This window comes from Streptomyces anatolicus (assembly GCF_019400875.1).
Taxonomy (GTDB): domain Bacteria; phylum Actinomycetota; class Actinomycetes; order Streptomycetales; family Streptomycetaceae; genus Streptomyces; species Streptomyces anatolicus.
In genome coordinates this window covers 1-57,321 of the sequence record NZ_WMBF01000002.1, presented here as the reverse complement: position 1 = coordinate 57,321, position 57,321 = coordinate 1, and the positions used below count along the sequence as shown (strand labels likewise).

General features: G+C 70.9%; 50 protein-coding genes and 2 pseudogenes (1 of these 52 only partly in view). 37 read left to right on the top strand and 15 right to left on the bottom strand.

What is annotated here, in order from left to right; translation table 11 throughout:
* Positions 1-79: pseudogene (locus GKQ77_RS00660) on the top strand (NF041680 family putative transposase) (its annotated part extends 339 nt beyond the left edge of the window); the annotation flags it as partial.
* A gap of 59 nt (positions 80-138) precedes the next feature.
* Here GKQ77_RS00660 and GKQ77_RS00655 read toward each other — a convergent pair.
* Together GKQ77_RS00655 and GKQ77_RS34035 are read right to left on the bottom strand one after the other, a co-directional pair.
* The gene (locus GKQ77_RS00655; protein ID WP_219686601.1) at positions 139-588 is read right to left on the bottom strand and encodes a DUF4383 domain-containing protein; all 450 of its coding nucleotides are present in this window, start codon (positions 586-588) and stop codon (positions 139-141) included.
* Between the two features lie 640 nt (positions 589-1,228).
* The gene (locus tag GKQ77_RS34035) at positions 1,229-1,399 is read right to left on the bottom strand and encodes a hypothetical protein (protein WP_219686600.1); all 171 of its coding nucleotides are present in this window, start codon (positions 1,397-1,399) and stop codon (positions 1,229-1,231) included.
* 14 nt (positions 1,400-1,413) lie between these two features.
* Between GKQ77_RS34035 and GKQ77_RS00645 the strand changes: the two genes are divergently transcribed.
* The gene (locus GKQ77_RS00645; RefSeq protein WP_219686599.1) at positions 1,414-1,572 is read left to right on the top strand and encodes a hypothetical protein; all 159 of its coding nucleotides are present in this window, start codon (positions 1,414-1,416) and stop codon (positions 1,570-1,572) included.
* A gap of 93 nt (positions 1,573-1,665) precedes the next feature.
* On the opposite strand, the gene GKQ77_RS00640 is transcribed toward GKQ77_RS00645, so the two are convergent.
* Both GKQ77_RS00640 and GKQ77_RS00635 read right to left on the bottom strand, forming a co-directional pair.
* A complete protein-coding gene (locus tag GKQ77_RS00640) occupies positions 1,666-2,052 on the bottom strand; it encodes a peptidase inhibitor family I36 protein (RefSeq protein ID WP_219686598.1) in 387 nt (128 codons plus the stop codon).
* 873 nt (positions 2,053-2,925) lie between these two features.
* Positions 2,926-3,423, bottom strand: coding sequence for a peptidylprolyl isomerase (locus tag GKQ77_RS00635; RefSeq protein WP_219686597.1), 498 nt, complete (start codon positions 3,421-3,423; stop codon positions 2,926-2,928).
* A gap of 236 nt (positions 3,424-3,659) precedes the next feature.
* Here GKQ77_RS00635 and GKQ77_RS00630 point away from each other — a divergent pair, with 236 nt between their 5' ends.
* A complete protein-coding gene (locus GKQ77_RS00630; protein ID WP_219686596.1) occupies positions 3,660-3,818 on the top strand; it encodes a hypothetical protein in 159 nt (52 codons plus the stop codon).
* On the opposite strand, the gene GKQ77_RS00625 is transcribed toward GKQ77_RS00630, so the two are convergent.
* Positions 3,815-4,765 carry a LysR family transcriptional regulator gene (locus GKQ77_RS00625; RefSeq protein WP_219686595.1) on the bottom strand — a complete coding sequence of 317 codons (951 nt, stop codon included), beginning with the start codon at positions 4,763-4,765 and terminating at the stop codon, positions 3,815-3,817. The genes GKQ77_RS00630 and GKQ77_RS00625 overlap by 4 nt on opposite strands.
* 200 nt (positions 4,766-4,965) lie before the next feature.
* On the opposite strand from GKQ77_RS00625, the gene GKQ77_RS00620 reads away from it, so the two are divergent.
* From GKQ77_RS00620 to GKQ77_RS00605, 5 genes and pseudogenes are all read left to right on the top strand, one after another.
* Complete coding sequence (locus tag GKQ77_RS00620; RefSeq protein WP_219686594.1) at positions 4,966-5,778, top strand: S1 family peptidase; 813 nt, start codon at positions 4,966-4,968, stop codon at positions 5,776-5,778.
* 101 nt (positions 5,779-5,879) lie between these two features.
* Positions 5,880-6,464: a snapalysin family zinc-dependent metalloprotease gene (locus GKQ77_RS00615; protein ID WP_219686593.1), complete on the top strand. Its 585-nt coding sequence runs from the start codon at positions 5,880-5,882 to the stop codon at positions 6,462-6,464.
* Positions 6,465-6,589: 125 nt separating this feature from the next.
* Positions 6,590-6,721: pseudogene (locus GKQ77_RS34255) on the top strand (barstar family protein); the annotation flags it as partial.
* A 337-nt stretch (positions 6,722-7,058) separates the two neighbouring features.
* Positions 7,059-8,174, top strand: a complete 1,116-nt coding sequence (locus GKQ77_RS00610) for a S1 family peptidase (RefSeq protein ID WP_308117498.1) — start codon at positions 7,059-7,061, stop codon at positions 8,172-8,174.
* A 318-nt stretch (positions 8,175-8,492) separates the two neighbouring features.
* Positions 8,493-9,611, top strand: coding sequence for a serine hydrolase domain-containing protein (locus GKQ77_RS00605; RefSeq protein WP_308117497.1), 1,119 nt, complete (start codon positions 8,493-8,495; stop codon positions 9,609-9,611).
* 238 nt (positions 9,612-9,849) lie between these two features.
* Here the strand turns inward: GKQ77_RS00605 and GKQ77_RS00600 are convergent, their stop codons facing one another.
* Together GKQ77_RS00600 and GKQ77_RS00590 are read right to left on the bottom strand one after the other, a co-directional pair.
* On the bottom strand, positions 9,850-10,398 hold the full coding sequence (locus tag GKQ77_RS00600; protein ID WP_219686592.1) for a YciI family protein: 549 nt from the start codon (positions 10,396-10,398) through the stop codon (positions 9,850-9,852).
* Positions 10,399-10,806: 408 nt separating this feature from the next.
* On the bottom strand, positions 10,807-12,210 hold the full coding sequence (locus GKQ77_RS00590) for a M20/M25/M40 family metallo-hydrolase (RefSeq protein WP_219686591.1): 1,404 nt from the start codon (positions 12,208-12,210) through the stop codon (positions 10,807-10,809).
* 372 nt (positions 12,211-12,582) lie between these two features.
* Between GKQ77_RS00590 and GKQ77_RS00585 the strand changes: the two genes are divergently transcribed.
* The 4 genes from GKQ77_RS00585 (at position 12,583) to GKQ77_RS00570 (ending at position 17,021) form a co-directional block, all read left to right on the top strand.
* Positions 12,583-13,692 carry an ROK family protein gene (locus tag GKQ77_RS00585; protein WP_219686590.1) on the top strand — a complete coding sequence of 370 codons (1,110 nt, stop codon included), beginning with the start codon at positions 12,583-12,585 and terminating at the stop codon, positions 13,690-13,692.
* A 397-nt stretch (positions 13,693-14,089) separates the two neighbouring features.
* Positions 14,090-14,293: a lasso RiPP family leader peptide-containing protein gene (locus tag GKQ77_RS00580; protein WP_219686589.1), complete on the top strand. Its 204-nt coding sequence runs from the start codon at positions 14,090-14,092 to the stop codon at positions 14,291-14,293.
* Between the two features lie 17 nt (positions 14,294-14,310).
* Complete coding sequence (locus GKQ77_RS00575) at positions 14,311-16,206, top strand: albusnodin/ikarugamycin family macrolactam cyclase (RefSeq protein WP_219686588.1); 1,896 nt, start codon at positions 14,311-14,313, stop codon at positions 16,204-16,206.
* Positions 16,203-17,021 (top strand): lasso peptide biosynthesis B2 protein, encoded by an 819-nt coding sequence (locus GKQ77_RS00570; protein WP_219686587.1) that lies wholly within the window; start codon positions 16,203-16,205, stop codon positions 17,019-17,021. The genes GKQ77_RS00575 and GKQ77_RS00570 overlap by 4 nt, the downstream gene beginning before the upstream one ends.
* A 237-nt stretch (positions 17,022-17,258) precedes the next feature.
* On the opposite strand, the gene GKQ77_RS00565 is transcribed toward GKQ77_RS00570, so the two are convergent.
* Positions 17,259-17,417 carry a hypothetical protein gene (locus GKQ77_RS00565; RefSeq protein WP_219686586.1) on the bottom strand — a complete coding sequence of 53 codons (159 nt, stop codon included), beginning with the start codon at positions 17,415-17,417 and terminating at the stop codon, positions 17,259-17,261.
* Positions 17,418-17,951: 534 nt separating this feature from the next.
* Here GKQ77_RS00565 and GKQ77_RS00560 point away from each other — a divergent pair.
* The 7 genes from GKQ77_RS00560 (at position 17,952) to GKQ77_RS00530 (ending at position 24,562) form a co-directional block, all read left to right on the top strand.
* Positions 17,952-18,437: a MarR family winged helix-turn-helix transcriptional regulator gene (locus tag GKQ77_RS00560; RefSeq protein ID WP_308117496.1), complete on the top strand. Its 486-nt coding sequence runs from the start codon at positions 17,952-17,954 to the stop codon at positions 18,435-18,437.
* Between the two features lie 93 nt (positions 18,438-18,530).
* Positions 18,531-20,624: an MMPL family transporter gene (locus tag GKQ77_RS00555; RefSeq protein ID WP_219686585.1), complete on the top strand. Its 2,094-nt coding sequence runs from the start codon at positions 18,531-18,533 to the stop codon at positions 20,622-20,624.
* A gap of 57 nt (positions 20,625-20,681) precedes the next feature.
* Positions 20,682-21,143, top strand: coding sequence for a hypothetical protein (locus tag GKQ77_RS00550; RefSeq protein ID WP_219686584.1), 462 nt, complete (start codon positions 20,682-20,684; stop codon positions 21,141-21,143).
* 161 nt (positions 21,144-21,304) lie between these two features.
* Positions 21,305-22,390 (top strand): helix-turn-helix domain-containing protein, encoded by a 1,086-nt coding sequence (locus tag GKQ77_RS00545; protein WP_219686583.1) that lies wholly within the window; start codon positions 21,305-21,307, stop codon positions 22,388-22,390.
* A gap of 33 nt (positions 22,391-22,423) precedes the next feature.
* Positions 22,424-22,846: a peptidase inhibitor family I36 protein gene (locus GKQ77_RS00540; RefSeq protein WP_219686582.1), complete on the top strand. Its 423-nt coding sequence runs from the start codon at positions 22,424-22,426 to the stop codon at positions 22,844-22,846.
* A 179-nt stretch (positions 22,847-23,025) separates the two neighbouring features.
* Positions 23,026-23,490, top strand: a complete 465-nt coding sequence (locus GKQ77_RS00535; protein WP_219686581.1) for a hypothetical protein — start codon at positions 23,026-23,028, stop codon at positions 23,488-23,490.
* Positions 23,491-23,542: 52 nt separating this feature from the next.
* On the top strand, positions 23,543-24,562 hold the full coding sequence (locus GKQ77_RS00530; protein WP_308117495.1) for a serine/threonine-protein kinase: 1,020 nt from the start codon (positions 23,543-23,545) through the stop codon (positions 24,560-24,562).
* A 162-nt stretch (positions 24,563-24,724) separates the two neighbouring features.
* Here the strand turns inward: GKQ77_RS00530 and GKQ77_RS00525 are convergent, their stop codons facing one another.
* Entirely contained in the window at positions 24,725-25,408 is a 684-nt protein-coding gene (locus GKQ77_RS00525) for a TetR/AcrR family transcriptional regulator (protein WP_219686580.1), read from the bottom strand.
* Positions 25,409-25,561: 153 nt separating this feature from the next.
* Between GKQ77_RS00525 and GKQ77_RS00520 the strand changes: the two genes are divergently transcribed.
* Complete coding sequence (locus GKQ77_RS00520) at positions 25,562-27,238, top strand: MFS transporter (protein ID WP_219686579.1); 1,677 nt, start codon at positions 25,562-25,564, stop codon at positions 27,236-27,238.
* Positions 27,239-27,334: 96 nt separating this feature from the next.
* Here GKQ77_RS00520 and GKQ77_RS00515 read toward each other — a convergent pair whose 3' ends face one another.
* Genes GKQ77_RS00515 through GKQ77_RS00505 form a run of 3 tightly spaced genes read right to left on the bottom strand, consistent with a single transcriptional unit; the run spans position 27,335 to position 29,984 of the window.
* Complete coding sequence (locus GKQ77_RS00515) at positions 27,335-27,565, bottom strand: acyl carrier protein (protein ID WP_219686578.1); 231 nt, start codon at positions 27,563-27,565, stop codon at positions 27,335-27,337.
* Between the two features lie 53 nt (positions 27,566-27,618).
* On the bottom strand, positions 27,619-28,653 hold the full coding sequence (locus GKQ77_RS00510) for a beta-ketoacyl-ACP synthase III (protein WP_219686577.1): 1,035 nt from the start codon (positions 28,651-28,653) through the stop codon (positions 27,619-27,621).
* A gap of 11 nt (positions 28,654-28,664) precedes the next feature.
* Complete coding sequence (locus GKQ77_RS00505; RefSeq protein WP_219686576.1) at positions 28,665-29,984, bottom strand: beta-ketoacyl synthase N-terminal-like domain-containing protein; 1,320 nt, start codon at positions 29,982-29,984, stop codon at positions 28,665-28,667.
* 211 nt (positions 29,985-30,195) lie between these two features.
* Here GKQ77_RS00505 and GKQ77_RS00500 point away from each other — a divergent pair, with 211 nt between their 5' ends.
* The 14 genes from GKQ77_RS00500 to GKQ77_RS00435 all read left to right on the top strand — a co-directional run bounded on the left by GKQ77_RS00500 (position 30,196) and on the right by GKQ77_RS00435 (position 47,222).
* Positions 30,196-31,530: a beta-ketoacyl-[acyl-carrier-protein] synthase family protein gene (locus GKQ77_RS00500; RefSeq protein WP_219686575.1), complete on the top strand. Its 1,335-nt coding sequence runs from the start codon at positions 30,196-30,198 to the stop codon at positions 31,528-31,530.
* Positions 31,531-31,571: 41 nt separating this feature from the next.
* Positions 31,572-33,389: a CoA-transferase gene (locus GKQ77_RS00495; protein ID WP_258020650.1), complete on the top strand. Its 1,818-nt coding sequence runs from the start codon at positions 31,572-31,574 to the stop codon at positions 33,387-33,389.
* A gap of 37 nt (positions 33,390-33,426) precedes the next feature.
* Positions 33,427-34,386, top strand: coding sequence for a ketoacyl-ACP synthase III (locus GKQ77_RS00490; protein WP_219686573.1), 960 nt, complete (start codon positions 33,427-33,429; stop codon positions 34,384-34,386).
* Positions 34,387-34,467: 81 nt separating this feature from the next.
* A complete protein-coding gene (locus tag GKQ77_RS00485) occupies positions 34,468-35,502 on the top strand; it encodes a 3-oxoacyl-ACP synthase III family protein (protein ID WP_219686572.1) in 1,035 nt (344 codons plus the stop codon).
* A gap of 74 nt (positions 35,503-35,576) precedes the next feature.
* Positions 35,577-36,371 (top strand): SDR family NAD(P)-dependent oxidoreductase, encoded by a 795-nt coding sequence (locus tag GKQ77_RS00480; RefSeq protein ID WP_219686571.1) that lies wholly within the window; start codon positions 35,577-35,579, stop codon positions 36,369-36,371.
* 121 nt (positions 36,372-36,492) lie between these two features.
* Positions 36,493-37,467 carry a ketoacyl-ACP synthase III gene (locus tag GKQ77_RS00475; protein ID WP_219686570.1) on the top strand — a complete coding sequence of 325 codons (975 nt, stop codon included), beginning with the start codon at positions 36,493-36,495 and terminating at the stop codon, positions 37,465-37,467.
* A 16-nt stretch (positions 37,468-37,483) separates the two neighbouring features.
* Positions 37,484-38,779, top strand: a complete 1,296-nt coding sequence (locus GKQ77_RS00470; protein ID WP_219686569.1) for a beta-ketoacyl synthase N-terminal-like domain-containing protein — start codon at positions 37,484-37,486, stop codon at positions 38,777-38,779.
* Positions 38,772-40,316 carry an SDR family NAD(P)-dependent oxidoreductase gene (locus tag GKQ77_RS00465; RefSeq protein WP_219686568.1) on the top strand — a complete coding sequence of 515 codons (1,545 nt, stop codon included), beginning with the start codon at positions 38,772-38,774 and terminating at the stop codon, positions 40,314-40,316. The genes GKQ77_RS00470 and GKQ77_RS00465 overlap by 8 nt, the downstream gene beginning before the upstream one ends.
* 49 nt (positions 40,317-40,365) lie before the next feature.
* The gene (locus tag GKQ77_RS00460) at positions 40,366-41,193 is read left to right on the top strand and encodes an SDR family oxidoreductase (RefSeq protein ID WP_219686567.1); all 828 of its coding nucleotides are present in this window, start codon (positions 40,366-40,368) and stop codon (positions 41,191-41,193) included.
* Entirely contained in the window at positions 41,190-42,905 is a 1,716-nt protein-coding gene (locus tag GKQ77_RS00455) for an AMP-binding protein (RefSeq protein ID WP_258020649.1), read from the top strand. Before GKQ77_RS00460 ends, GKQ77_RS00455 begins: the two co-directional genes overlap by 4 nt.
* Positions 42,889-43,872, top strand: a complete 984-nt coding sequence (locus GKQ77_RS00450) for an amidohydrolase family protein (RefSeq protein ID WP_219686566.1) — start codon at positions 42,889-42,891, stop codon at positions 43,870-43,872. Before GKQ77_RS00455 ends, GKQ77_RS00450 begins: the two co-directional genes overlap by 17 nt.
* Positions 43,873-43,981: 109 nt before the next feature.
* Positions 43,982-45,328 carry an aminotransferase family protein gene (locus GKQ77_RS00445; protein WP_219686565.1) on the top strand — a complete coding sequence of 449 codons (1,347 nt, stop codon included), beginning with the start codon at positions 43,982-43,984 and terminating at the stop codon, positions 45,326-45,328.
* Between the two features lie 60 nt (positions 45,329-45,388).
* Positions 45,389-46,198 carry a class I SAM-dependent DNA methyltransferase gene (locus GKQ77_RS00440; RefSeq protein WP_219686564.1) on the top strand — a complete coding sequence of 270 codons (810 nt, stop codon included), beginning with the start codon at positions 45,389-45,391 and terminating at the stop codon, positions 46,196-46,198.
* 217 nt (positions 46,199-46,415) lie between these two features.
* Entirely contained in the window at positions 46,416-47,222 is an 807-nt protein-coding gene (locus GKQ77_RS00435) for a crotonase/enoyl-CoA hydratase family protein (RefSeq protein ID WP_219686563.1), read from the top strand.
* Between the two features lie 24 nt (positions 47,223-47,246).
* Here the strand turns inward: GKQ77_RS00435 and GKQ77_RS00430 are convergent, their stop codons facing one another.
* Positions 47,247-47,894, bottom strand: a complete 648-nt coding sequence (locus GKQ77_RS00430; RefSeq protein WP_219686562.1) for a response regulator transcription factor — start codon at positions 47,892-47,894, stop codon at positions 47,247-47,249.
* Between the two features lie 623 nt (positions 47,895-48,517).
* Between GKQ77_RS00430 and GKQ77_RS33795 the strand changes: the two genes are divergently transcribed.
* On the top strand, positions 48,518-49,372 hold the full coding sequence (locus tag GKQ77_RS33795; protein ID WP_219686561.1) for a calcium-binding protein: 855 nt from the start codon (positions 48,518-48,520) through the stop codon (positions 49,370-49,372).
* A 57-nt stretch (positions 49,373-49,429) separates the two neighbouring features.
* Complete coding sequence (locus GKQ77_RS00420; protein ID WP_219686560.1) at positions 49,430-49,879, top strand: nuclear transport factor 2 family protein; 450 nt, start codon at positions 49,430-49,432, stop codon at positions 49,877-49,879.
* A gap of 28 nt (positions 49,880-49,907) precedes the next feature.
* Here GKQ77_RS00420 and GKQ77_RS00415 read toward each other — a convergent pair whose 3' ends face one another.
* Positions 49,908-53,699, bottom strand: a complete 3,792-nt coding sequence (locus GKQ77_RS00415) for an nSTAND1 domain-containing NTPase (protein WP_308117494.1) — start codon at positions 53,697-53,699, stop codon at positions 49,908-49,910.
* A 336-nt stretch (positions 53,700-54,035) separates the two neighbouring features.
* Between GKQ77_RS00415 and GKQ77_RS00410 the strand changes: the two genes are divergently transcribed.
* A complete protein-coding gene (locus GKQ77_RS00410) occupies positions 54,036-55,391 on the top strand; it encodes an NB-ARC domain-containing protein (RefSeq protein WP_219686558.1) in 1,356 nt (451 codons plus the stop codon).
* A 19-nt stretch (positions 55,392-55,410) separates the two neighbouring features.
* Here GKQ77_RS00410 and GKQ77_RS00405 read toward each other — a convergent pair whose 3' ends face one another.
* On the bottom strand, positions 55,411-57,282 hold the full coding sequence (locus GKQ77_RS00405; RefSeq protein ID WP_219686557.1) for an ABC transporter ATP-binding protein: 1,872 nt from the start codon (positions 57,280-57,282) through the stop codon (positions 55,411-55,413).
* Positions 57,283-57,321: the final 39 nt, after the last annotated feature.

The following is a 57,321-nucleotide window of genomic DNA, read 5'->3' as shown; positions in this document are numbered from 1 at the left end:
AACCCGCCGCCTCCGACCGGCTCAGCCCGGCCTCCGCCGGGGGTTCAGGAGCATCCTCGCTTACCTCGTCCGCCCGGCATACCGGCGCCACCTGTGCAAGGTCCCCCGACAGCTCTCGGGGTGGATGTCGCCCGGTTCTTACCGGGCCGCGGTGGTGCGGCGGGTGAGCAGCGCGCCTAGGGCGATCATTCCGATGCCGAGGACGAAGTGCAGCCAGTCGTCGGCGTTGTTGAGCGGCACGAAGTTGGCGCTGCTGTGGTGGTCGATGATCAGGCCGTAGAGCCACAGCACCAGATAGATGGCGCCTCCGACCAGCAGGAACGTCCGGGCCGTGGCGGCGGTTCGGGCCATGGCCAGACCAGCGACGCCGAAGGCCAGGTGCACCAGGTTGTGAAGGATGGACACCTGGAAAATACCCAGCAGTTCCGCGTGGGAGTCGTGGGACGCGAACTTCATGGTGTCGTAGTCCGTGGTGATCCCCGGAATGAAACCCAGCACTCCCACCAGCAGAAACACCGCTCCGACGAGCAGGGCCGCCTGCTGGACCGGAGTACGAGCACCCCGGGTGGCGTGTGTGCGTGCAGTCATCACGATGGCCTTCCTTCTCGGCGGTGCCTCGGCGAGTGCCGTGACATCGGGTCCCTACGCCACTCCTCTGCCTGTACTGCACTCTTGGACTTCTCTGGTCTGTACTGCCTAATGTCCAGGACGGTCGGGGGAATGACCGGCTGCCTTTCATCGCCGTTTGCGTCGTGCTGCCACGATGCCCGCGACGGCAAAGAGCGGCGCGCCGGTCAGCGTGATGGCCTTCGTCCTGTTAGCGGCCGCGGAAGTGCTCAGACCGAACGCGTCATGCATGCGGCCGTAACCGCTCAACGGCACGCCGAGCAGCGTGTTGCCGGTACAGATCTCTTACAGCATCACACCACCGATCTGGCCGAACGGCGACCGGAGCACGGTGTGGGACGCGAGCGTTTGCGGCACGGCTCCCAGTCCGCTGCGGAAGATCCACAAAAGCTCACTCGGTCAATCAGCAATTTGCCACGCATTCGGTCGGCGCGCCGCGTGAAGTGCGCGCGTACTGTTCGGATGCTTGACGGCGCAAAGGGGTGAAATTCAGGATCAAGTGGAGAGAAGTGACTGCTCGAGCGGATTCGGTCACGCTGGTACCGACGGAAGGGCGTCGCAACAGGGTCCGGGTGGTCGTCTCCTGGATCACCACGACCGATCACAAGAAGGTCGGCCATCTGTACCTGATCACGTCGTTCGCGTTCTTCCTGATCGGCAGGGCGGGATCCGCTCCGAATCCCCGGCCTTCGACTTGCACCACCCCGACGTCGCGCAGCTCGACCAGAAAGAGAACACGGGCAAGCGCGACGTCATCGACGCCGACGGCCACGAATGCGACCGGTCATGACCCGGCACCTGAACCGCCGTGCTCCCGTCGACCAAGCCGCGGTGATCGCGGCCGAAGCCGAGGGCTTCCTCATCGCCGCTACCGCCATCGCGAAGAAGCGCGCCGCGGAGCGCAGCAGCTGTGTCCCGGCCTTGAGCGCACGGCCGGGTCCGTGAAGGAGAGCTCGCTGCAGCCGCGATGACCGGCTGCCGGGAACCGGACCCGTTCGGCCCCTACGTCCCGACGACGGCGGGCGAAGGTGCGCATGGTCAGTCGGTGCAGACCCACGTCTCGCCTGAGAAGGATGAACTGTCAGAACTGCTGCCGCCGTTACGAACGTTCCAGACATTGCTTCCCGCGTCGTTGTAGAAGCGGGCGTAGACGGACATGTTGTTGCGGTAGGAGAAGACTGCGTTTTCCAGTCCGTAATCCCCGAGGTCCCAACATTGGCCGCGTCGTTCAGTGACGAACTGCATGTTGATGAACCCGGTGTTGCGGTAGAGGCACAGACCACCAGCACGGCACGGCTCAGCGGCGGATGCTGTGGGGGAGAGCGCGACGCCGGTGGCTGTCAACGCGACTGTGGCGACAGCGGTCGCTGCCCTTCGGAACATAGTGATCACTTCTTCCGTTTGGAGCCTGAAGTAACCTGCCACTCAAGGGACTTGACGTCCACATTAGGGCTTGCCGCCCTCCGCTCAAGCGGTCTATCCAGCCACACAGGGCTCTTTCACCGGGAGCGTCGGAGCCGTCGTCCAGTCAGCCCGCCGGCTTGTGCGCGGAGCCGCGCACATCGGGCCCGTTCGGTGAACCAGGCCGTCTTCCACCTTATCGATGAGGGCATACGCCGGGGAGTAGAGGTCTGGGTCGGTCTGACTGTCAGCGTTCATGGCCTTACGCAGTGTCCGCACGCTGGCAGGGCGAGCAGCCGGCCGCCTGCCGTGCTCGACCGGCAGGATCGGTATGGTGCGCGCTGACAGATCCACGACGGCTCATAGGCGGCGCCCCGGCCGCTGTGGGCCCGGCGGGTGCCCGTCCGGGGCTGAAGGGGCCTGCCGCGCCGCTCTTGGCTCAGGCTCGCCGCGAAGCGCTCGCGGGCACGAGGCGCACAACCGCCTCTCATCGACCGGGCCTCCCGGGGCCGCGCACGATGGCGCGACCGGTCCAGTCTGGGGCTGGCCTTTCCCCGGCCGGCGCGGTCGCTTCTCCTGCGTCCACCGGTACGGCAGTGGGGGCGCCATCACGAAGACGTGCCGCCGCCGGTCTCCACAGCCCAGGCTGCGAACGTGCCCTGCAGCAGCTCTCCTGCCCGGAGGGTGCAGGGACGTGCTGGCGAGCGCCCTGGGTGGCTCCGGGGCATTCGATGGTCTTGGGTGGTGGCGCGCCGGGCCCGAAGTGCCGCGAACTCCCCTATATCGGGTTACGACAGGGGCACCTGGGGGTTTGGGCATTCGGCAGTCCGTTGCGCCTGGTGGAAGGACCGCCCACGCGAAACGCTCGGCTGGGAAACCCCAGCCGAGCGTTTTGCTCTAGAGGGTGCCGGAGGCGGAGATGGCGATCTCGGCCTTGGTAGCGCCCGACTGAGAGCCGAAGCTCTCAATCTTGCGGACGAGTGCCATGCTGTCCTCGTCCGCGACCTCACCGAAGACGACGTGCTTGCCGTCGAGCCAGCTCGTGACGACCGTGGTGATGAAGAACTGCGAGCCGTTCGAGTGGGGGCCGGAGTTGGCCATCGAGAGCAGGCCCGGCTTGGTGTGCTTGAGCTGGAAGTTCTCGTCGGGGAACTTCGCGCCGTAGATGCTCTTGCCGCCGGTGCCGTTGCCGGCGGTGAAATCGCCGCCCTGGAGCATGAAGTCCGGGATCACGCGGTGGAACTTCGAACCGGCGTAGCCGAAGCCCTTCTCGCCGGTGGCGAGCGCCCGGAAGTTTTCCACGGTCTTCGGCACGACGTCGTCGAAGAGGTTGAACGTGATGCGGCCTTCGGGCCGACCGTCGATGGTGATGTCAAAATAAGCCTGGATTGTCATGGCCCTCATCCTGCCATTGTCTGACCTCCTCCCGCTCCAGGTGGTAGCCGTCGGGCCCGGCACGCTCAGACGTTGCCCTCAAGCATTCGCCTGGCCCCTGCCGAAACACCGGTAGCGGGCCAGGTCGATCGAGCGCCGGTGCTCGCGCACGGCATGCGCGTCGCAGAGGCTCCGGTTGATCACGCCCGCATCGCCAGTGTGGTCGGGCCTGGCAGCGCTGTGGAAACAGCCTGTCTATGCGGCATCACCGACTGTCTTCGCCCGGGGCCGAGCTCGCCGGATGGTCGACGGGTCTGGTGCGCGGTGCGGAGGTGCGCGGTGCGGAGGTGCGCGGTGCCGAGGTGCGCGGCGCGGAGGTGCGCGGTGCGGATGTGCGCGGCGCGGAGGTGCGCTAAGGCGTGGCGGAAGGCGCGGGTCCGAAGGCCAGGGGGCCCATCGCCTGGTAGAGCGGTGCCTGTTCTGCTGCTTCCTGGTACGCGGCACGCAAGTCGTCGTGCACGCAGACCAGTTGAGCGTCGCTTCGTGCTGCCAGCAGCCAGCGGTACCCGATCGGATCGCCTTCCAGGCGGCGTGGTACCACGCCGTCGGCGCCCGGGGAGGTGGCCTGGCACAGGGTGACGGCTTGCCCGGCGGTGACCAACAGTCTGTTGGTGGAGTAGTCACCGTGCAGGACCCGCGGTGTCAGACCGGCCGCCAGGAGTGTCCGGTACAGGATCTCCCATTCACCGTCGGCTGCCTTGTCCATCATCCATTGCTCGTCCGCCAGCTCCTGAAGCGGTACGGTCTGCTGGCACGCGGCGGGGTGACGCTCGGAAATGGACAGGAACGCGGGCTCGCGTTCCAGGAAGACCAGCAGCCGCAGACCTTCCGGTACGCGCAGATGCGTTCCCTCCATCTCGTGTACGAATGCGACGTCGAGCTGGCCGGCGGCCACCATCCGTAGCAGCGTGTTGGAGGACACGTCTGCCTGGGCAGTCAGCTGGGCCTCGGGATACCGGTCACCCAGACGCTGCGTCCACAGGGGCAGCACGGAGGTGGGTGTGGAGCCGATGCGCAGCTGGGGTGTCCGTGCGGAGCTGGCCGCTGCTCGCATCTCGGCGGTCAAGTGTGTGATGTCGGCCAGGACCGACCGGGCGCGGGCGAGGAGCTGGTGGCCGAGCAGCGTGGGGCGGCAGCCGTCGGGCAGCCGGAGGAACAGCGCTCCGCCCAGGCTCTCTTCGATCCGGCGCAGCTGCGCGGTCAAGGTCGGCTGGGCCACCCCCAGCACGCGTGCCGCCTTGTGCAGGCTGCCGGCATCGGCAATGGCGGTCACTGCGCGCAGATGCCGAATCTCCAGATCCATGGGGCGAGAGTAGGGCGACATTCAACGTTCGCCAATAGCTTGGCGGTTGCGCACGTCTCTCAGGAACAGCAGCGTCTTTCCGTCCGATAGATCTGAACTATCGGGCGTTAGCAGCCTCCCCGGCTGTCTGATACGGAGTACACACTCATCGCGCACCGCACTCGGCTCCCCCGAGGCAAAGTAGCGAGGAGACCCCCCACATGCAGGTTCGCAAACTGTCCGTGCGCGCAGCCGCCTGCGCCGCCGGGCTTGCCACGACGCTCGCCCTCGGCGCCGTCGGCCAGGCCACCGCAGCCCCCGCCCCCGCTTCCGCTCCCGCCGACACCCCGGCGTATACCGCCGCCGCACACTCCACCGCCGGCGCCGTCGGTACGACGGCCGCGTCACCGAAGAAGACCGGCGCACAGCCCATCATCGGCGGCAGGGAAACGCAGGCGCAGCCCTACCACGCCCGCGTCCTGCAGAACGGCCAGGGGATTTGCACCGCGACCCTGGTGTCGGCCCGTCACATCCTGACCGCCAAGCACTGCGTGGACAGGTCCGCGCAGTACACCTTCCGTATCGGCAGCACGTACGCGTCAAGCGGCGGCACGATGGCCGCCGCCGCACGCGTCACCCTGCATCCGTCGGCCGACCTCGCCATGGTGAGGCTGGACCGGGACGTCACCCTCACGCCCGCCAAGATCGCCAGCACCTACCCCCAGACGGGTACGAACGTCTCCGTCTACGGATGGGGCGCCACCTGCCGGGACAACGAGAGCACCTGCCAGTCGCCCGTCCTGAAGACCGCCGCCATGCGGATGACCGGTCTGACCACGGACCACTACGGCGGCACCGCGATCGCTCTGCAAGGCGTCGACGGTGTCGCGGCCGGCGGAGACTCCGGCGGGCCCGCGATGGTCGGCGGCACCGTGGTCGGAGTGGCCTCGACAAGCGACCGGCAGTCCAGGTCGAACTACACGGCCACCGCCGCGTACACCAACTGGATACAGTCCGCGGCCTCCAACGGTTGACCTCGACCCCGCAAGGCGCTACTTGTCATGTACGCACCATTCCTCTGAACCCCCCTCTCGGTCCTCTCGGGGTCCGACTCCTCCCGTATGAAAGGACAGTGATGGTGCACTACCTACGTTTGGGTATAGCCGGTGCCGCGACAGCAGTGCTCCTGACCGCGATACCGGCGGCGCACGCCGCGTCCGCCCCCGAGCCCACCACGCCGAAGCGCGTGGCGGCCGCGCAGGTCACGCTCCGCTACGACGCCAGCAGAGCGGCAGGCTGGGAGCAGGCGATCTCTGCCGGGGTCGCCTCGTGGAACGGCAACGTCGGCAACGTCAAGCTGGTCAAAGCCGCCCCTGGCAGCCGAGCGGAGATCCAGATCGTGGCCACCACCGGCTGGCCGCAGGCCACGCTCGGACCGGTCCGGCCGGGTGGCCGGGCCCGGGTCGAACTCGGCAGCCAAGCGGTCTCCCAGGGCTACGACAAGACCCGCATCGTCGCCCACGAACTCGGCCACAACCTGGGCCTGCCGGACACCAAGCCCGGCCCCTGCTCACAGCTGATGTCGGGCTCCAGCGCCGGTACGAGCTGCCGTAACGCGGTGCCCGACGCGGCAGAGCGCTCGCGGGTCGAGAACGCGTACGCGGGCGGAGTCGCGGCACACACCCGGACCGACGGCCGCGTGCTGGTGGACGCGCCCTAGCCGGCAAGGGCCACCCCCGACGTGACGATGCCTGACCCCAGCCACGCCACGGTCAGGCATCGTCACCTTTGCGTGTGCGGCGGTGAGCGACGGCAACGGCAACTGGCGCGTGGCCGACGCGGCCTGTGCACGAGACTCCCTGTTCGCTGCGGGCCTTCGGCGAAGCCGTCAACGGACCTGGCGGCTACGGAACCCCGGAGGACGGCGACTTCACCATCGAGTGGCGCGACCACGACGTCTCGCGCCGCGCCCTCGGCCCCCGCCTTCTTCGACGAGCGGGCCCCGGGAGCGCTCCGGCTGCGCTGACCCCCAGGCCGGACGAATAGTCGGCGGCGTGGCAGGCGGTGCCCCGCGAGGGCTCTCCGCCAAGGACCCGGCCGATATCCAGCACGGCTCTTCAACGCTGGCGATACCTGCCGCGCTGCCCGATAGGACCGGGCTATTGAACGATCGCAGCCTCCTCTGCCTCACCCTCCCAAGTACAGCCTCCTCGCGTACCACTTCAGCTTCCCCCTTCCCCCACCCACGGCAGAGGACTGTCATGAACCCCTCACGTACTACCTGGCAGCGGCCGCAGTCGGCACGCTCCTGTCGGTGTCAGCGGCCACCAGTGCCCAGGCCGAAGGACCGGCGGCGGCCGAGACCCGTTACCAGCCCCAGATGGTCAGCGCGCTGGCCGACTCGCTGGGCATCTCCGAGTGGGCGGCTGTGCGGCGTCTGGATCGGCAGGCCGAGCAGCAGCGCATCCTGTCCGGCCTCGGCGAGGACGCGGCCCGGGACGGCGCGTTCTTCGACGCGGCCGGCACGCTCACCCTCAACGTCGCCGACCGCGAGACCGCCCAGGAGGTGGAGGAAGCGGGCCTGCGCGCCCGGATACCGCAGCACGGCCAGACGGCGCTCGACCGCATCAAGGCCCAACTCGACACCAAGGCAGCCCGGCAGACGCCCACCGGCGTCTACGCCTGGTCGGTGGACCTGGCCTCCGACACCGTCACCATCAAGGTCCACAGCGACACCGGCGCCACGGCGCGCGCCTTCCTCAAGGCCGCGCGGTCCCACGGTGACGCGGTGCGGATCGTCAAGGGCAAGCAGCCACTGGAGCCGCAGGCCGTCGTCGCCCCGGGCAGCAAGATGACGATCGGCAGCGGATACTGCTCGGTCGGGTTCGGGGCCAGGAACTCCTCCGGCAAGCAGTACCTGGTATCCGCCAGCCACTGCGTCGAAGGCCTTCCGGACCTCTACTACAACAACGCGCACTTCGCCAAGGGCGCCCACACCCGCTTCACGACCGGCCAGTCGAGCGTGGACATGGGGGTCGCGGCCGTGGACTCCGACGACTCGATCGCCACCGCGGTCACCACCTACGGCCAGGCCGGCACCATCGCCGTCAAGGGCAGCACCCGCGCGGCGGCGGGCGCGGCCATGTGCAAGTCCGGTGCGACCACCGGCTGGACCTGCGGCAAGGTCAAGTCCTACAACAACACCGTCAACTACGGCGGCACGATGGTCTCGGGCCTGGGCAGCTCCAGCGTCTGCAGCGAGCGCGGTGACAGCGGCGGCGCCTACATCTCCGGCAACCAGGCCCAGGGCATGACCTCCGGTGGCCCGGTCGGACAGCAGTGCTCTGGCGTCAACGGCACCGGATCCTCGTACTTCCAGCCCCTCGACGATGCCCTGAACCACTATGGCCTGGCCCTCAACACCAACTGAGCCAGCCCACCTGCCCCCCCCAAGTCCAGGTGCCGCTCACCGAATCCGGTGAGCGGCACCTGTTACTACGTCACCGCCGAGGAAGATGACGCGGTCTGATTGGCCCCGCCCGGCCAGGACCTCGCCATGCACAGACTTGGCGAGGGGCAGGACGGCGTGGGGTGGGGACAGCCCCCGTATCGACTCGGGAGTCAGCAGGATGGGCGGCCGGTGTGGCGGCCGGGCACGCTGGGGCAGGAACAGCGCAGGGAGCAGAAACAGGAGCGATCGGTGAAGGCACGTGCGGGGGCAGCGGCACTGCTGGCGGGGATTTGCGCGGTGGCGGTATCAGGGATCTTCCCGGCGGTCGGGGAGCAGCGGGCGTCGGCCCCGCCGCCCGTCGGCCTCGAGGAGGCCATCGAGCAGGCGGTCGCGGACGGGTTCCCGGGGGCCGTGGCGTATGCCAGGCGCGGAGAGCGGGAGTCACGGTTGGCGGCCGGACTCGCGGACACGGCGAGCGGCGAGCGGGCCCGGCCGCACCAGCGGTTCCGGATCGCCAGCAATACCAAGTCATTTGTGTCGACGGTGCTTCTGCAGCTGGAGGGCGAAGGACGGCTCTCGCTCGACGACAGCGTGGAGAAATGGCTGCCCGGCGTGGTCCAGGGAAACGGCAACGCCGGCAGGGCCATCACCATCCGGCAGCTGCTCAACCACACCTCGGGCATCTACGACCCCACCACCGGGCCGGAGTTCTTCGCCCCCTACCTGGAGCGCCACGAATGGGACCACGTCTACACCCCTCGGCAGGTGATCGCCCGCGCCGTCCGGCACAAGCCGCTGTTCGCGCCCGGCGGCGGCTGGTCGTACTCCAACACCAACTACCTACTCGCCGGTCTGGTGATCGAGGCGGTCACACGGCACAGCGCGCCCTCCGAGATCCATCGGCGGATTCTCGTCCCGCTCGGCCTGAAGGACACCTCCTTCCCGGTGACCGACCCGGCCATTCACGGCCCTCATCTGCACGGCTATGACCTCGCGGGACGCGATGTGACCCGGTTCAGCCCGTCGTACGACTGGACCGCCGGCGCCATGATCTCCACGGTCGATGACCTGGCCCGTTTCCACCGGGCCCTGTTCACCGGCAAGCTGCTGCGCCCCGCCCAGCAGCGCGCACTCCTGACCACGGTGCGGTTCCCCGACGCGCCGGCGTACGGACTCGGCGTGCAGCGCATGGACGTGCCATGCGGATCGGAGCCGGACAACAGGCCGATCAGTGTCTGGGAGACCGATGGCGGCGGGCCCGGCTTCACCAGCGTGTCCCTCACCACCGCCGACGGTGAGCGACAGCTGGTCCTCGCCGTCAATGTCTACGACCTGGGCGCGGACCTGAAGGGTGAGTCGCCCGTCCCGCGAAGCAAGGGACTGATGAAGGCGCAGATGGCAGCCCTGTGTGACTGAGGCGGCGCCGCCATGAAATCGCGGGTGACGTCGCACCGTGCGCGGTGCGGGACCCGCCAGGAGGCGGGACGCGATGACCGTGCACTCAGTCACTTGAAGAACGGTCGTGCCCGCGGGCCACAACTCGACACCCTTCATGCCTGCCCTGGGGCCCACCAGCAATTCCAGCATCCCGGTTGGGCGTGGGTGGGGGGCGTCAATGTGCACCTGCGATGACATCACCCCGCGCCTTCTTGGCTCATCGGCGTCCGCCGAACTCCCAGTTGTGGACCTCGATGTCCGCGTACCGGTCCGTGGTCAGGACGGCTCGTGCCGTGTCCGGATCCGGGGCCCTGAGCAGGACGGCCGTACCCAGCCAGGTGTCGCCGTCGTCGGACAGCAGCGGCCCGTATGCGACCAGGTCGTCCCGGTCGAGCGGCAGGGAAAGGTCAGCGGCCGGGCCCTCGCCGAGGCCGAGCACCAGGTACCGGTTGCCGTCGGTCCGGCCACCGGGGAAATCCCACATGGTGCGCCCCAGCACGTTGCGCCACCGGCGCAGGAGCACGTCCCGGTACGCACCGGCCTGGTAGTTGGGCTCGTCGAAGGCGAACGCGCGGGCGGCGGCGGGGTCGGGCAGATCGACGATGTGCACGCTGCCGGTGGGGGTTTCACCATCATCGGCCAAGGTCGGGCCGCGAGCGATCAGCTCCTTCGCGTACCGGTCCATGTAGGACCAGTGCTTCTCCCCCAACTCCTCGCGCAACGCGAGGGAGCCGGGCCGGTCACGGTGGTAGCAGAAGAACTCCATGACCACAGACCCTTGCCCATCACAGGCACCATCTCAACTGGCTTCGGCGTTGACGAGGAGGTCCAGGCCGCCCGGTCACGTAGACGGTGGTCCCGGCCCGGCCGTTCGACGGCGATCACCCTCGCTCCACCCCGGCTCGCCCCGGTGTCCAGCCCGGCCTGCGCGGACCAGGGGATGCATCACCCCTTGTTGTCGGCGGCGCTGATGCAGAAGGGCTGGCCGGAGGGGTCGAGCAGTACCGTCCCGTGGCTGCCGCCGGGCTGGTGGGCGGGCTTGGTGGCACCGGCGCCTTGAAGGACTCGGCGGTGCAGAAGACGTACGTGGCGAGCACGCCTGCGGCATCGAGCGGCCGCGTCGCCCCACGGCTGGTGAGCCGACCGTGCGACCGCTCGCCGGTCTTGGGGCGCCTCAGCGTTGCGGCGCGGGGAACGCTACGGGGCTGCGCAGGCCGGAGTGGCCGACCGCGCGTACGCCGAAGAAGACGTTGTCCTTGGACAGGTCGACGGTGTGCCGGGTGGCGTCGCCGACGTCGATCACATGGGTCCAGTCGGTGTCGGTGGTCTCGCGCCACACGACTTCGTATCCGGTGAGATCGGTCTCGGTGGCGCGCTCCCACACCAGCTCGGTCTCGTTGGTCAGCGCGGCGGTGAGGATCTTCGCGCCGCGCGGGGTGCCGGGGGCCTGGGCGAGGCTCCACAGGGTCGCGGCGTTGACGCGGGCGACCCGGGCGAGGAACGGGAAGTCGCAGAACTCCGGCAGGTCTCCGTACTGCTTGCCGTCCACCACGCGGACGTCTTGGTGCTGGTGGGCGAAGTCCTCGGCGGGCTCGGTGAACCGGGCTGCGGGGTAGGCGCGTTCGAGGAAGGGGATGTGGTCTCCGCCGCGCAGGTAGCGGTCGCGGCGGTAGACGACGCGCACCCGCATTCCCGTGGCGTCGTTCGCGGCCACATCCTCCACGAAGCGGGCGAGCTGGCGTGCCGGCGAGTCGTTCTCGCCGCCGACCGCACGTCTGACGGCGGCGTCCTCCGGTGTTTCGGACGAGGGCACGCCCTCCGCGAAGAGGCGGATCGTCCGCGGGTCGCGGGTGCCGTCGTCGGCGGTGGAGCTGCCGACGATGTCGTTGGTGAACATCCCCTGGATGTCGGCCTCGCGCTGCTTGAACCGCTCCGCCATGTGCGCCGCGCCGAACAGTCCCTGCTCCTCGCCGGCGACGGCCGCGAACACGAGCGTCGCGGCCACGCGCCGGGTTGCCATGACGCGCGCGAGCTCCATGACGACCGCGACCCCGGAGGCATCGTCGTCGGCTCCGGGCGCATCGCTCGTGAAGTCCATGACGTCACTGGCGCGCGAGTCGTAGTGCCCCGAGACGACGTACAGCCGGTCGGGGGAGGCCGAACCGCGCAGGGTGGCCACGACGTTGGTGATGCGAGTCGGAGCGGGAATGCGGGGGCCCGGTTCCTGGACGTACGACTGGAGTTCGACGGTCATCCGCCCAGCCGAGGGCCGCGCGTGGCGGCGCAGCTCGGCGAGGATCCAGTTGCGTGCGGCGCCGATGCCGCGTACGGGGTCGTCCTGCGAGGACAGTGTGTGCCGGGTGCCGAACGCGGCGAGCCGCCGCACCGTCGCCTCGATGCGCCGGTGGTCGATCTCCCGCAGGATCGCGCGCAGTTCGCGCGGCGGTTCCTGGGCCGTGGGCCGCCCGCCGTCGCGCGCGGTGGCGGTGCCCGTCTGCAGGCCGACGGCTCCGGCCGTGGTGGCGGCCGCGGCCGCGGTCAGGACCGTACGCCGGGACGTGCCCGTCTGCTGCGACATGCGCCTCATCGTCATGGACACTCCAACTCGCCGCAAGGGTGAGGGAGATATCGAAGAGCATCCTGATCAAAAAAGCCCACGCCAATTACTTTCTCTGCATAATTTCAGCCAATTTCGGACCGCAAGAAAGATCGCCGACGCACATCGGGGCACCCAGAAGCCCCACCGGTCACCCCACTGCGCCTCAACTATTCGAAGCCAAAGCCGGTTCGAATTGAAGGCTCGGCTGATATTATTTGGTCCTCGATCTAAAAAATCGAGATGCGGATACCGGGGGCTGGGGGGCCAATGGCGAACGCGGACGATCTCTTGGGGCGACTGCCCGCGGCCGGCCCCACCCGGGCAGCCAACCGCAGGAAGGTCCTTCTCGCCGTGGCGATCAAGTCCGGCACCCAGGCCGACATCGCGCACCGCTCCCTGCTCTCGCAGGCCACGGTGTCGGCCGCGGTCCAGGACCTCGTGAAGGTCCGCCTCGTGCCCACCACCAAGGACCGCGGCAAGGTCTGCCTCTCGGCCGTGAACCAGGTCGGCGTGGGCGTGCACCTCGGGTTCAACCACATGACCGTGGTCGCCCGCAGACTCGACAAGGAATTCGACCAGGCGACCTCGCGGGTCAGCTCGGAGGGCGTCAGCCGGGGCTGGTCGCGGGCTCTGCCCGAGGTCAAGCAGATGATCGTCGAGGCGATCGAAGGAACAGAGCGGCACCGCTCCGACGTGTTCTCCCTGGGCATCGCCGTACCCCGGATGATCAACCCGCGCACCGGCGGCTTCACCCCGCCGATCCTGCCGCCCTGGCGGGCGGGCGACGACCCGGCGAAGGACCTGGGCACGTGGCTGGGCGTGCGCGCCTTCATCGACAACGACGCCAACCTCGGCGCGCTGGCCGAACAGACCTACGGCACGAGGGAACACGCCGAGACGGTGGTCTACGTGAAGGCGTCGACGGGCATCGGCGCCGGCATCATCGTGCACAACAGCGTGCTGCGGGGCCACGGCGGCATGGCAGGGGAACTGGGTCACCTCACCGTGGACCCCCACGGCGCGGTCTGCCAGTGCGGTGGACGCGGCTGCCTGGAGACGATGATCGGCGCCGACGCGCTGATCGCGCAGGTCCGTGCCGCGCGGGCCCGCAACAGCCTGCCCGCACCAGAGACGCTGGAGCAGGTCATCGCAGCCGCCCAGGCGCAGGACGCGGTCTGCATGCGGGTGATCCACGACGCCGGCCGAACCCTGGGGCAGTCCCTGGCCCAGCTGTGCAACCTGCTCAACCCCGACCTTGTCGTGATCGGCGGTCAGCTCGCCCAGAGTCCGCTGCTGCTGGAGGGCTGCAAGGAGTCCCTGCGCCGTTTCGCACTGCCCGGTGCGGTCGCCGAGGATTCCGAGTTCGTCCTCGACCTCAGCGAACTGGACACCCGGGCCGAAGCGCAGGGCGCTCTGATCCTGGGACTGCGCGGCATGGAGCACGCGGCCAACAACACCTAGACACCCGGCTGTCGTACCCGTATCCCACCCGCGCCGCGGGCGCTCATGGAGATGCTCGATGGCCGGCGTGCCGTGCAGGCCCCTCTCTTCTTCGAAATGGCGCCGAGGACCCGATGTCACCGCCGCCTTCGTTCGAATAAGTGAGCGCTGTTGTCCGAATGAGTCAACCTGCCGTGAGCGGACCCGTGGGCGGGACCCAAAACCTTTCTTCCGCCAGGAAACAAGCCCGGGAACTGCCAGGCCGGAGCACCTGCGATCGCGGGCCTGTTCGGCACCTGGAGAGGCTGGAGAATCGCTACACTTTGGGGCCGCGACGACGCCGGGATGGCCGGCGCGCGCCTTTCCCGTTCCGATCCTTTTTCCGGGGCAGCTGATGCCCCTGACCCGAGGCGGTCTCATGACCAACGAACCCATTGCCGTATCCCCGTACGAGGATTTCGAGTATCCGCGACAAACGGTGAAGGCCGAGGCCGTGCCGCCCCCCGGGGAACCCGCCGCCTACGAACCGCCGATGCTGGTCGACCTGGGTCATGTCCGTGAGGTGACTCTGGGCAGCTCCCCCAGCGGAAGTGCCGATGCCAACGCCCAGTACTACTACTGATATTCCGGATATCTGTCATGCCCCGACCCGCGGCCTCCGCCGCAGCCACGGACCCGCGCTGCCCGTCTCCGGTCCTTCCCCCTCCCGACGGGCCCACCATCGCGGGACTGCTGTCGACGGCACCTGCCCCGGCGCCGCGTGGAGCCACACGCCTGTGGCCAGGCGAACCCCTGCTCTGGTCCTGGGGGCCCTGGCACCCCGGTGAGGTCCGCACCGTACAGTGCGCACACGCCCGGCTGGCCGCCGTCGGCCAGTGCCTCGCCGACGAAGTGACGATGCGTCATGACCTGCGGCGGGCCGTGCAGGACGGCCGCTGGGAGCGCCTGACCCGATGGCCCGGCGCCTACCTGCTCATCGTGGTCCAGGACGACGGCCGCCTCACCGCGTATGCCGACCCGGCGGGGCAGTTTCCCCTCTACTACGGGCGCCACGGCCAGAACACGGTTCTGTCCACCCGGGCCAGGACCGCGGCGGCCCTGTGCGGAGCAGGCGGCCGGCCCGACACGGCCGCGCTCGCCGCGCACATCGTCTGCCCCGCGGTTCCCGAACTCACGGAAGGGCGCACGGCGTACGACGGAATCCGCCGGCTCGGTGGCGGCCAGGCCCTGAGGGTCACTCCCTCCGGTGACCGCACCCATTGGATCTACGAGGACCTCGCCCCTGACCCCGGCACGCGGTTCGAGGACAGCGCAGTCCAGTTACGGTCAGCCCTCACGCGTGCCGTTACCCTGCGTACCGACACCGCCCCACGGATCACCTCGGATTTCAGCGGCGGCCTGGACTCCACCTCTCTGGCCTTCCTGACCGCCCGCACAACCAGCAGGCCACCCCTGGACGCCTTCGTCTACCACCACCCCGACGCCCCCGCAGGCGACCTCGCCAACGCCCTGGCCCACGCCGAGCAGACCCCCTCGGTCCGGCTCGCCGTGACCCGTGGCAGTGCGGACTCCCTGCCCTACAGCGGCCTGCCCGGGCACGGCCCGGCGGACCAGCCCGACCCGGCAGCGGTCATCGGCGCCCGGCAACGGCTGCGGCTTGACCACATCGCGCGCGGCGGCCCCGGCATCCACCTGACCGGCGAGGGCGGTGACGCACTGCTGGCCGCGCCCCCCTCCTACCTCGGTGACATCGCGGCCACAGCCGGACTGCGCCGGCTCCTGAGCGACGGGCGCGCGCTGGCCCGTATACGTCAGCTCTCGCCGGCAGACGTCATCCTGCGCGCCAGACGCCTCGCACGCACTCCCCTGCACCAGGCGATGAGTGAACTCGCCTCCCATCTCGACGAGCCCCTGGACCACCCGCCGCGGTGGGCGGACGCGGTTGCCTGGTGGCCGGCCCCGGGACCGGAGACGGCCTGGCTGACCACCCGCGCACGTCGGCACCTGGCCGAACTGGCCGAGGAGCGTGCCCGAGCGACCGACCCCGCTGCAGCGCCCGTGACACCAGGCATCCGGGCAGTCCTGTGCGAGCTGCGCACCTCCGCCGCCGTGCAGGCTCAGTTCACCGCCACAGCCCGCGCGTTCGGCATCTGGCCGCACGCGCCCTTCCTGGACAGCGAGGTCGTACGGGCCTGCACCCGCCTTCCGTTGGCGCACCGCATCGACCCCTTCGCCGCCAAGCCGCTGCTGGCGGCCGCGCTGACCGGCCTGGTCCCCGACCCCGTACTGCGGCGCAGGACCAAGGGCGACTACGCGGCCGAGAACTACCACGGCGTCCGCCGCTCAGCGACGCAGATCAGAGCGCGGCTCCTCCGATCCCCGCTGGCCGAACTCGGAATCATCGAACCCTCGCGGGTGATCGCCTCGGTCGAACGGGCGGTCGCGGGTCTGGCCGCCCCCTTCCCGGCGCTCAACCGTCTGCTCGGCGCGGACCTGTGGCTGACGGCCGACGACAGCGGGCGGGAGCGGTCATGACGCGGCTGAGCGTGTCCGAGTACGTCCGCGAGAGCACCTCGCCGCACGGTGGCAGCGTGCTGCTGGACGTGCGGTCCGGCCACTGCTTCGCGATGAACTCCATGGCTCACGCCCTCTGGCAGGAATGGCACCGCAGCGGGAACTTCGACGCCGCGGTGCTGGTGCTGGCCGGCCGTTACCCGGATGTGCGACACGACCGGATCCAAAAGGACGCCCGCCGCCTCGCCGACGACCTGATCAGCCGTGGCCTCCTCGCCGCGCACGCCCCGAGCCGCACGCCCCTCGCGGCGGCAGCACGCACACACCCGTACCCGGCGTCCGACCCTCCGCCGGAGGGCGAGGCTCCGCCCGTCGCCGAAGTGCCCCTGGTCGCAGCCCAGATGACCATGTCCGCCGAACCGGTGCGCCACGGAGGCGACCGCTCCCTTCGTGGCGCCGTGACCGCGGTGCTCAGCCTGGTCGCACTGCTCGGCGCCCTGCTGCTCATCCGGCTGCCGTTGCGAACCGTCTCCCGGACGGTGCGCTGGACCGCACGCACCTGGTGCCGGCGGGAGGCCACGCCGGAGCAGGCCGCAGCCTTCCTCGCCGCGGTGCGGCGGGCAGCCCGGTGGTACCCCGGACGCGCCGCCTGCCTGGAGTTGTCCCTGGCCACGCTCCTGGCCCTGGCCGTGACCGGCCGGCGGGTGGCGTGGTGCATCGGCACGGCGGACGACCCCTACCGTTTCCACGCGTGGGTGAAGGCGCGGGGAGTCGCCATCGCCTCACCTGACGAGTACGGCAACACCGAATTCCGCAGTGTTCTCTCCGTGAGCTGATGTGGTGGTCGAATCGGCTGCGGGAAGGGGTCCATCCGCATTCTCTTCCCGCTGCCGTGTTCAATTCGCATACGCCTGACGCCTGCCGGGTCCCCTACCGGATAGTTCCAAGAACACCGGGGAGATTGCGAGGGGATTCCCCTTCAACGGCCAGACTTTGTGCGCTAGCCTGACAAAGTGAAGGGGCGGTCACCGGTCTCCCGGCAACCGCCCCCATGGGAGGGACCTGCTCGCCCCTCAGACGCGCGGCAACAGCGCGTCGACCAGCGTCATGTCACCGTCTCCATGAGCCATCACACTCAGAAATACGAGGACCATGACGATGATGACCACTCGCACGTGCTGCCAGCACACAGAGACCGAACAGCGGGTGGTCATCGTCATCTTCATACCCATTTGACTTCACCTCACCTTCCCCACGCGTCGACACCGATACCCGACGATCCGGGAATGCGGCAGAAACTCCGTGTGAAGAACAGTGTTGTCGTCAACCTGCCGCAAGACAATGGCCTTTGCCGCGCCCCCACGCGCCTCATGAGCCCCATTCCGAGGGAATCAACTCCGCGTCGCACTTCAATTCGCCTATCTACGACGAGTAATGCATGATGTCACGACGTGAACCGAAATTTGAGACCGCTCTCTGCCTCTGACCTCACCTCAACGGACACCAGAGAAGCAGCCCGTCTCGCGCCGCCGAACCGTGAGTGAGCCTTCCTTCGCCCCAGCCCCCACCGGAGCGCGCCCAGCACCCGATTCGAAGGCAAACGGAGAGTGAACACCCTCCGCCCTCATCGAATAGTGCGGCGCATGCCCGGTAGCGACGCCGTTCTCGCGTACGAGCCAGCGCCCCACACTCGCTAAATGTGACGCAAATCACATGCTCCCGCTGCCGCGACCCGAAGCTCGGCGGCGGGTATATAGGCTGATCACGTGGCATCTACCGAAGACTCGACGGACGAGAGCGGCACCGCGACGGACCTGCAGTCGTTCGCGGTCCAGTTGCGCCGCATGAACGGCGAGCTCAACCGCGTGGTGCAAGCCTTCGCGGTCGGCCAGAATCTGCACGCCACCGATGTCCAGGCCCTGAGCGCGATCCTGGACGCCGACGAGCCGATGACCCCGGGGCGGCTGCGGACGCATCTGGGGCTGACCTCGGGCGCCGTCACCGCGTGCCTGGACCGGCTCGAGCGGGCCGGGCACATCCGGCGCTCCCGGGAGAGCCAGGACCGAAGGGTCGTTCATCTGCACTACGAGAACAGTGCCCGCTCCGCGGCCCGCGCCTTCTTCCAGCCGCTCGCGGTCGCCACGGAGAGCACCCGGGCCCTTTTCGACACCGAGGAACTGAACGTCGTCATGCGGTTTCTGACGGCGCTCAACGAGGAACTCTCGGACGTACGCCCTCCCTCCCCCCTCTGACGCCAAGCCGGCCGGCTGACAGGGCGGCCACCCGACCGGCAATTTGGTTCAATCATTGAGATAGTTCATGGTTGAGTTACCTCTAGGAGCTACATGTCCGCCGGTGCACGTCTCGCCCGCTGGCTCGTCCCCCTCGTCCTCCTCGCCGCCTGGCTGGGAATCGGCGGAGTGCTCGGTCCTTACGCGGGGAAGCTGGGAGAGGTCGCCGCCAACGACCAGGCCGCCTTCCTCCCGCAGAACGCGGAATCGACCCAGGTCATCGATGCGCGACGCGCCTTCGACCAGAAGGAGACCCTGCCCGCCGTCGTCGTATGGACCGCCGCCGACGACCAGCGGGCACAGCGGCTGACCGCCGCTCAGAAAAAGGCGGCTTCCCGGTCCCTGCGCTCGCTGGACGGCTCCCCCGGAACGACGGGCCGCGCCTCGCCGGCCCTGGCCGCCGAGGACGGCCGCGCGCTGCAGGGCATCGTGCAGTTGCGGCCCGATCTGGGGGACGAGCTGCCCAGGGCCCTGGAGCGGATCGAGAAGGCGGCGGCCAAGGTCCCCGGAACCACCGCGCGCCTGGCGGGCCCGGCGGCCAGCCAGGCCGACCTGTCCGACGCCTTCGCCGGGATCGACGGCATCCTCCTGGGCGTCGCCCTGGTCACCGTCCTGCTGATCCTGCTGCTCGTCTACCGCAGTCTGCTGCTGCCCTTCGTCATCATCATCGGCTCGGTCTTCGCGCTCGGACTCGCCTGCGCGATCGTCTACGCGCTGGCCGACCATGACGTCGTACGCGTCGACGGGCAGGTGCAGGGCATCCTGTCCATCCTCGTCATCGGCGCCGCCACCGACTACGCGCTGCTGCTCACAGCCCGGTTCCGCGAGGAACTGGCGCTCGCCGGTGACCGGGTGACCGCCATGCGCTCGGCGCTGCGCCGCTCGACCGGTCCCATCGTCGCCAGTGGCGCGACGGTCGCCCTCGGCCTGCTCGCCCTGCTCCTCAGCGACCTGGCGAACAACCGGGCGCTCGGCCCGGTCGGCGCCATCGGCATCGCCTGTGCCGTCCTGAGCGCGCTGACCTTCCTGCCCGCGGCGCTGCTGCTGCTCGGGCGCGCCGCGTACTGGCCCGCCAGGCCCCGTGCCGCCCAGGAGGGCACGGCCGGGCACGGCGTGTGGCGCAAGGTGGCGAGGACCGTGGACCGTTCGCCGCGCAAGGTCTGGGCATGGACGCTCGCCGCGCTGTGCGCGTGCGCCGCGTTCGCGCCCAACCTGCACTCCAAGGGCGTCCCACTGGACGAGATCTTCGTCAACGACGCGCCCTCCGTGGCGGCGCAGAAGACCCTGGGCGAACACTTCCCCGGCGGCTCGGGGAACCCGGCCGTCGTCATCGTCGACGCGTCGCGGCTGGACCGGGTCACCGCGGTGGTGAAGGAGACGGACGGTGTGGCCGAGGCCTCGGTCGTGACCGCGTCCGGCCGCCCCGGTGCGGGCGAACCCCTCGTGGCCGACGGGCGCGTACGCCTCGACGTCACGCTGAAGGACCCCACCGACAGCGACGCTGCCAAGGAGACCGTGGTGCGGCTGCGCGAAGCGGTCCACGGGGTGGACGGCGCCGACGGTCTCGTCGGCGGCTACACCGCCCAGCAGTACGACACCCAGCAGACCGCGGAGCACGACCGCTTGCTGATCATGCCGGTGGTCCTCGCGATCATCCTCGTGATCCTCGTCGGCCTGCTTCGCTCGCTCCTCATGCCGCTGCTCCTGGTCGCGACGGTCGCCCTCAACTTCGTCGCCACCCTGGGGGTGTCCTCACTCGTCTTCGAGCACGTGTTCGGCTTCAGCGGCACCGATGCCTCCGTGCCGCTCTACGGCTTCGTCTTCCTCGTGGCCCTCGGCGTGGACTACAACATCTTCCTGATGTCGCGGGTCCGCGAGGAGTCCGTACGACACGGCACGCGCGAGGGAGTCCTGCGCGGGCTGACGGCGACCGGCGGTGTCATCACCTCGGCCGGTGTCGTCCTGGCCGCTACGTTCGCCGCCCTGGGCGTCATCCCCCTCGCGTTCCTCCTCCAGATCGCCTTCATCGTCGCTTTCGGCGTCCTCCTCGACACCCTGGTCGTACGCTCGCTCCTCGTCCCCGCGCTGGTCCGCGACATCGGCGACCGGGCGTGGTGGCCCGGGCGCGTCCACGTGCCGGGGCAGTAGCGGCGGCGTAGGGACACATGTTTGTTTCGAGCCGTGAGACGGGGTCAGACGGAGGGCATGAGTGAATCGACGAAAAACGGAACCAGTCCTGTAGGTGACACCTCGACGGGAGACAAGGCCGACCGGTCCAAGGCGGAGAGCGCCAAGGCCACCGCGGCCAAGACCGCGGGAGGCACCGCCCGTTCCGCGTCCAAGACGGCTTCCGGAACCGCCGCCAAGACCGGCTCCGCGGCCCGTGACGCCAAGTCATCGGTCGCCGAGGCGGGGAAGAGCGTGACGTCCGTGGGCGCGACGCTCGGCGAGAAGGCGAAGGCGGGAGGCGAACTGCTGTCCGCCGTACCGCAGAAGACCGTGCAAGCGGCGACAACGACATGGACGGTGCTCAAGAACCGCAAGGCGATCGCGGTGGGCGTCGGCAGTGGTGCCGTAGCCATGCTGGCCGGTGCCTACGCGCTGGGAGGCGCCAACGTGAGGCGCGCCCAGGGCCCTCTGACCCGTGCCACGCGCGGAGTCCTCTGAACGGTCACGACTGAACCCCCTGGCACCGCCGGACGGCTGTGCCAGGGGGTTCGTCGGTGTCTGGCGGGGGTTAGGTGACCGCCTGGCGCACCTCGGCTTCTCGCCGTCATCTGTCCGGCTTGCGGCTTTCCGGCGGGGCGGCAAGCCGTGAGCATCGTTGAATGTCCAGCATCAATGAGGCGGCGCGGCAGAGCGAGGGCGGGGACGGGCCTGTGGTGTCCGCGAGCACCGACGGGGTGCCGGCGCCGGAGCGGTTCGACTGGTGGGCCCAGATGGTCGGCGCCGAGGTCATGCCGGTGGCGATCCAGAGCACGCACGCGACCCGTTTCCGGGGCAGCGTGGAGGCCGTGGGGATGCCGCACAGCCAGGTGGCCGCTTTCGCCTTCTCCCCGATGGTGGCCCGCCGCTCCCCCGCGCACATTCGCCGCCATGATCCGGAGGAGTACTACGTCGTCCTCGTCCACGGAAGCCCCATCCGGCTGGAGCAAGGGCGCGGCGTGGCCTGCCTGGAGAGCGGCGACATGAGTCTGTTCACCACTTCGGCGCCGCTCGTCTGCGACTTCCTCGACCGAGGCCGGCAGACCCGTCTGACGCTGCTGCGGCTGCCGCGCACGGTACTGCCGCTGGCGGGCGGCCGGGCGGACCGGCTGCTGGCCGAGCCGTTGTCCACCCGCACCGGTGCGGGGTCGGCGGCGCTGCTCGGCTCGTACCTGGCCGGGCTGCCGGCAGCCGCCCGCGCCTGTGGCCCGGCGGAGTTGGCCCGGCTCGGTGTGCTCGGGGTCGATCTGGCCGCGACCGTCCTCGCGGGGCGGCTCGGGGCCCAGGATGCGCTGCCCACGGAGACCCGCAAGGCCGCGCTGCGCTCCCGGATCAAGATCTTCATCGAACAGAACCTGGGCGATCCGGAGTTGCTCCCCGCGGCCATCGCCGCCCACCACCACCTCTCCGTGCGCAGCCTCCACCTCCTGTTCCGGCACGAACCGGAGACCGTGGGCGCCATGATCCGGCGCCTGCGTCTGGAGCGCTGCCGCGCGGACCTGGCCGATCCGGCGCTGGGCACGCGCACCATCGCCGCGACGGCCGCACGCTGGGGGTTCCGTCACCCCGCGGACTTCAGCCGGGCCTTCCGCAGGGCGTACGGATTCCCGCCGAGCGAGGTACGGGCCCGGGCGTGGGCGCGTGCGCTGGATGTGCAGCAAGTGTGCGCTCGTTGCCGACGATCGGCGGGCCGCCACGGGTCACAGTGAACGCACGGCATTCCAGCGACTTCAGGAGGGGACATGCGCAAGAGGATCGCGGCGTGCGTCGCGGCGACGGCGGCCGTTCTCGCACTCGCCGCGCCGGCAGCGGCGAGCGCCGAGGAGACCCGTGTGACGAAGGTGGCGGGCGTGGAGGGCCTGTACCGGCTTAGTGGCGGCGACTACAGCGCGCGGGCCTGGTCGGAGTGCGGTAGCGGCTCCTGCTTCTTCCAGAACGACGGGGGCGGGGGCTGGCTGTGGGTGGTGCCGAGCTGCGGCCACCACAAGGTGCCCTCGTGGTTCCAGGACCGGGCCAGCTCGGCCTGGAACCGGACACCCACCCGCATCCACATCTACAAGCACAGCGACTACAGCGGCTATCTGGGCACCGTCCCCGGATGGTTCAAGGGTGACCTCGCGCGCGCGGACGAGGACGTGATGAGTTCCGTCTTCGCGGACTGCTGAGCCCGGGGGAGCCTGCCGAAGCGCTCACTGACCGGTTGGGGGGCGGTCAGTGGGCGCTTCCTGTTCGCCCCACGACACTGTGATCGTTTATCGTCGAGGCGGTCGCCTCCTCATGAGCCGGTGGTGAGTTCGGCGTCGTCCACATGGGCCGCTCTCTGCCCCGGAGGGGAACCGCCGTCTTGCCCGAGGTCATATCCATCCAGCAGCAGTCCGCCCAGAGCCAGTTGGCGGCCGGTGAGCGGCTGCTCGCTCATGGCATCGTCGTCCCGGTGAAGAGCGCTGAAGGCGTCAAACTCAAGCACGGCAGGATCGGTGGGATGGTCGGTGACCATCTGATGCACCGGTACGGCGCCCAGTCCGGCGGCGCGCAGAGCATCGCGGCGGCGATGCCGTCCACGTCCGGCGACGCTCTGCTGCTGCGGGTGACGGACCAACGGGTCGGCCTCGTACAGATCAAGGACGGCACCCCCGTCTGGGAAGTCCCCCGCACCTGGGTCACCCAGGTGGAGCGCCGCCCTCGCCTCCAGCTCATGGCTCGTTTCCGCGTCCACTACGCGGATGGCTCCTGGCTCGCCTTCCTCACCGCGCGCCGCCGCACGATCGAGGCGTTCATCACCGCGGTGTCCCCGCCAACCTCCTTCTAGGGCAAGGGGTTTGGCGAGGCCGGGTGCGGGCGGCCCGGCTATATTTCCCTGCGTGGACGACGATCACGGGCAACTCCTCGCGGGCCGCTACCGGTTGAGCCAACTGCTCGGTCAGGGCGGCATGGGCGCCGTATGGCAGGCCCACGACGAGCAGTTGGAGCGGGACGTCGCCGTCAAGGAGCTGCGGCTGCCCGAGCATCTGGGCGATGCCGAGCGGCAGAACTGGATCGCCCGGCTCGACCGCGAGGCCCGCGCCGCCGCACGGCTGAAGCATCCGGGGATCATCACCGTTCACGACCGGGTATCCAGCCCCGACGGACGGCCCTGGATCGTCATGGAGTTGGTGGACGGCGGGTCCCTGGCCGACCTCATCGAGGCACAGGGCGCGCTCACGCCCCAGCGGACCGCCGAGGTCGGGCGGCAGGTGGCGGCCGCGCTCGGTGCCGCGCACCGGATGGGCATCACGCACCGGGACATCAAGCCCGCCAACATCCTCCTCGAAGGGGACCGGGTCGTCCTGACCGACTTCGGGATCGCCGCCCTTGAGGGGGATGCCACCCTCACCGCCACCGGCATGATCATGGGCACGCCCGCGTTCATGGCACCCGAACAGGTGCGGGGCCTGCCCGCGACGGCCGAGTCCGACCTCTGGTCCCTGGGTGCCACGCTGTACGCCGCCGTGGAGGGCCACGCTCCGTTCGCCGGCACTGCCCCGAGCGCGGTTCTGGTCGCCGTGGTGACGGAGCCGCCGATTCCGGCTGTGCGGGCGGGGGCGCTCGGCCCCGTACTCGACGGGTTGTTGCACAAGGATCCAGCCGCGCGCCTGACCATGGACCAGCTGCGGGCCCAACTGAACGGCACCGCGGCGCCGCCTCCCCCCGTCGCCCCCGCCGCGTTCGCGACTCCCACGATGCCGGCGAGGAGTCCCGTCGTGCGGCAGGTCGGGGCGGGGCCCACCGTCGGGCCGAGGCCCGCGCGGCGCCGACGTTTCGCGCCGTGGGTCAAGCTGGGCGCGATGATGCTGGTGGTCTCGCTGGTCCTGGCTGTCGGGTACGCCCTCGACCATCAGTGACCCTCGGTCCGACGCCGGCGGCACGTACGAGGCCCACCGCGGTGCGACCGACGCCCTGACGCTGTCCGCCGCCCACCGCGACCCGAACCGGTTCCCCGGTCCGAACCGGCTCCCCGGTCCGGACCGGGTGGACGTCGGCCGCGATGCCGGCGCGGCAGGGGCTCAGGAGTCCTGGGAACAGTCCTGGGAACGCATCTGCCCCATGCCGGACACCATGCATTCGAGGCCGTCGTGGAAGCGCTGGCCCGTGCTGCTGGAAGCGCTGCGCTTGACGTAGTCGCCCAGGGACGCCGGGTGGGACTGGGTCGCCATGCCGAGGTAGGGGCCGAGGCGGCTCACCCACTCCTCCTCGCTCTCGGCGCTCTGGCGGGCCATCGCCTGCCAGGACGCCTCGGACAAGGCGGCGCCCACGGTGTAGTAGTAGATCGCCGAGAGCGCTGAGTCGAGCTGCCTCGGGGAGAAGTGGGCCTGCTCCAGGATCTCGATGATGGCGCTGGTGTGCGCCAGGGCGCGGGGCCCCACCGGGGGGTGACCGCCCATCAGCTCGATCATCCAGGAGTGCCGCAGCAGCACCTCGAACAGATCCGTCGCGCCCGCCTTGATGTCGTCGCGCCAGTCCCCCGTGCCGGACCGGGCCGGCGGGTCGGGGAACACCGCGTCGATGGCCAGTTCCAGCAGGTCGTCCTTGGTCGACACGTGCCAGTACAACGACATCGGTGCCGAGTTCAGCGAGTCCGCCAGCTGACGCATGCGCAGATTGCGGACACCCCCCTCATCCAGGAGACGCACCGCCGCCTGCACGATCTGTTCACGGCTCAGCGGCTGCCTCGCCGGCCGCTGCTTCACCTCGCGCAGCCAGATCGAGCCGGGTTGGCCTTTCGGTGTGTTTTCTCGTCCAGAAGTTTCATTCACAGTCCTATGCTAACGCAGTCTCGTACGACGTACGATAGCTGGTATGACGTACGAGACCAGTTGACGGAATCCCGAAGGAGGCCAGTCATGGACGGTGTGGTGCATGAGCAGCGGGGCGCGGGCAACGGAGGAGGTGAGGGCGGTGACGACGGCGGCGTCCCCGGGGCGAAAAACCGATGGGCGGTGCTGGGCGTCCTCTCACTGAGCCTTCTCGTCGTCGCCCTCGACCTGACGGTGCTGAACGTGGCCCTGCCCACGCTCAGCACCGAACTCCGACCCTCGTCGGTGCAGTTGCTGTGGATCGTCGACGTCTACTCGCTCGTCGTCGCCGGTCTGCTCATCAGCTGCGGCACGCTCGGCGACCGCGTGGGCCGCAAGCGTTTCCTGTGCTTCGGCTTCCTCGTCTTCGGCGCCGCGTCGGCCGCCGCGGCCTGGGCGAGCGGCCCCGCGATGCTGATCACGGCCCGCGCGCTGCTCGGCATCGGCGCCGCGATCATCATGCCATCGACGCTGTCGATCATCCGGAACGTGTTCACCGACCGCAAAGAGCGCACGGTGGCGCTGGCCGTGTGGGCCACCATGTCCGCGGCCGGTGCCGCGGTCGGACCGGTGGTGGGCGGTGTCATGATCGAACACTTCTGGTGGGGCTCGGTCTTTCTGATCAACGTGCCGATCATGGTCATCGCCCTGATCGCCGCGGTGACCCTGGTACCGGAGTCCCGGCATCCGAATCCGCCGCGCTGGGACACCGTGGGAGCGCTGCTGTCCGTCACCGGCCTGATCTCCCTCGTGTACGCGATTCAGCACGGCGGGGCCAAGGGCCTGGAGGCGCAGACGATCATCACGGGCGTTCTCGGCCTGGTGCTGCTCACCGCCCTGGTGGTGCGGGTGCTGCGCATCCGCGACCCGCTCTTCGACCCGACGCTCTTCCGCGACCGGGCATTCTCGGTGGCGGTGGTGTCCGTGGTCCTCGCCATGTTCGGCATGGGCGGGCTGATGCTGCTGCTCACGCAGCACTGGCAGTTCATCGGCGGCGCCTCGCCGATGGAGTCGGGCCTTCGGCTGCTGCCGCTGCTCCTGGCCACCATGATCGGGGCCCCGATCATGTCCGTCATCGTCCCGAGGTACGGAACGCGGTACGCCATGATGATCGGGATGGGCCTGATCGGCGCCGCGTTCTTCGTCCTGATGAACGTGGAGCCCGACACCGAGTACTGGGTCTTCGCCATCGCCCTCGCGGGCATCGGCGCCGGCGCGGGTTGCGCCATGACGGCCGCGTCGGACGCCATCATGTCGACGGCCGACGCGGATACCGCCGGTGGCGCCGCGGGCATCGAGGAGACCTCCTACGAACTCGGCAACGGACTGAGCGTGGCGATCATGGGCAGCGTGGCGTCCGCGCTGTTCCGCAAGGAGATGGACGACCCCGTCGCCGGGGTGGACCCCAAGGCCATGGATGCCGCGCGCGAAGGCCTCCCCGATGCCGTCGGAGTGGCCGGTGCCCTGCCCGGCTCCGCCGGACAGGAGTTGAAGCGGCGCGCCGACGTCGCGTTCACGGACGCGTTCGGCGTCACCTCGCTGGGCACTGGCGTCATCCTCGTGCTGGTGGCGATCGCCGTCTTCCTGTTCATCCCGCGCTCGGCGGGGCGGATCACCGCGGCGACCAAGGACGGCGGTGCCGCACCCGAGGACGGCGTGGGTCTGGTGAAACAGGAGTCGAGGGGGTCCGCCGACGGCCGCCCAACGCCCGTGGACCGGCCCTGACCACAGGAAGCAGCCGGGGCCCGTAACGGGCCCCGGCTGTCCGGTGGTCGTGCCCAGGTCCGTGCGCGCCGCGCTCTCCAGGGACCTGGGCACGGCTCAGGATGCTTGCTTGCGGCGCTCGACGAGTTCGACGATCCTGTCGAGCCGCTCCAGCTCGACCACTTCGTCGTCGGTGATCTCCACGCCGAATCCCTTCTCCAGGGCGAGGGCGAACTCGACCGACGCCAGGGAGTCCAGGCCGAGGTCCTCCAGCGTGGCGTCCGGGGCTATCCGGTCCTCGGAGATCTTGAATTCGTCGGTGAGCAGGGACTTGACCGATTCGTACACCGTTTCCTCCGGGGGCGCTGTGTCGGTGGGGTGGGACGGGCGGTTGGTCCGCCTCAGCCGCGGTACGTATGCACGGCCAGGGCCGTGACGTCCGGCCACGTCAGAGAGGCCGCGCCCCAGGCGAGCCCGCCGCCGAACGCCGCGAGCAGCACCCGGTCGTTCGTCCGCAGCCTGCCCGCCGCGGCCGAGTCGGCGAGCAGCAGGGGAAGGGAGGCGGCCGAGGTGTTGCCGACGTGCTCGATGTTGGAAAGGACGCGGTCGCGCGGGACGCCCAGTTCGTCGGCAACGGCTTCGCTGATGCGCGCGTTGGCCTGATGGGTCGCCAGGCGGTCCACGTCCTCGACCGTCCAGCCGGAGCGCTCGATGACCTCGCGCGCCGACTGTGCCATGCGCTCCTTCGCGTGCCGGTAGACCTTGCGGCCCTCCATCCGCAGGTGGTGATCGCTCGGTTCGGGCACGGTCCGGGCGGCGCGCTGCCGGGCGCCGCCGGCGGGGATCTGGATGAGGTCGCTGAGCGTGCCGTCGCTGCCGAGCCGGATCGGGCCGATGGCTCCCGGCTCGTCGGGGTCACCGGCGCGCAGCACGACGGCTCCGGCGGCGTCGCCGAAGATGACGGCCGTGTTGCGGTCCTGCGGGTCGACGATGGCGGAGAAGGTCTCGGCGCCGATGACCAGGACGCGGTCGGCGAAGCCCGCGGCGATCGCGCCGACTCCCGCCGACAGCGCGTACAGGAATCCGGCGCAGACGGCGGCGACGTCGTGCGCGGCGACGGGGCCGAGCCCGAGCGCCGCAGCGACCTCGGGGGCGGTGGCCGGGCAGAGGCGGTCCGGGGTCGCCGTCGCGAGGACGACCGCGTCCACGTCGTCGCGGCCGGCCGACTTCAGGGCCAGCCGCCCCGCCTCGACGGCCATCTCCCGCGTGGCCATGCCCGGTGGGACGGTGTGCCGCTCGGCGATGCCGGTGCGGCTGCGGATCCAGTCGTCGGTGGTGTCGAGGCGGGCTTCCAGGTCGGCGTTGGTGACCGTGCCGGGCGGCACCCAGCCGGCGACGCCCGCCAGTACGGCCGCGCGTGTCCTGTGGTGGTTCATGGCGGCGGACCTCACGCCTTTCCCAGCAGGATCGCGCTGCTGACCATGCCGACGGTGTAGTTGAAGGAGAGCGCGTGATCGATGCGCAGTGGCCGGGCGGTGGTGCCCGGCACCGGGTCGAAGAGGCAGGCGTCGTCCGGGTCGACGCAGCCGGCCGTCGGGAACACTAGGTCGCGCTGGATCATCAGGGACGTGGCCGCTGCTCCCAGAGCGCCGAGTGGCCCGCCGTTGTGCCCGAAGCAGGCCTCCTGCACGGTGACGGGCATCGTGGTCGCGCGGTCCCCGAAGAGGCCGCGCATGATGTTCGACTCCGTCTCGTGGAAGACGCGGTCGCCCTCGGCGCCTCCGTTGACGTAGTCGATCTGTTCGGCCTCGACGAGGCCCGCCATGGCGTCCCGGGCGGCCTGGACCATGCCGGTCCCCGTGCGGTCGATGGCGAAGGCGCTGTGCTGCGGGCTGCGCCGGGTGCGCTGCGCCAGTATCCGGGAGTAGGGGGTCGCGCCGCGCCGCTCGGCGTGCGCGCGGCTCTCCACGACGAGCGTGATGGAGCCGTTGCCCATGTTGGAGCCCGGGGAGTTCTTGTCGTACGGGCGCATCTGCGCGCCCATCGCCAGTGCGGCGTCCTCCATGGCGTCGACGGTGATGCCCTCTTCGGCGCTCAGCTCGGCGTACCGGTCGAGCAGGTCGGCGTAGTGCCGCAGGAAGTCCAGGCCGAATACGTCGGCGCCGGTGACCACCGCGACCTCCACCTCGCCGTCGGCGATCATCCTGCTCGCCATGCCGAGCAGCACCGCGGAGGACGTACAGCCGTTGGAGACGGTGAAGTTGGGGCCGGTCCCGGCCACGACCGACACCTGGACGTTGGCCACGTCCATGGGGATGCCGGTGAGGGCGAGGCGGGTGCCGAGGTCGTTGATCTCGTCCTTGGTGGCTCTGGTGCGATCGGTGTTGAGGATGTCGGCGTACTGCGCCGACCAGCAGTCACCGCCGTCGCGGGCCGCGAGGATCGCCGCTTGTGACAGGGCGCCCGAGCGCCAGTCGAGTCCGGCGTCACCGCACGCCTCGGCCATGGAGATCAGGCCGAGCAACTGCACCGGGGAATAGAGCTTCAGGGCCTTTGCCGGAAGTTCGGGATAACGCTCCTTCACATCCGCGATATCGGTGCGCACTTGTCCGAAGAAGACGCCGTCATTCTCCACGTGACAGGCGCCGGTGGAGACGATGTCCAGGAATTGCGCGGGCGTCGCGCACAGTCCTCCCGGGCCGGGCAGGGCGAATCCCATGCCCGTGATCAGTGTGTCGCGACCGGGATCCTGCTGCTGATGCGCCATGAGACTCCCTGTGTTGCGTGCCGCTGTCGACAGGTCGTCGACGCTAGAACGGTGCGCGTCCGTGCGTAACCGGCGTCCGGTACCCGGTTTCGTCCGCCAGGGGTATCAGTGGTACTGAAATCAATAATTGGTACTTCAAGTACCTCGGGGGGATTCTCCCGGGTACCGGTGGACCGATGTCCTGTGAATGACCGCCGGATAGCTTTCCGGTATGGCTGCACAGGCTGAATCCGCTGCACGGAAAAACCGCGGGGACTCCGTACTCGTCACCGGTATCGGCGTCATGCTCCCCGGCGCGACCCATGTCAATGAATTCTGGCAGGACGTGCGCGACGGCAATTCACGGCTCGGCCGGCTGACCCGCTGCGCACCGGGCAGGACGGGGGTACGCGTCGCCGGCGAGCTGCGCGACTTCGACCACCGGAAGTTCCTGCCGGAGCTGAGCGAGAAGTTCGCGGGCCGGTACACACGCGACGCCCTGGTGACCATGTCGGCCGTCGAGGAGGCCCGCCGTGACGCGGGGCTCGGCTCCGGCGAGATCGACCCGCTGCGCCTCTCCCTGATCGCCTCGTCCTCACGCGGCCCCCTGGAGTGGGTCAGCCAGGCGCTGCGGGAGGACGACAGCCTCAACGACCGAGAAGGCGACGGCCACGAGGCGGGCGGCGCGGCCCACTTCGGTGACAGCGGCGCCATGCTGCGCGGCATGCCGGGCGCCCCCGCGACACTCTCCGCCATCTATGGCGACGTGCGCGGGCTCGTCACCACGCTCAGCTCCGCCTGTGTGGGCGGGCACCACGCCATCGCCTTCGCCGCCGACCTGATCCGCGCGGGCACCGCCGACGCCGTGGTCGTGGTGGGTTACGAATTCCCCCTGACCCCGCTGGTGTTCCACTCCTTCCAGGCGATGGGCGACGGCGTCCTGTCGACCGAGTCGGCCGACCCCCGCCGCGCGATCCGCCCCTACACCCGCGACCGCGAGGGCTTCGCGTTCGGCGAGGGCGCCGTCGCCCTGTGCCTGGAGCGGGAGAGCCATGCCCGGGCACGCGGCGCGGGCGGCTACGCCCGCTTCCTGTCCCACCGGGCCCTGAACGAGGCCACCCACCCCTTCGGCATGGACATGAGCGGGCAGATCACCGCGTCCGCCGTCGCCGGAGCGCTCAAGGACGCGGGCCGCGCCCCGCGCGACGTCGACTGGTTCTGCGCGCACGGCACCGCCACTCCGAAGAACGACGTGGCCGAGAGCCGGATGCTCGGCGCCCTGTACGAGGGCCGCCCGCGCTCCGCCTGGCCGCCCCTCAGCTCCGTCAAGCCGGTGTACGGGCACCTCCTCGGCGCCGCCGCCCTGGTCAACGCGGCGGCCACCTCACTCGCCCTGCACCACCAATGCCTGTGCTCGACCGCCAACTACGCGGACGCCGTGCCCGACCCGGAGTGCGACCACGACCACGTCGCCGAGGGTGCCCGCGCCACCCGCGCCGAACTCGCGGTGTCGCTGGCCTTCGCCATCGGCAGCCAGACCTCGGTACTGGCACTCGGCGCCGCATGACCGGTGCCGGACCCGCGCGGACCGAACCCCTGAAGGAGACCATGAGCACGCACAGCGGCACCGCGCCACGCCCCGACACCGTCCCCGAGGTCGTTCCCGACGTCGACTCCCTGGTGTCCCGGTACGTGACGCCGGGGATGCATCTGCACCTGGCCATGACGATGGCGCGGCCCAACGCCATGGTCTACGCGCTGGCGCGGCGGTTCGCGGGCCGCGGCGAGTTCACCGTCAGCACGTCGGCCACGCACACGGCCATGCACGCGCTGACCATGTCGGGCGCGGTCAGGCATCTGATCACCTGCTTCCTCGGTGACACCTACCCCACGCCGCGCCCCAACCCGCTCTACCGCGACCTGGCCCGCGACACCCCCTTCACCTGCGAGCTGTGGTCCCTGCTCAGCTTCACCCAGCGCCTGATGGCCGGGGCCACGGGGCTGCCGTACGCCGTGACGTCCTCGCTCATCGGCAGCGACCTGGAGCGCGGTCTCACCGGCGACGGCCCCGGGACACGCTCCGTGCCAGAGGGCGAACGGCCGACCGGCCGGCCGAAGTTCCTGCGCGTGCCAGGACAGTCGGCCGAAGAGCGCCCGTTCGGTCTCGTGGAGCGGCTGCGTCCCGACCTCACCCTGGTGCACGGCGCCTGCGCGGACCGGCGCGGCAACATCGTCCTGGTGCCGCCCGCGGGCGAGGGCGCCTGGGGCGCGTACGCCGCCGAACAGGGCGTGCTCGCCTCGGTGGAGCGCATCGTGCCCGACGACTTCACCGACGGGCACCCCGAACGGGTCGTCATTCCCGGCCGGCGCGTGCTCGCCCTGTGCGAGGCGCCGCTGGGCGCACACCCGCAGTCGCTGCGCGGTCTTGCCACCGGCGACGAGCGCGGCGACGTGCGCGGGTACCGCGACGACTACGCCTTCCTCACCGAGCTCGTCGACCGCCTGGCCACCGAGGACGGCGCCAAGGAGTGGTACCGCGAGTGGGTGGAGGAGCCCGCCTCGCATGAAGAGTACGTACGCAAGCTGGGCGACGCGCGCCGCGCCGAACTGACTCTCGCCGCAGGGCCGCTCACCCCGCGCGAGCCCGCCGCTCCCCCGGTGCCGCTGCCCGCGGGAGCGATCGCCGCCGAGCCCGTGACACGCCAGGAACGGACCATCGTCCTGGGCGCCCGCGCCATCGCCGAACGGGTCACGCACGACGGCTACAACACCCTCCTCGCGGGCATCGGCGTCTCCCACCTGGCCGCCTGGCTCGCCGCCGCGCTCCTGCGCGAACAGGGCGTGCGGATACCGGTCTGCGCCGAGCTGGGCTTCTACGGCATGGACCCCGAGCCCGGCGACGTCTTCCTCTTCAGCCAGCTGCACGCCACGCGCTCCCAGCAGCTCGTGGGCATCCCCGAGATCCTCGGCGGCATGGTGTCGGCGAACCCGCGCTGCCTGGGTGTCCTGGCCGCCGGTGAGGTCGACGCGGACGGCAACGTCAACACCAGTCTGCTGGCCGACGGGCGCTGGCTGACCGGCTCCGGCGGCGCCAACGACATCGCGACGAGCACCGACTGCCTGGTGCTGTCCACGGCCTCCCCGCGCAAGTTCGTGGAGCGGGTCGCTTACGTCACCAGTCCCGGTGCCCGCGTACGGGAAGTGGTCAGCCACTTCGGGCGGTTCCGGCGCGAGCAGGACACGCGGGGGCCCTTCCGCCTCGCCACCTGGCTGCCACTCGACGACGGCCCGGCCTCTCCCGAGGAGGCCGTGGCGGCGCTGACCCGCTGGCCGGTGAGCAGCGCGGGCTGCACGGCGGAACCGCGGGTCACCGAGACGGAGATCGCCTGGCTGCGCGGTCTCGATCCGCAAGGTTTCTACAGGTGACGCGATCCGCAGGATCCCACCAGGTGAGGAGCACGGCGTGAGCGGTGGAATCTGGGTGGGCCGCGGCCTGTCCTTCCGGGGCTTCGGCCACTACTTCCCGCGGCACAGCGAGAAGATCCCGGCGGACCTGCCCGAGGCGCCGGAGATGGAGGCGGCCGTCCTCGGCCCGGACCTCGGCGTGGAGCGGCGGCATCTGTCCGACGACACGGAGAGCGTGCCGTACATGGCCGTGGAGGCCGGACGGCACGCGTTGCGCAACGCCGGCCTGGAGGCCGGCGATCTCGACCTGGTCGTCTTCTCCTCCTGGTCGCAGCGGCGGTACGCGCCTGAGGACGGGCCCCGGATCGCGATGCGGCTCGGCGCCGGGCGGGCCCTGGCCTTCGACGTGTGCGCCGCCTGCGTCGGCTTCGTGCACTCCGTGCAGACGGCCGCCGCGATGCTGACCAGTCACCAGTGGCGGCGCGCCCTGGTGATCTGCTCCGACCAGTTCTCGCGCCGGCTCAAGCCCGGGCGGCGCGGCTCGTACGTCGGCGGTGACGGGGCGGGCGCGGCCGTCCTGGAGGTCGGGGCGCCGGACGACTCGCGGCTGCGGGACTCCGTCGTGCTCAGCTACGGCGAGCACGCGGGCGTCTCCAAGGCCCGCGGCGGCGACGGCTGGACGGTGAGCCTGCCCACGATCTCCCAGGTGGCCGCCGCGACCGCGGGCGAGGCCACGGACCTGGTGCTACGGCGCAACGGCATGACCATCGCCGATGTGGACCGGGTCGTGCCGCATCCGGGCTCGGCGCGGATCAGCGAGGAGCTGGTGCGGCGCATCGGCGTCGCCCCCGAGCGGGTCCTGACGAACCTGCGGACACGCGGCCAGACGACCAGCGCCACGATCCCGAGCGCCCTGTCCGAGTTCACCGAATCCGGCGAACTGCGCAAGGGCCACGTGATCCTCTCGCCCGCGGCCGGTGCGGGGTGGTTCTCGGGCGCCCTGCTCTACCAGCTCTGACGCACCGACGGACTGCACACGACGATCTGACGCACCGACGACAGCACACAACGACGGGAAGACGAGGAAAGGACCTCCCCCATGCCCGAAACCCGTTCACCGCTCGACGGCGGAGGCCCGCCGGTCGTGCTCAGTGGCGTCGGCCACTACTTCCCCGGCGAGCCGGTCACCAACGACCACTTCGCCCGCCTGCCCGAGCTGGACGTGGACGACGCCTGGATACGCGAGTACACGGGCGTACGGACCCGTCACTGGGCCGGCCCCGAGGAGCGGTTCGCCGAGATGGGCGTCAAGGCGGCCCGGCGCGCACTCGACGACGCGGGCCTCGACATCTCCGACGTGGACGTGATCGTCGGCACCAGCGCGACCGCCCGGCCACGCGCCAACCCCTCCTCCCTCGGCAACAACTACATGGACATCTCCCTGCCGGTGCAGCGGCAGCTGGGCGCCCGCGACGCGTTCTGCTTCGACGTGACCGCGGTCGCCTGTGCCGGATTCCTGTACGCGAGCGTGGTGGCCCGTGGGCTGCTGGCGACGACGGGGGCCCGTACCGCTCTCGTGGTGTGCGCGGAGAGCCCGCGCGCCATCCTCAACTTCGGGTTCAAGAACTCCGCGCTCTTCGGCGCGGGCGCGGCGGCCGCGGTGTGGCGGCGCGGGGAGTCCTCGGGCGGTGGCGCCGACGGGCTGCCGACGCGCAGCGGCATGATCGACGTCGTCCTGCGCGCCGACGGCCGCTACTACGACGCCTTCGACATCGACGAGAACGACAAGATGGTGATGCGCGGCGGGGTGCTCTCCGAGGTCACGCCCGACATGCTCGTCGACGCCGGCGAGACGGTCCTCAAGCGCAACGGCCTGGCACCGGAACAGATTTCCTGGTGCATTCCTCATCAGGCGAACACCAATCTCCTGTATCCGATGGCGGATCGCCTCGGAATTCCGCGCGAGCGGATGCTCCTGAATCTGCCGCACCGCGGCAACACATCGAGCGTGGGAATGCCGAGCGCGCTCTCCGAATACGTCGGTGACGGCACGGTGAAACCCGGCGAACTGCTCCTGGGCGTCAGCATCGGGCGCGGCCTGAGCTGGGGCGCCATGGTTTTCCGGTACCAGTGAACCGTTTTGCGGTACCAGTGAACCGCCGTATCGCCGCGGCGCACGAGACAACCGAGAGCGAGAGGTGAACGGCCTTGTCCGATTCCAGGAACGCGCTGGTGACCGGGGGAACCCGCGGCCTCGGCCTGGCCGTCGCCCGGCTGCTGGTGGCGCGGGGATGGCGCACCACCGTCCTCGGCCTCGACCCGGGACGCCTGGAGAAGGTGCGGGCGATGGCCGAGGCCGAGGACCTCGACCTGCGCGCGGTGCGGGCCGATGTGACGTCGGAGGAGTCGGTGCGGGAGGTGTTCGCCGAGCTGACCCGGACCGAGCCGCTGCACCTGTGCGTGAACAACGCGGGCCGCAACCTCTCCCGGCTGCTGCTGCGCAGACCTCGGGAGGAGAGCGACGCCGAGCTGCTCACGCATCCGCTCGACGACTGGGAGCGGACGCTGCGGCTGTGTCTGACGGGTGTCTTCCTCGTCGGCCGCGAGGCCGCCGCCGCCATGGTGCGGCACGGGGTGCCCGGTGCCATCGTCAACGTCTCCTCCGGTCTCGCGGCGGGCGCCTACGGGCAGTCCGCGTACACCGCCGCGAAGGCGGGCGTGGAGGCGCTGACCCGTACCTGGTCCTATGAACTGGGCCCCTACGGGATCAGGGTGGCAGCGGTCGCGCCGGGTGTGATGGACGGCGAGGCGCTGCGCGAGAAGAGCACGGCCTTTCCACGGCACGCCCGCTATATGGACGGCCTGAAGCGCTATGTCCCGCTGGGCCGTTGGGCGGCGGAGGAGGAGATCGCGGACGCGGTGTGCTTCGCCGCGGAAAATCCCTATCTCACCGGGTCGGTTATTCGAGTCGATGGCGGCGGGCCCCCCGGATGGGTTCCATGACGACCTCACCCGGTAGGTGAACAGCGGCTTTTTCGCGGGGTACTTCGAGTACCCGCGGTATGAATCATCGAGTACTGGAGGCCAGATGCAGCGGAATGCCGACGCCACTAGTTTTTCGTCCATGACCACAGGCAAGCACGGCATCTGGGAAGACGCCGGAATACGCTTCACGGGATTCGGCCACTATTTCGGCTCGGAGGAAATACACAACCACGGCGTCGAGAACGCGACGACGAGCCATGTGGAGGACCGCGTCATCGGCGGGGTCGGTGTCCGCACCCGCTACCGCGCCCACGACGACGAGACCCCCGTGTTCATGGCGGCGCAGGCCTCCCGGCAGGCGCTGGAGCGGGCCGGGGTCGAAGCCGACGACATCGATGTGATGGTCGTCAGCCACTGGACGGACCGCGACTACGTGCATGAGGTGGGCGCGCTCACCGCGGCGGAGCTGGGCATGAAGGGCCCCATGGCCTTCGAGGTGTGCGGCTCCTGCGCCGGTTTCATCCAGGCGGTGCACACCGCGGCGTCGTTGCTGACCGCCCCGACCGGTTACCGCAAGGCGCTGGTGGCCACCACCGAGCGGCTCACGCGGCGGGTGCGGCCGGGCTCCAAGGGTTCGATGCTCGTCTCGGACGGCGCCGGCGCGTGCGTCCTCGAAGCCACCCCCGGCGGCTCCCCCGGGCTCATCGACTCCGTGTTCCACACCGACGGCAGCCTCGCCCACATGTCCGCGGCCGGCGGGGACAAGGGGTGGGTCAAGAGCCACCCCGACCTCAACGACGTCGCCCTGGCCCACATCAGCGACACCGTGGAGGAGATCCTCGGCCGCAACAAGCTGACGATCGGCGACATCGACTGGCTCATCCCCCACTCGGGGACCGAGCCGCTGGCCAAGGGCATCCAGCACGACCTGGGAGCGGACCCGGCGCGCGTCCTGACCAACCTCGCCTTCCGCGGCAACGTCTCCAGCGCCTCCATCCCCACCACCGTCTCGGAACTGCGGGAGCGCGGCGTCGTCAAACCCGGCGACCTGGTGCTCTCCCCCTCCATCGGCGGCGGTGTCTGGTGCTGGGGCAGCCTCCTGTACCGGATCTGAGCGAAGGGCCGATGCGGTGACCACGACCAAGGGCCCCCGGGACGCACTCGTCACCGGCATGGGCTTCTGTCTGCCGGGGCGTACGGCGCCGACGGCGACACCCGAGCAGTTCTGGACGGCCGTCGCGCACGGCGACTCCTTCCTCGCGCAGGACGACGGCACGTACTTCGGCAGCGTCCCCCTCGACCCGGGCTCCGTCGCCGCGCGGCTGCCGGAGATCCCGCCGCGCTTCGTCGAGAAGTATTCCGACATCCATCTGTACGGGCTGCTCGCGCTCCTGGAGGCGTGCGAGGACGCCTCGCTCGACTGGCGTGCGGGCGCGCTGGGCGAGGCCGCCGTGCTCGCGGGCCGCAACGCCACCGCCGACGCCATCGTCGACACGTATCTGCCGGTACTGCTCGCCGACACCCGCAACATCAGCCCGCGCGAGGCCCGTTCCGTACTGTTCCGCAACGTTCTCAACGCGGTGATGTCGGACGTCGAGACCACCCAGGCGGGCCTCGTCGGCGCCACCGGCCCCAGCTACACGCTGTCCTGCGGGTGCGCCTCGTCGTCCGTGCTGCTCGGCAACGCGGCCCGCATGATCGCCGCGGGCGAGACGGAGATCGCGGTGGTCACCGGCGCCGACTACTGGCGCGAGAGCCGACTGCGGCAGTACGCGGAGCTCGAGGCACGGTCGGTGACCGGGAGCGAACCGCAGACCGCCACCCTCGTCGACGAGCCCATGCGCCCCTACGACCAGCGGGCCGCCGGCCTCAACTACGGCAACGGCGCGGCCACCTTGATCCTGGAGAGCCGCGCGCACGCGCGGCGCAGGGGCGCGCGGAGCTACGGACGGCTCCTGGCCCAGACCACCACCCGCAACGCCCAGCCCAACCTCGCCCTCGACGTCGAGGGGACGGGGGCCGTGCGCGCCGCGCGCTCCTGCATGGCCGGGATCGCGTCGCCGGACGAGATCGACTACGTCAACGGCGCCGCCACCGGCGACCGGGCGTTCAACCTCATGGAAGGCAACATCATGCCGGCCATCTTCGGTGAGCGGGCGGCCCGGCTGCCCGTCACCGTCCAGGAGGCCGTGTTCGGCCACAGCGGGGCCCCGCTCGGAGTGGTCGGTGTGGCGGCGACGCTCCAGATGATGGGCCACGGCCACATCGCCCCGACTGCCAACTGCGAGAAGCCCGCCGACGTGTGCACCTTCGACCCGGTGCCCGGCACCCAGGGGCGGCCCGCCCGCATCGACCTGGCCCTCAGCCTCAACTACACGATCGGCTCCGTGGCCAGCGCCATTCTCCTGGGAGGTGCCGATGACTGAGCACACACCGCCCGGTGCCGGGCCCCTGCTCGAAACGGACTCACTGGCGCCGGCCGGCCGCCGCGTCCTGCTGGAGTCCCCGCCCGGCGCCGATCACACGCGGGCGGTCCGGGAGCTCTGGGAGCGCCACGGCTTCCACGTCACGGACAGGGACATTCCTGTCACGGACGACGAGAGCGCGTACGCGACCCAGCCCCCGGACGTGTACTGCGTCGTGGCCATCGGCAACGAAGCACTCGGCGCCCGGCCCTCACCTCCGCTGCGCCGCACCCACGTGGCCCGGGTCCTGAAGGCCATGGCCCGACGGGGCGAGGGCCGCGCCGTCCTGGTCACCGACACGGGCCCGCACGTCCACGACGACGCGGAGCCGGAGGCCGCCGCCCAGCGGGCCGCCGACCACGCGTGGTGGCAGCACCTGGCCAAGCACTGCGCGAGCCGGGGCGTGCTCGCCAACACGGTGCGCGTCGGCTACACCCCGTTCCTCGGGCACGCGCTCACCGGCGAGGCGGCGGGTGAACTGCTGCGCCACCTGGTCACCCGCCGCCCCGTCGCCCCGGAGGAACTGGCGTCGGCACTGCGCCTGCTGGCCTCGCGCGGCTTCGGCAATGTCGCGGGCGAGACGCTGCCGCTGGACGGCGGACTCGACGCGAGCATCGTGCCCATGCCTTCGGCACGCCCGCCGCGACCGGCCGCGTCCACCGCCGCGGGCGACGGCACCGCGGTGCCCGATCCGTTCCGGCTGACCGGCCGTGTGGTCCTGGTCACCGGCGCCAGCAGCGGCATCGGGGCGAGCATCGCGCGGGAGTGCGCGGCACGCGGCGCCGATGTCGTCCTGGCCGCGCGCCGCCGCCCCGAGCTGGAGAAGCTCGCCGCCGAGGTCCGCGAACTGGGGCGCACGGCCTGGGTATTGACCGCCGACCTGGCCGACCCGGCGCGGGCCAGCGGCCTCGCGCACGAGGCGTGGGAGCGCGCCGGAGGCGTCGACGCGCTCGCCTACGGCGCGGGTGCCGTCCGCTTCGACGGCGCCGGTGACAACTCCGCCAACCGCCGGCAGTTGCTCGCCCTCAACTCCCTGTCGTACGCGGGTATGTGCGACGCCTTGCTCGAGCACTGGGCGGCGACGGGCCGGGGCGGGGCCGTGGCCGCCGTCTCCTCGCTCGCCGCGGTGAGCGCGCCGGTGGCGAACCTGGCGAGCTACGGGCTCAGCAAGGCGGCGACCGCACAGTTCACCACCCACTTCGCGACCTCGGCGGCCCGGCACAAGGTGCGGGCCAACAGCGTGCTTCCGGGTTTCGTCCGCACCCCGATGACGGACGTCACCAACCCCGCGTTCCTGGCGGCCACCAACCGGCTCGTGCCGACCGGCCGGATGAGCGAGGCGACGGAGGTCGCAGCTCTCGTCTGCTACCTGATCAGCCCCGCCGCAGCCGGGCTCACCGGCGCCCAGCTGCGCGTCGACGGCGGCGGTCACTGCCTGGCCGGACTGCCGAACCTGGCCCATCCCCGCACACCCTTCGAGGAAGGAACCCGGCTGTGACGCCCTGCGTACCACGCCCCCGCCCCGCCGTGCCGGAAGGGGACCACAGGTGACCGAGGACAGGCCCCTCAAGGGCAAGGTGGCACTGGTCGCCGGCGCCTCGTCCGGCATCGGGGCGAGCATCGCCCGCGCGCTGGCGGCGGCCGGCGCCTCCGTCGCCCTCGTCGCCCGCCGCAAGGACCAACTGGCCTGCGTCGAGCGTGACGTGGCCGGGCACGAGGTGCCCGCCGTCACGCTCATCGCCGATCTGTCGGCCGACGGCGCGCCCAAGGAGACGGTGGCCGCCGCCGAGCGGGCCCTCGGCCCCGTCGACATCCTGGTGAACAACGCCGCCCTGGCCCGCACCGGCCCCATCCACGACACCAACCCCCGCCACTGGCGGCAGGCCTTCCACCTCAATCTGGACGTCCCCTTCCTGCTGGCCCGCACGGTGCTCCCCGGGATGCGCGAGCGCGGGCACGGCTGGATCGTCAACATCAGTTCGGAGGGCAGTCTGCTCCAGGCCGACTGGTCGGCCCCGTACTCCATCACCAAACGCGCCCTGAACGCGCTGTCCGCGCAAATCGACCTGGAGAACCGGCACTTGGGGGTCCGCGCCATCGCCGTGCTGCCCGGCTGGGTGCGCACGGACCTGGCGCAGGACCCCGAGTCCCTTGGGGTGGGCGTCACGGATCTGCTGGACCCCTCGGACATCGCCGATGTCGTGCTGTGGGCCCTCACCCGCCCGCCCGCCGTCAGCATCGGCCCGCTGATACCGGTACGCCCCGTCAGCAGGAGCGCCCAGACCCTGGTCAACTGGGAGCAGTACCTGCGGACGCTGCGCCATTACGACGCCTCCGGCGGTCACATGGTCGACGTGCCCGGGATCCCTGAATGACGGGCCCCACGACGTCACCGGCTCCGGCGGCGCGGGATCTCGACGTGGCGCCCGGCGACGCGGCCGACCGCCTCGTCGAGATCCTCCCGCCGGGGGACGCCCGGGTACCGGACGCCGCGCACTGCGTCACGGGCGCGCTGCTCGCCACCCGCGCCAAGGCCCACCCCGACCGTGTGTACGCCGTCTTCGAGGACGGCACCCACTGGACGTACGGGCAGGCTCACGACGACGCGCGCGCCACCGCCGCCGCCCTGCACCGGCTGGGCGTGCGCCAGGGCGATACCGTGCTGTGCTGGCTGCCCAATGGCCTGGACGCGCTGCGCGTCTGGTACGGCGTCAATCTGCTCGGCGCCGTCCACGTTCCCGTCAACACCGCCTACCGGGGCGCGCTCCTGGAGCACGTGCTGGGCAACTCGGGGGCCCGGGTCCTTGTGGTGCACGCGCAGCTCGTGGAGCGGCTCCAGCACATCGGCGCCGGCCGTCTCCAGGAGGTCGTCGTCCTCGGCGGCGGTCCGGACGCGCCCTGGCCGGACGCGCTGCCCGGCGCCCCGCGCGTCCACGGCCCCGCGGCGCTGCGGGGCCTGCCGGAGGACTTCGTGCCGCCCGAGCGGCCGGTCGCGCCCTGGGACACCATGGCGGTGATCTACACCTCGGGCACCACAGGGCCGTCCAAGGGCGTCCTGGTCTCCTACGTCCACCACTACTCGACGGTGACCGCGCTCCTCGACGACGACATCGGCGAGGACGACCGGTACCTGCTCAACCTGCCGCTCTGCCACGGCGGCGGTACCGAAGTGGCCTACTGCATGCTCCTGTTCGGGGGCTCGATCGTCGTCACCGAGAACTTCCGCACCGGCGAGTTCTGGGACGTGGTGCGCCGCCACGGGGTGACCATGTGCACCCTGCTCGGCGCGATGGTCGACTTCCTGCTCGGCCTGGCACCCCGGCCGGACGAGGCCGAACACCCACTGCGGGCCGCGTGCGTGATACCGCTGACGCGCCAGGCCCTGGACTTCGGCCGCCGCTTCGGCGTGGACGTCTACACCGGCTTCAACATGTCCGAGACGTCGGCGCCGCTGGTGTCGCCGCTCAATCCCCGGCGCACGGGCAGCTGCGGGCGACCGCGGCCGGGGGTGCAGTGCCGGGTGGTCGACGCGTACGGCATCGACGTACCGGACGGCAGCGTGGGTGAGCTGGTGCTGCGCGCCGACCGGCCTTGGTCGCTCTTCCACGGCTACCACGCCATGCCGGAGGCGACCGCGGCGGCCTGGCGGCACGGCTGGTTCCGCACCGGGGACGCCGTGGTGCGGGAGCCCGGCGGCGACTACTTCTTCGTGGACCGCATCAAGGACGCCATCCGGCGCCGGGGCGAGAACGTGTCCTCGATGGAGGTGGAGGCCGAGTTGCTGAGCCACCCCGCCGTGGCGCACGCCGCCGCCGTGGCGGTGCCCAGCGACTTCGCCGAGGACGAGATACTGGCCGCCCTCGTGCTCCGGCCCGGGGCCCGTTTCGACCCGGAGGAGTTCATCGGGTACCTGCGGCCTCGCATGGCGCACTTCATGGTGCCGCGCTATCTGCGCGTCCTGTCCGAGCTGCCGGTGACGGACACGGGCAAGGTCCGCAAGGAGACGCTGCGCGCCCAGGGCGTGACGCCCGACACCTGGGACCGCGTGGCCGCCGGGATCGAGGTCACCCGTGACCGCGTCCGCTGAGCCGGCCGCCCCCGTGCACCGGGTCGTCGACGTCTGCGCGCTCTCCCTGGACCGCGAGTGCTGGCGGACGTACTTCCGCGGGCTCGGCGCGGTGGCCCCGACGTACCTGCGCGCCTTCGGCCGGCACGCGACCGCGGTCTTCGGCGCCGATTACCCGCGTTTCCGTGCCCTCCTCGACGCCGGGGACCAGGACGGTGCCGTCGACCTGCTCGTCTCGGGCGAGCCCGAACGCGTCGACACCGACGCGCTGTTGAGGACCATGGACGACAACGGCGTCGTCCACCAGATCCTGATGAGCTGCGGCGGCGCCACCGCCGACGGCGACGACGTCAACAGCCGTGTCGCCGCCGTCGCCGCCAAGGCGCCCGACCGGCTCCAGGCCTGGGCGGGCATCGACCTGACCGACCCGGGCCGTGCCGTCGCCGAGCTGGAACGCTGCCATCTCCTCGGTATGCGCGGCTTCGCGGTGACCCCGTTCTGGCAGGGCCTCGACCCGCGCGACACCGCGTACGACCCGGTCTACCGCAGGGCGCGAGAGCTGGGCATGCCGCTGTGGCTGCACACCGGGCACCACTTCTCGCGGCACGCGGCCGAGTTGTGCCATCCCCGCAACGTCGACTGGATCGCCCTGCGCCACCCCGGGCTGCCGATCGTCGCGGGGCACGCCGCCTGGCCCTGGGTCCTCGAGCTGATCTCCATCGCCCAGCGGCACCGCCACGTCTACCTCGACATCTCCTCCCACCGACCGCAGTGGATGGCCCGCCCCGGATCGGGCTGGGAGTCCCTGCTCCTGTACGGCACCACGGTGCTGCGCGACCGGGTCCTGTTCGGCTCGGCGACCTGGGTCAACGCCGATCCGGTCGCCGCGCTCGCCCGGCAGGTCGCCGCCCTTGATCTCGGCGACGAGATCAAGGACCGCTGGCTGTACGGCAACGCGGCCCGCCTGCTCGGGCTCGGCCCCGGCTGACACGGGTGTGCGCTCCCCGCACAGAACCAGCCACGTATCCAGCAAAGACAGCAAAGACAGCAGAGACAGCACAGAACCAGCACGTCTCCAGCAGAGAAAGGGACCCATCGTGATTGACCCCGCCGACTACGCCCTGTGGAACAGCGGCGTGCCGCGCCCGTACCTCAAGGCGCTGTCCCGCGACGACCTGCTCACCGAGGGCGACGGCGTGCGCGTCCGTGACGCCGGTGGACGCTGGTACCTGGACGGCCGCTCCGGGCTGTGGAACGTGACGCTCGGCTACGGCAACACCCGCGTCAAGGAGGCCATCAAGCAGCAGCTGGACTGGCTGCCGTTTGCCAACAGCTACGGCTACGGACGCCCCGCGCAGGTCACCTTGGACTGCGCCGAGGCCCTCGTCGGCCATCTGCCCGAGGGCATCAACCACGTCCGGTTCGCCAGCAACGGCGCCCAGGCGGTGGAGATGGCGCTCCAGCTCTCGCGCTTCCTGCGGCTGCGGGCCGGACAGCCCGAGCGCATGGCCGTGTTCGCCATGTGGGACGGCTTCCACGGGCAGGGTCCTGGCGCCGGCATGGTGACCGGTGTCCCCTACCTGCACCACCAGACCGGACCGATGCTCCCCGAGGTGCACCACGCTCCCGGCCCGTTCTCGGCGGGCGCGACCGAGGGCGTCAGCGACATGGAACGGCTGATCACCGAGTTCGGCCCGGAGCGGGTAACCGCGGTGATCGTGGAGCCCGTCGTCGGCGAGGGCGGCCACATCCTCTCCCCGGAGTACCTGGGCTCCCTGGGCCGGTTCTGCCGTCAGCACGACATCCATCTGATCTTCGACGAGGTCGTCACCGGCATGGGCCGGGTCGGCGACTTCACCCGCGCCGGCCAACTGCCCGACGTCTCCCCCGACATCATCACCCTGGGCAAGGGCATCACATCGGGGTACGTGCCGATGGCGGCCGTCGCCATCCACGACCGCCTCTACGACCAGCTGCACGAGCGCACCACGGGCGACACCGCGCTCAGCGTCGGCTCGACCAACGACGGCCACGCGGTGGCCGCGGCGGCGGCGCTCGCGGTGATCGGAGCGCTCACCGAGGACGGCGTGCTCGAGAACGTACGCCGCCGCGAGGCCGATCTTCTCTCCGCCCTCGGCAAGCTCCAGGCACAGCACCCCGAGCTGAGGGCCTTCCGCGCCCTGGGTCTGTTCTGCGGCCTGGAGCTGGGCGAGCCCGGCGGTCCGGCGTGGTCCCCGGGCAAGGTGAACCAGCTGCGCATGACCCTGGAGAGCCGAGGTGTGCTCAGCTCCAGCCTGCGCGTCGTACCGAATCTGATGCTCATGCCACCGCTCGTCATCACCGAGGACGACGTGGCGGAGATAGCCGAGGCGCTCGACGGCGCGCTCACCGATGTGAAGGCGGGCCGGCTGCCCGAGTCCGGATTCGCCAAGGCCATGGGATGACTCATCGGGGCCACGGGTCGACAACGCGTTTTCTCCACGTGATGGAAGGTGAGTGACGACATGTCCGATGCGCACACCGGTCGCAAGACCAGCAAGCAGTGGCAGGAAGAGGCGGCGGAGGAGTGGGACCGGTACGCCGACATCTGGGACAGCTGGACCCCCGATGACAGCCGCGACGACGCCGAGGAGGCCGCGGACTTCCTCGCGGGCCTCGCCAAGGGCGGCACCGCCCTGGAACTGGGGATCGGGACGGGCCGCGTCGCCCTGCCGCTCGCGCAGCGCGGCGTGCGGGTGGCCGGTATCGACGCGTCACCGAAGATGCTGCTGAAGCTCAAGGAGAAGCCCGGCGGTGACCGGATCGAGGTCTTCGAGGGCAACTTCGCCGATGTCGACGTCAAGGAGGAGTACGACGTCATCTTCATCGCCCTCGCCACCCTGTTCGTCCTGCCCGACCAGGACGAACAGGCCCGCTGCCTGGCCAACAGCGCCAAGCGGCTCAAGCCCGGCGGGCGGCTCGTGGTCCAGAACATCGTGCCGGACATGACGTACTACCAGCGCGGGCGGCAGAACGACTACGGGATGACCGAGCCGTTCCGCATCTCCGGCCGACTGGCCGGGCACCCGCGGCTCGCCTGGTTCGAGATGAACCACGTCGACCCGACGACGCAGATGGTCAAGCGCACGGACGTCATCATGAGCGAGAAGGGCAACCGCATCATCGCGGCGACCATGCGGTTCGTGTGGCCGTCGGAGCAGGACCTGATGGCCCGTCTGGGCGGCCTGACGCTGGAGGACCGCTGGGGAGGCTGGCGCAAGGAGCCGTTCCACTACGACAGCAGGGACGCGGTGTCCGTCTACCGCAGGCAGTGACCGTCCGACGCCGGAGGTGACCGAGGCCGGGAGAGGCGACCAGCCGCTCCCGGCCTCGGGCGCACCGAGCGTGCCCGAACCTGCCCGTACAGGCATTGGGGGTACTCAAACGGGCCGCGGGACGAGTACTTCCAGGGCGTAGGTAGCCGGTGGAACCGTCACTACGCTGAGGGTTCCGACCCCCGTAGAGTGCAGCGATTCAGGGTGGGCAGAAGCAATGACCGAAGAGTTCGGGCAGGACCGTTCGGCCGACGCGGGCAGCGGGAGCGACGCGGACGTGCTCGTCGAGCGCCGCGGCCCCGTGCTCGTGATCCAGCTGAACCGGCCGCGCGTGCGCAACGCGCTGACCCGCGCCATGGCCGAACGGCTGGCCGCCGCCTTCACGGAACTGGATGCCCGGGCGGAGCTGCGGCTCGGCGTCCTCACCGGCACCCCGCCGGCGTTCTGCTCCGGCATGGACCTCGGGGCCTTCGCCCGCGGCGAGCGCGCCTCCCTGCCCGGGCGTGGCTTCGGTGGTCTGACGGAGCAGCCGCCGGACAAGCCGCTGATCGCCGCCGTGGAGGGTGCGGCGGTCGGCGGTGGTTTCGAGATGGTGCTCGCCTGCGACATGGTGGTGGCGGCGGACGACGCGGTGTTCGGGCTGCCCGAGCTGCGCCGAGGCCTGGTGGCCGCGGCCGGCGGACTGCTGCGGCTGCCACGCGCGATCGCGCCGGCCGTGGCGATGGAGATGGCACTGACCGGCGAACCGATCGACGCCCAGCGGGCGTTCGCGCTGGGTCTGGTCAACCGTGTCGTGCCCCCGGGGACGGCGCTGACGGCCGCCTGCGAGCTGGCGGAGAAGATCGCCGCGCACGCGGACCACGCCGTCCTCGCGAGCAAGGGGGTCCTCGCTCGGGTGCGCGACGGGGAGTTGGCGGACGAGTACCGGTCGCACCGCGAGCTGCTGTCCGGGATCCTCGACTCCCCCGGCGCACGGGCAGGCGCGCGCGAGTTCGTCCGGGAACGTCCGGGCGGGCCGCGATGACGTGCACGGGCGGGGGCCGGCCGGTCAACCCCGGGCGCCGGTGGTCACCCCGGTCGGAGAGGAGTACTTGCGGAACAGTTCACGTCGGCCACTGACGCCCAGTTTCCGCAGGGCGCTGCTGACCTGGTTCTTTATGGTCTGCGAGGCAAGGGAGAGTTCGCTGGCGATTTCCTCGTTGGTGTAGCGGCGCAGTACGAGGCTCAGGACCTGCTCTTCCCGGCGGGTGATGGCAGGCAGCCCATCGGGCATGACGCTGCGCACATCCACGTGTTCGCGTTCGTTCTTGCCGAGTATCCACATGCGTTGGCCGTTGTACGTGCGCACCACCGCGTCCACCAGTTCCGAGCTGCCCACGCTCTTGTGCAGAAAGCTGTCGGCCCCCGCCGATATGGCGGAGACGACGGCCCCGGGGGAGGTGTCCCCGGTGAAGACGACGACGCGGGGCGCGTTCTCCATCGCCTTCACCCGTTGGCACAGATCGGCGCCGCTGGTCGCGCCGTCCAGTTCCAGTTCGAGTACGACGACCCCCGGGCGGGAGGACTTGACGGCGTTCCACGCCTCGTCGCTCGTGGCGGCCTCCGCTGTCCAGGCCACTCTCGTGTCGAGCAGTGACGACAGCGCATACCTGACCACGGGGTGGCGATCGACGACGAGTACACCTAACGCTTGCATGGGGACTCCTCACACAGTGAGTGCAGCGGATGGTAGTCAGGCCTGCGATGCTCCGAGGCGTGCCCACGCCACGCTCCGCAAGCCGCCCCGAGGGCGGCGCGTCAAGACGAGCGGGTCGGACGGGCGGGCCGGACGAGCGGGATCAGTCGCTGCGCGGGGCCGATGGCCTCCCGCACGGCTGACTCCCGTGAGCGGGCTGGTCAGGCCGGCGCTCGGAGTCATTCAATGTCACGTAATCAATCGTGAGACAACACCCCGTTGGACATTCCGAAGACGGAATCAGTCGCTCCTAGACACCCCGTTGGACATTCCGCGGTCGGATTCGGTCGTTCCTCCTTGCCCCGCCCGCACATGACAGACGACTGACTAGAGACTGCCACGGACACACACTTTTCCGGCAGCCTCCAGCCGTACCATGTACGAGAAATCGTACGGTACTCGCGGTACCGACGGTACTCCTGGTACTCCCGGTACTCGCGGTCCCCGAGGCAGGTCCCACGTTCCGGTCACCACGCCGTCAGCCGCTGTTCATGAGCCGCCGGGCAACTGCGTTCCTGGGCCCGCTGTCTCACCGGGTGACCAGAAACCCACCGCACACGCCCAGCCTGAAAGGCCACTTCCGCATGCGCGTTCACCGCACCGTCGCAGCCACCGCCACCCTCGCCCTGGCTCTCGGCACGGCCTGCTTAACGGCGTCGACCGTCCAGGCCGCCCCTTCCGCCGCCCAGGCCACGACCTCCGTCGTCGTCGCGGACGGCGAGCTCTGGTACAAGGCGGCGCCCGGCCAGCAGAACAAGGTGACGGTCGACGAGGAGATCGACCACCGCGGCGAGCACGACTCCTACTACGTCCTCACCTTCCACGACCGGTACGACATCACCATCTCCGCCGACGCGGCGGAGTGGGACGAGTGCGCCTACCCCGAAGAGGGTGACCACACCGCTGTGCGCTGCGCGGTGAAGATCCCGGAGAACTCGGACGACTCCGACAGCTACGACATCGACCTCGGCGACAAGAACGACACCGCGACCCTCACGCCGGACAGCCAGGCCTGGGCCGGGATCTACGGCGGCAAGGGCAACGACGTCATCAAGGCGTCGGAGTCCGCGCTGCTGCACGGGGGCGAGGGCGACGACCGCCTCGACGGCGGTGGCGGCCCGTTCGGCATGGGCCCGTGGGGCGACGCCGGGAACGACACCCTCACCCGCTGCAGCCAGGACTGCTTCGGCGGCCCCGGCAACGACTCCCTGACCGGCACCGCCGAGGAGAACTCCCTGCACGGCGAGGACGGCGACGACGTCCTGCGCGGCAAGGGCGGTGCCGATGTCCTCTTCGGCGGCAAGGGCAACGACACCCTGTACGGCGAAGCGGGCAACGACACGCTCTGGGGCAACAGCGGTGACGACGTGCTGTGGGGCGGCACGGGCACCGACAAGCTCTCCGGCGGGCCGGGCCGCAACGAACTGCACCAGGACTGAGCATTCGATGTCCGATTGTCGCCAGCAGGGTTGGGCTGTGGTGCCCATGCTGGCGGCATGACGATGTCATCCACTACGGAATCAGCGACGGTTCTCACCGGCATGTACGCGGCTGAGGCGGAGTACCTGGCAGCGGGCGGCCCCGGCGAGGCTTCGTTCGATCTGCTCACCCCCTTCTTCGCGCCGGATGTCGAACTGCATCAGGCGGCTGCTCTGCCCTATGGCGGCACGTGGCGTGGGCACGAGGGCATGACGCGGTTCTTCCTCATGATGGGAGAGGTCTGGGAGTCGTTCGACATGGTGGAGCAGGAGTTCCTCGCCACTGATGAGACCGCGGTCGTGCTCACCCAGGTCCGCGCCCGCGCCCGCGCGACCGGCCGTGAACTCAGCTTCCCGATTCTGCAGGCGATCACGGTCAAGGACGGGCGGATCACCGAAGTCCGCCCGTTCTACTGGGACACGCAGGCGATCGCCGATGCCTGCGCCGTGCCGACACCGAGGGACTGACGTCGACGGCTCCGCCGCGGTCGATCGCTCAGCACGGGGGCTGGAACGAGTGCTGGGGGAAGTACTGCCGCCACTGGGCTCGCGACATGGCGGGCCAGACCGTGTCGCAGACGCGGGCGGTGAGGCGCTGCACGTCCGTGTCCCACAGCAGCGCGGTCCAGTCCTCACTGCCGGTGGCCAGCATCCCGTCCGGGCCAAAGGACAGCGTGTCGACGGCCTTGGTGTGGCCTGACAGTACGGCCAGTTCGACGGCGGTGCGGTCGGTCACGTCGTACAGCCGCGTGGTGTGGTCCGAGCTGGCGGCGGCGAGCGTCCGGCCGTCCGGCGCGAACGCGACGGACATGACGCCGTCGGTGTAGCCGTCGAGCCGGTCGCGCAGGACGGGTCGGTCCGGGCCCGTGAGGTCCCACAAGCGGATGGTGCGGTCCTCGCTGCCCGAGGCCAGGGCCTGGCCGTCGGGGCTGAACGCGACGCTCTTCACGGCGTCGGAGTGCCCGGTCAGGACCGCCTTGCGCACGGGGCGGCGGCGGTCGCCCACCTGCCACAGGGTGACGGTGTGGTCGTGCTCCGCCAAGGCCAGGGTCCGGCCGTCGGGGGCGAAGGCGAGGGAGCCGACGCCCCCGGGTGCGGTCAGCGATGCCAGCGGGCGGGGACGCCGTACGTCCGTCGTGTCCCACAGGCGGACCGTGCCCGTGTCGCCGCCGGTGGCCAGGGTGCGGCCGTCGGGGCTGAACGCCACCGCGTTGACATGGCCTATGCGGCAGGGGACCGCGCGCAGCAGGCGGGGCCGCCGGGTCGTGCCCACGCTCCACAGCCGCAGGGAGCCGTCGGCGCTGCCGCTGGCCAGGGTGCGGCCGTCGGGGCGGAAGGCCACCGAGTTGACCGGGCCCTTGTGGCCGGTGAGTTCGGCCGACGGGCCTGGGACGCGTCCGCCCGCGAGGGGCCACAGGCGCACGGTGCGGTCGTAGCTGCCCGTGGCCAGGGAGCGCCCGTCAGGGCTGAAGGCGGCGGAGTACACCGAGCTGGTGTGCCCGGTCAGGGCCGGTCCTGGCAGGTCCCACAGGCGTGCGGTCTGGTCCTCGCTCCCGCTGGCCAGGCTGCGGCCGTCGGGGTGGAAGGCCAGGGCGCGTACGCCGCCGGTGTGGCCGGTGAAGACCGTCGGCGGGCCGGCCGGGCCGGGCCCCGCGACGGCCCAGCGGCGCACGGTGGCGTCGGTGCTGCCGCTGGCCAACGTGCGGCCGTCGGGGCTGTAACCGAGCGCGTTGACCGTGTCGGTGTGCCCTTCGAGCGTCTCCACCACGCGGCCCTCGCGCGGGCTTTTCACATCCCACCGCCGCACCGAGAAGTCGGTGCTTCCGGTCGCCAGTCGTCGGCCGCCCGGAGCGAACGTCACCGCTCTCACCTCGCCGCCGGGTGCGTCCAAGGACGCCAGGGGGCGTACTTTCCCGCCCGGCGCGGCGGTCTTCCACAGCCGCAGCGTCCGGTCGGCGTGGCCCGTGGCCAGCCTCCGGCCGTCGGGGGTGAAGGCGCCCGCGGTGACGGCGGCCGGTACGCGCCGCGTGGCGAGGGCGCGCGGTGTGCGCGAACCGGCGAGGTCCCACAGCCGGATCGCGCCGCGGGCGGCCGTCGCAAGGGTCCTTCCGTCGGGAGCGAACGCGAGCGAGACGACCGGTCCGGCGTCCGGGCCGGCGTCTCGGCCGGGGTCCGGGCCGGCGTCCTGACCATCATGCACGCCACCATTCGCAGTGGCGTTCGGACCACCGCCCGAACCGGCACCCGCACCGGCGTCGCCCGGCAGTCGTGCCGTGAGCCGTGGCCGCCGTGGGTCGCCGATGTTCCACACCGTCACGTCGCCGTCCTCGTCGCCCGCGGCCAGCAGCCGGCTGTCGGCGCTGACGGCGACCGCGCTGAACTGGCCGGCCGGTTGCGAAGGCTTACCCAGCGGGCGCGGGTGGTGCGGGTCCGTGGCCCGCCACAGCCGCAGCGTCCGGTCGGTGCCGACGACGGCCAGGACGCGGCCGTCGGCGCCGAACGCCAGAGCGGCGATCCTGCCCGTCTGCCCGGCGAGCGTCGTGGAGTACGGAGTGGCATAGGTGCTCAGGACGCTACCGCGGGCCTCCGGCGTGGCAGCCAGCCGATAAGCGGCCAGCCCCACCTGCGCGGCGAGGGCGGGGTCGAGCGTCCGCAGGGCCGCGGCCTTCTCGGCGGCCCGCTGCGAACTGACGGTGTCGCGCTGGTGGTCCACGATCCGCTGCGCCCGCACGGCGAGGAACGCGGTCACGCTCGCGAGGACGAGCAGGACGCTCAGCACCGCGACCGCCGCACGCCGGAGCCAGATCCGGCGCCGGGCCGCGTCCTGTTCGGCCTCCCGGGCGGCCAGGCTCGCGTCGAGGAACCGCCGCTCGAGCCCGGACAACGAGCGGTGCTCGAGGGCGCCTGCCAGGTCGAGGCGGGCGCCGCGGTACAGCGCTCCGGCGTCCCGCCCCAGCGCCTCCCAGGTCTGTGCCGCGTCGGTCAGCCTGCGCAGCGTACGCGTGGCCTCCCGGTCCTCGGCCAGCCAGCCGTACAGCCGGGGCCAGCAGCGGATCAGCGCCTCATGGGCCAGCTCCACCTGTTCGCGGTCGAGGGTCACCAGCCGTGCCGCGGCCGCGTCGTCCAGGACGGCGGCGATCCGGCCGTCGTCGGCCCCGGCGAGACCGGCGAGCTCCGCCCGCACGACGGGGCGCCGGGTGTCCTCCGTGCCCTCGCCCAGCGCGGTCAGCCGTACGAACACCGCCCGGGCGAGGTCCCGCTGCTCCGGGTCGAGGTGCCGGTAGAACTCCTCAGCGGTGCGGGCCAGGGCGCCCTCCAGACCGCCGGCCGCCTCGAACGCCGCCAGCGTGAGCGCGTTCCCCCGGCGGCGGCGCCAGGTCTGGAGCAGGGCGTGCGACAGCAGCGGCAACACCCCGGCCTGCCCGTACGCCTGTGCCGTCAGGGTCGCCAGGAGCGCGCCCTCGACGGTCAGTCCGGCCCGCACGGCGGGCTGCGTCACGACCCGGCGCAGCTCCTCCAGGCTCATCGGCCCGACCGGCACCTGCGCGTCCCGCATCGCCGTCACCAGCGGCGCGTTGCGGGTGCAGTGCGCGTAGAAGTCGGCCCGGACGCCGAGGACCACCCGACAGCGGCCCGGTCCGTGGGAGGCGGCGGTGGTCAGCGCCTCGACGAAGCGGTTCCGTTCGGTGTCGTCCCGGCAGAGGGTGAAGATCTCCTCGAACTGGTCGACGACCAGCACCAGTTCGCCGGAGTCCGGTCCGGAACGGGCGGTGGCCTGCCGTACCGCGCGCCCCAGGTTCTCCGGGTCCCGGCGCAGTTCCTCGTAGAGGGCGCCAGCGGTGACCCCGGCGCGCCCGGCCAGCCGTACCGCGCACTCCTCCAGGGGCCGCCACCCCGGCGTCAGGACCACCACCGACGCCCCCGTCGACCGCAGCCTCGGCACCAGGCCCGCGTGCAGCAGCGAGGACTTGCCCGAGCCCGACGCCCCGATCACCACCACGAACCGCTGCCGTTTCAGCCGGCCGGCCAACTCCTCCACCAGCTGCTCGCGGCCGAAGAACCGCTCCGCGTCCTGCTCGCGGAACGGCCGCAGGCCCGCGTACGGCGGGGAGGCACCGCGATCGCCTTCCGCGTCTGCGACGGAGGCCTCCTCGCCGAGCCGCTCCGCCACCTCCCGCCAGCGCCGCTCCCACTCCACCACGTCGCCGTCACAGGCGCGTACGTACGCCAGCGTCACCGCCAGCGTCGGCAGCCGCTGCCCGGACGCCGCGGAGGACAGGGTCGACACGGAGTAGTGCGCCTGTTCGGCCAGGGTCCGGTACGGGGGGCTGCCGGCTCTCTGCCGCAGCCGGCGCAGTCCCAGAGCGAACGCGTATAACGGACCGTCCTGCGCATCCAGCGGGCGTTCTCCGCGCGGCATCGCCGCACCTCCCCGATGTCCCCCGTGCCACCGTGAGCGCGGTGACGTCACATTCTTCAGGAGCTCGCGGACCGGCACCAGTGCTCCGGACGGCACGGCGGGTTGTTCGGGATCTGTTTGTACGACGCCGCTTCCCCGATGCCGAACAACGCCGGGTGGCTACAGCTGAGGAGGTACACGCGGTACCGAACGGGGAGAAGCAAGGTGGCGTACAGCGATGTGGTACTCAGCCCGCAGCACGCCCGCACACCGGAGGATTTCATCCGGCTGCTGCGGCGGCTGAGGGCGTGGTCCGAACTGACGTACAGGGAACTGGAGGTACGGGCCCGGCGGTGCGGGCTCCATCTGGCGCGCAGCACCACCGCGGCCGTACTCGGCCGGGGCGCGCTGCCCCGCGCGGGGTTCGTGCGCGCCTATGTGGCGGCCTGCGGGCTGCCGCCCGAGCCGTGGCTCGACGCGCGGCAGCGCATCGCCGCGTCCTGCGAGGAGGCGTCCGGCCCGGTGGAGGCCGCCGTGCCGCGCGTTCCGGCGCAACTGCCCGGCGACCTCGCCGACTTCACCGGCCGGGAGGAACAGCGGCGAGCGGTGGCACGGGAGTTGACTCCGGCGGCCGCGACGCTCCGCGGCGTCGTGCCCGTCGTGGCGGTCACCGGTATGGCGGGGATCGGCAAGACCGCGCTCGCGGTGCACACCGCGCACGCGCTCACCGACCGCTTCCCCGACGGCCGGCTCTTCGTCGACCTGCGGGGCACGAGCAGGGCACCGGCCGAGCCGGGTGAGGTCCTTGTCCGCTTCCTCCGCGCCCTGGGTGTGGCCCCCGCGGCTCCCGTACGGGATTCGGTGGAGGAACTCGCAGCGCTCTACCGCACCGTGACGGCCGGGCGCGCGCTGCTTGTGGTGCTGGACAACGCCGCGTCCGAGCGTCAGGTCCGGCCCCTGCTGCCCGGCGTGGGCGGCCCGGCGGTGCTTGTCACAAGCCGCAACCGGCTGACGACGATGGGGCCGTCGCGTGCCGTGGAGCTGGGGCCGCTCTCGGCCGAGCACGGCATGAGGGTCCTCGCGCGGATCGCCGGGGCGGACCGGGTCGCCGCGGAGCCCGAGGCGGCGGCCGACATCGTCCGGCTGTGCGGGCGATGTCCGCTGGCCCTGAGGGTGGCGGGCACCCGGCTCGCCTGCCGCGGACAGTGGCCGCTCGACCGGCTGGCGGAGCTGCTGCGCGACGAACGGGGGCGGCTCGACGAACTGGCCATCGGCGACCTCGCCGTGCGCGACAGCCTGGCGCCGGGGTACGCGACGCTGCCGGTGGCGACCCGGCGGGCCTTCCGGCTGGTGGCGCGGCTGGGGACAGCGGTGTTCTCCGCCGAGGCCGCAGCCGTACTGCTGGACTGTCCGGTGGACGTCGCCGAGGCCTACCTCGAAGCGCTGGTCGACGCCAGCCTGCTCACCACCGCGCCCGCCGACGGCGCGGAACGCGCCGGGCGCGGTGCCCGGTACCGGATGCATGACCTCGTACAGCTGTACGCGTGGGAACGTGCCGTGGCCGAGGGGAGTGCTGCTTAGCGGCCTCCTCGGCACTCGTTCACCGGCGGCTCAGCCGCCGGTGGGACGTGTCGGTGCCGACAGCGGTGTCGTCGTGGTACGGCAGTGCCTGGAGCCGGTAGAGCCGCGCGTACGTGCCGTCCTCGGCCATCAGCTCCTCGTGCCGCCCTTGTTCGACCACGCGGCCGTCCGCCATGACGTAGATCCGGTCGGCGCCGCGCACCGCGGCGAACCGGTGGGAGATCAGCAGCACCGTGCGGTCCGCGCACAGGGCCCGCAGACGGTCGCTCAGATGCGCCTCGGCCTGCGGGTCGAGCGACGCGGTGGGTTCGTCGAGGATCAAGAACGGCGCGTCCCGGTAGAAGGCCCGGGCCAGCGCCAGACGCTGCCACTGGCCGAGGGACAGGTCGCAGCCGTCGCTGAACTCCTTGCCGAGGACGGTGTCGTAGCGGTGCGGCAGCCGTTTCAGGAAGGCGTGGGCGCCGGCCCGTTCGGCCGCGGCGACGATCGCCCCGGTGTCCGCGGGCAGGTCGGTGCGGCCGAAGGCGATGGACTCCCCGGCGGTGAACTTGTAGCGCAGAAAGTCCTGGAAGACGGGGGCGCAGGTCTCGCGGAGCCGGGCCGGGTCGGGCGTCGGCGTCCCGTCGAGCACCAGGCGTCCGGAGTCCGGCGGGTACAGCCCCCCGAGGATCTTGGCCAGGGTGGTCTTGCCCGAACCGTTCTCGCCGACCAGGGCGATGAACTCGCCCCTGCGGACGGTGAGGGTGACGTCATGCAGCGCAGGCCGCGCCGCCCCGGGGTAGGTGAAGCCGATCGACTCGGCGCTCAGTGCGGTGAACTCCCCCGCGGGTGAGGCGGCCGCCTGCCGGGGTGTCGCCTCGCTGTCCGTGGCGCGTTCGGTGCCGGCCGCGAAGGTCCGCAGGTCCATGAGGTAGAAGAGCGCCTCGCCGATGCCGTTGAACAGAGCCCCGAGGGCCTGCACCCGGCTGGTCATCAGGAAGAGACCGGTGACGGCGGCGACCGCCGTGGCCAGGCTGAGCGTGCCCGAGCCGATCAGCCACCAGACGCAGCCGATGACCGCGAGGATCAGCGTGTCCGCTCCCAGCCGGGCCAGGATGCGGGTCCGCAGGTAGCCGCGCTGCCAGGACACCGTGTCGTCGATTTCGCGCTGGTACTCCACGTCCCACTTGGCGTGCAGGATCCGGCCGAGGTCCAGCGCCCGCACCTCCTTGGCGCCGTCCCGGCCGGTGAGCAGCTGTTCGATGTACTGGCGCACCCTGCGGTCCTCGGCGAGCCTGCGGTGCAGTCCGTATCCGGCGTCGCGTTCGGCGCGGGCGGCCCGCAGCACCGGCAGGGTGCTGAGCAGGGCGACGGGCAGCAGCCACCAGGCCATCACCAGGAAGGCGGTGCCGACGGCGATGGTGGTGAGCAGCGCCTGCGAGGCCGCGATCAGCATGGCGACCACCATCGTCGGCTGTGAGCGGGAGGCGAACACCGCCCGCTGCACGGTGTCGTGGAACACGGGATCCTCGAACCGGGCCAGTTCCGCCCTGGAGGCCGAGGCGAGCACCGTGCTGATGACGTGGCGGTCGGCCTTGGCCGCCAGGATCCGGTTGCGCGAGGAGCTGAACAGCCGCAGCACTCCGCTCAACGAACCGATCGCGACGACGAGGACGACGGCGACGAGGGTCCCGCGTCCGCCGCCCGCGCCCGGCCCCGTGCTGGTCACCGTTCCAAAAACAGACCTGACCAGCAGGATCAGGGCCAAGACGCCGACGGCGGAGGCAAGTTGGGCGGCGATCACCTCGATGAGGCGGCGCCGGTCCGCCCGCCAGACCAGCCGTACCGCGAACGCCAGGCAGGCTCCCTGCTCACGTGCGCCGATCCTCGGCTCGTCCGGCGAGGTGGCCATGGGTCACCTCCTCGAGATGGGGGCGCGGGGGCTGCGGGC

Excerpts from the sequence above, each read along its gene's own strand:
- GKQ77_RS00655 (WP_219686601.1), bottom strand. The coding sequence starts at position 588 with ATGACTGCACGCACACACGCCACCCGGGGTGCTCGTACTCCGGTCCAG.
- GKQ77_RS00645 (WP_219686599.1), top strand. The coding sequence starts at position 1,414 with ATGACCCGGCACCTGAACCGCCGTGCTCCCGTCGACCAAGCCGCGGTG.
- GKQ77_RS00635 (WP_219686597.1), bottom strand. The coding sequence starts at position 3,423 with ATGACAATCCAGGCTTATTTTGACATCACCATCGACGGTCGGCCCGAA.
- GKQ77_RS00630 (WP_219686596.1), top strand. The coding sequence starts at position 3,660 with ATGCGGCATCACCGACTGTCTTCGCCCGGGGCCGAGCTCGCCGGATGG.
- GKQ77_RS00625 (WP_219686595.1), bottom strand. The coding sequence starts at position 4,765 with ATGGATCTGGAGATTCGGCATCTGCGCGCAGTGACCGCCATTGCCGAT.
- GKQ77_RS00620 (WP_219686594.1), top strand. The coding sequence starts at position 4,966 with ATGCAGGTTCGCAAACTGTCCGTGCGCGCAGCCGCCTGCGCCGCCGGG.
- GKQ77_RS00615 (WP_219686593.1), top strand. The coding sequence starts at position 5,880 with ATGGTGCACTACCTACGTTTGGGTATAGCCGGTGCCGCGACAGCAGTG.
- GKQ77_RS00600 (WP_219686592.1), bottom strand. The coding sequence starts at position 10,398 with ATGGAGTTCTTCTGCTACCACCGTGACCGGCCCGGCTCCCTCGCGTTG.
- GKQ77_RS00590 (WP_219686591.1), bottom strand. The coding sequence starts at position 12,210 with ATGTCGCAGCAGACGGGCACGTCCCGGCGTACGGTCCTGACCGCGGCC.
- GKQ77_RS00580 (WP_219686589.1), top strand. The coding sequence starts at position 14,090 with ATGACCAACGAACCCATTGCCGTATCCCCGTACGAGGATTTCGAGTAT.
- GKQ77_RS00575 (WP_219686588.1), top strand. The coding sequence starts at position 14,311 with ATGCCCCGACCCGCGGCCTCCGCCGCAGCCACGGACCCGCGCTGCCCG.
- GKQ77_RS00570 (WP_219686587.1), top strand. The coding sequence starts at position 16,203 with ATGACGCGGCTGAGCGTGTCCGAGTACGTCCGCGAGAGCACCTCGCCG.
- GKQ77_RS00565 (WP_219686586.1), bottom strand. The coding sequence starts at position 17,417 with ATGGGTATGAAGATGACGATGACCACCCGCTGTTCGGTCTCTGTGTGC.
- GKQ77_RS00555 (WP_219686585.1), top strand. The coding sequence starts at position 18,531 with ATGTCCGCCGGTGCACGTCTCGCCCGCTGGCTCGTCCCCCTCGTCCTC.
- GKQ77_RS00550 (WP_219686584.1), top strand. The coding sequence starts at position 20,682 with ATGAGTGAATCGACGAAAAACGGAACCAGTCCTGTAGGTGACACCTCG.
- GKQ77_RS00545 (WP_219686583.1), top strand. The coding sequence starts at position 21,305 with ATGTCCAGCATCAATGAGGCGGCGCGGCAGAGCGAGGGCGGGGACGGG.
- GKQ77_RS00540 (WP_219686582.1), top strand. The coding sequence starts at position 22,424 with ATGCGCAAGAGGATCGCGGCGTGCGTCGCGGCGACGGCGGCCGTTCTC.
- GKQ77_RS00520 (WP_219686579.1), top strand. The coding sequence starts at position 25,562 with ATGGACGGTGTGGTGCATGAGCAGCGGGGCGCGGGCAACGGAGGAGGT.
- GKQ77_RS00510 (WP_219686577.1), bottom strand. The coding sequence starts at position 28,653 with ATGAACCACCACAGGACACGCGCGGCCGTACTGGCGGGCGTCGCCGGC.
- GKQ77_RS00505 (WP_219686576.1), bottom strand. The coding sequence starts at position 29,984 with ATGGCGCATCAGCAGCAGGATCCCGGTCGCGACACACTGATCACGGGC.
- GKQ77_RS00500 (WP_219686575.1), top strand. The coding sequence starts at position 30,196 with ATGGCTGCACAGGCTGAATCCGCTGCACGGAAAAACCGCGGGGACTCC.
- GKQ77_RS00495 (WP_258020650.1), top strand. The coding sequence starts at position 31,572 with ATGAGCACGCACAGCGGCACCGCGCCACGCCCCGACACCGTCCCCGAG.
- GKQ77_RS00485 (WP_219686572.1), top strand. The coding sequence starts at position 34,468 with ATGCCCGAAACCCGTTCACCGCTCGACGGCGGAGGCCCGCCGGTCGTG.
- GKQ77_RS00475 (WP_219686570.1), top strand. The coding sequence starts at position 36,493 with ATGACCACAGGCAAGCACGGCATCTGGGAAGACGCCGGAATACGCTTC.
- GKQ77_RS00465 (WP_219686568.1), top strand. The coding sequence starts at position 38,772 with ATGACTGAGCACACACCGCCCGGTGCCGGGCCCCTGCTCGAAACGGAC.
- GKQ77_RS00455 (WP_258020649.1), top strand. The coding sequence starts at position 41,190 with ATGACGGGCCCCACGACGTCACCGGCTCCGGCGGCGCGGGATCTCGAC.
- GKQ77_RS00440 (WP_219686564.1), top strand. The coding sequence starts at position 45,389 with ATGTCCGATGCGCACACCGGTCGCAAGACCAGCAAGCAGTGGCAGGAA.
- GKQ77_RS00435 (WP_219686563.1), top strand. The coding sequence starts at position 46,416 with ATGACCGAAGAGTTCGGGCAGGACCGTTCGGCCGACGCGGGCAGCGGG.
- GKQ77_RS00430 (WP_219686562.1), bottom strand. The coding sequence starts at position 47,894 with ATGCAAGCGTTAGGTGTACTCGTCGTCGATCGCCACCCCGTGGTCAGG.
- GKQ77_RS33795 (WP_219686561.1), top strand. The coding sequence starts at position 48,518 with ATGCGCGTTCACCGCACCGTCGCAGCCACCGCCACCCTCGCCCTGGCT.
- GKQ77_RS00420 (WP_219686560.1), top strand. The coding sequence starts at position 49,430 with ATGACGATGTCATCCACTACGGAATCAGCGACGGTTCTCACCGGCATG.
- GKQ77_RS00405 (WP_219686557.1), bottom strand. The coding sequence starts at position 57,282 with ATGGCCACCTCGCCGGACGAGCCGAGGATCGGCGCACGTGAGCAGGGA.